This is a genomic window from Acidaminococcus sp., assembly GCA_022482815.1.
Taxonomy (GTDB): Bacteria; Bacillota; Negativicutes; order Acidaminococcales; family Acidaminococcaceae; genus Acidaminococcus.
On the sequence record JAKVOM010000001.1, the window covers coordinates 1038089 to 1095759 of the forward strand.

Consider the following 57671-nt stretch of genomic DNA (forward strand, 5'->3'; position numbering starts at 1 on the left):
TTCTCGTATGCTCGACCGGAATGGGCGGTCCTTCTACGGCTATTTGTCTGGAAGAATTGGCCAGACTTGGGATTCGCCGGGTCATTCGTGTAGGAACGACCGGGTCAATCCAGGAAGACCTTCAGCTGGGTGACGTGGCGATTTTTAAAGGCGCAGTGCGTCTTGAAGGCACTAGTACCCATTATGCTCCGCTGGAATTTCCTGCCGTTGCCGATTTCGATTTGACGCAGCTTTTGGTTTATGCGGCACGGATTGAAAAAATCCCTTGTCAGGTAGGAATTTGTGTTTCCTCGGATACTTTCTGGCCCGGACAGGAACGGTATGACAGTTTTACCGGTTATGTAATCCGCCGCTTCCAGGGCAGTCTGGAGGAATGGCAGGCATTGGGTGCTCTTTGCTACGAAATGGAAACGGCTGCTCTCTTTGTGACGGCACAGGCTCTTGGACTGCAGGCAGCAAGCCTTTGCGGTGTCGTGGCAAAGCGTACTGAAAGTGAACATATTGCACCTCCTGAAGTTTATAAGCAGGCAGAGGAACGCTTCCAAAAAGTTGTTCGGAGAGCTTTGGAAGAACTTTTGGAGAGGAAGTGAAAACCATGGGACGCTGTATCATTCTGATGTTTGATTCGTTTGGTATCGGCGGAGCGGCTGACGCCGGACGTTTTGGTGACCAAGGTGCCGATACGCTGGGGCATATTGCCGAATGGTTTGAATCGGAACACAAAAAAGGAAGCGCTTTGGAACCATTTGCTTTGCCGTATCTTGCAAAGCTTGGCCTTGGCAAAGCGCATGAGATGAGTATTGGCCATGCTTTTGCACCTTCCATCGGTGCGGGTGAGCCAATCCGGGGTGCCTATACCTACGCAGCAGAAAAAAGTACGGGCAAGGATACTTTGAGCGGGCACTGGGAACTGGCCGGTTATCCTGTCATGTTTAATTGGGGCTATTTTCCCGATGTGCCGCACTGCTTCCCACAGGAACTTATTTCCGGCCTGATTGAAAAAGGCGGTCTTCCGGGTGTGCTGGGAGAAAAACATGCTTCCGGAACGGTTATTATCCAGGAGCTGGGGGATGAGCATATCCGCAGCGGCAAGCCGATTGTCTATACGTCAGCTGACAGCGTCCTGCAGATTGCTGCCCATGAAAAATATTTTGGCCTTGACCGGTTGTATAAGCTTTGTGAAATTGCTTTTGAACTGGTAAAACCTTATAAAATTGCCAGGGTCATTGCCAGACCGTTCATCGGAGAAAAGAGCGGGGAATACACCCGCACGGGAAACCGCCATGATTATGCGGTGGCAGCACCGGAAAAGACCCTGCTTGATTTTGTAACGGAAAGCGGCGGTGAGGTTCATGCCGTAGGAAAGATTGCCGATATTTTCGCGCATCGCGGCGTTACGCAGGCTTATCACGCTACAGGGCTTTCTGCGTTATTTGATGCTACCCTGGAAGCGATGCGAAATGCGCCGGACGGTAGTCTGGTATTTACGAACTTTGTGGATTTTGATTCTTCCTATGGTCATCGCCGTGACGTAAAAGGATACGGGGAGGGGCTGATGCTGCTGGATCATCGCCTTCCGGAACTTGAAAAAATAAGAAAACCCGGTGACCTCTTCCTCATTACAGCGGACCATGGCTGTGACCCGACCTGGAAGGGCACCGATCATACGCGGGAACATGTCCCCGTCCTGTTCTTTGGTGACGGTGTGCGCCCGGGACCGCTTGCTCCGATGGAGACGTACGGTGACGCCGGACAAATCATTGCGCAGCATCTGGGAATTACACTTTCCAGGGGGACTGCACAGGAGGTGTGGATGAAATGAAGATTGTCAGAAAAACACTTTTTATGCTGCTTTGCCTGCTGGTGCTCGTTTGCGGCGCCGTTCCGGCTCTGGCAGCAGAACCGCAGAGTGCGGCTCCGGCAAAAGAAACTTCAATCTATAACCGGAAACAGATTGCCTTTCTTGTCATTGACGGAACCGGTCAGGTAAACAGTAAAATGAGGACGTTATGGCAGCGGCAGGTGCGCCAGGCCTACCCGAGAGCGAAATATGAATTTATTTCCGATCCCCAGGTTCTGTTAAGAGGACAGAATTATGTAGAAGTTCAGGCCACAGACGGCGTCAATGAATCCGTGCTGGCCGGGGCTGCCGAAACTATGGGGGCTGATGTAGTTGGTCTGATCGTTGTCAATGACATGCGCGAGTATTTGGTGCAGTCCTTTTTCATGGATTGGGATGATGGACCGGAAACTTATCTTCGTGTGATTACTTCCGCCGATCTTTATATGTACAAGCGGGATGGAGACAAGTTTAAAAAGAAGAAACTCCGCAAGGTGGAAACCACGGATATTTCCCTTGCCGTATCTCCCTATAAGGAAATCCAGTATGCAATGAGCGACCTGGCACGTTCCTTTGAAGGACTTCCACTGATTTAAACAGACTTTTATGCCGAAACTTTGGGTAATACCGAGGTTTCGGTATTTTTTTATGCAAAATTCTCACTTTGTTGTTATAACAACGGAATAAATATGTCTTCCAGGCTACAATGGACTCATCAATCGGAATTGCAATTACTGAAACTTGTCAGTGAGAAAGAGAGGTATATACAATGTTTTGTTATCAATGTCAGGAAACGGCGGGATGCAAGGGCTGCAAGGTGGCCGGTGTCTGCGGCAAGCGTCCGGAAGTCGCTGCTATGCAGGATTTGTTAATTTTTGTAACCAAAGGAATTTCTGCAGTTACGACCGAGCTGCGTAAGGAAGGAAAAACAATTTCCCGCGAAATTAACCATCTTATTACCTTAAACCTGTTCACGACCATTACAAACGCGAACTTCGATGAAGCTTCTATTCGTGAACGTATCACGATGACGCTTCACCGGAAGGCTGAGCTGTTAGCTGAAGCGGAGCACAAAGAAAATCTTCCTGAAGCGGCTCTGTGGAACGGCACGGAAGCGGAATATGCTGCAAAGGCAGCGGAAGTGGGTGTACTTGCCGAAGCTAATGAGGACATCCGTTCCCTCAAAGAGACTATTACGTACGGCTTAAAAGGACTGGCGGCTTATCTGAAACATGCAAATGTGCTGCAGAAAGAAGACGAATCTATCGACGCATTTATTCAGAGCACTCTGGCTGCTCTTCTGGATACCGATAAGGGAGCTGAAGAACTGACTGCTTTGGTACTGGAAACGGGAAAGTTCGGCGTCAAAGGCATGGCTCTCCTTGATGAAGCCAATACGAGTGCTTATGGCCAGCCGGAAATGACGGAGGTAGACCTTGGTGTCCGGAATCATCCTGCAATTCTGATTTCCGGTCATGATTTGAAGGATTTGGAAATGCTCCTGGATCAGACGGAAGGTACAGGCGTGGACGTCTATACACACGGAGAAATGCTGCCGGGCCATTATTATCCATTCTTCAAAAAATATAAGCACTTTGCAGGAAACTATGGCAACGCCTGGTGGAAGCAGCGGGAAGAGTTTGAAAGCTTTAACGGACCTATCCTGATGACTACGAACTGTGTCGTACCTCCAAAAGACAGCTACAAGAACCGCCTGTGGACGACGGGCGCAGCTCAGTATCCCGGCTGCCGTCATATTGATGAAACTGCTGACGGCAGAAAAGATTTCAGCGCGGTGATTGCGCAGGCAAAGGAATGCGCCGCTCCTAAAGCTTTGGAAAAGGGCAAGATTATCGGTGGTTTTGCTCATTCTCAGGTACTGGCGCTGGCAGACAAAGTGGTGGCAGCCGTGAAATCCGGTGCTATCAGGAAATTTGTAGTCATGGCGGGCTGCGACGGCCGTCATATGACCCGCGACTACTACACTAAATTTGCAGAAGCCCTGCCGAAGGATACGGTGATTTTAACGGCTGGCTGTGCAAAATATCGTTATATTAAATTGAACCTGGGTGATATCGGAGGGATTCCGCGCGTCCTGGATGCAGGACAATGCAACGATTCTTATTCGCTCGCACTGATTGCCTTGAAACTTAAGGAAGCTTTCGGGCTTGATGACATCAACAAACTCCCGATTGTCTATAATATTGCCTGGTATGAGCAGAAGGCGGTGATTGTACTCCTGGCACTTCTGGCACTCGGTGTAAAGAATATCCACTTGGGACCGACTCTTCCTGCCTTCCTTTCTCCGAATGTGGCAGCTCTGTTAGTAAAACAATTTGGAATCGGAACCATCTCCAATGTGGAAGATGACATGGAGGTTTTTGGCCTGAAATAAATATAGAGTAAAAATGGTGCGGCTGGTTTACCGGCAGCACCATTTTTATTAAAAAATGAACAAAATATACAATTTAAAAAATAATATCGAAAATCGTTCGGGAAAAGGCGAATTATATTTTAGTTTTACAAAAATATTACGGAAAAGGAACAAAATAAAAAGAAATTGATGTAAAAAGTAGGTAAAAGAAGAAAAATATTGTAAAAATCTCGGAAATGAACGAAAATTTGCCATAAAAATCATTTTGCATAAATGAGACTTGTGTGGTACTATAATCAAGCACTCTCCTCTAGAGAGCGCTCACAAAGAAAAGATGAAACAGCGAAGAAAAAAGTTGTTGACAAGATCTTTTCTGAGTGGTAATATAAACAAGTCGTCGCTAATGAAGCGAACGACAAGGAATGAACCTTGAGAACTGAATATTGATTGACAGATGTGCGGGTCAAGTCACTTTGGTGACGCGACCGAGTCACTTCGAGAAAACGAAGTAAAAAAACAAGAAGCTAGTATTTCAAGAGCCAAGCGGCTCTTCAAAATAATCCTATTTTGGAGAGTTTGATCCTGGCTCAGGACGAACGCTGGCGGCGTGCTTAACACATGCAAGTCGAACGAAGAACTTATTTCGGTAAGTTCTTAGTGGCGAACGGGTGAGTAACGCGTGGGTAACCTGCCCTCCAGTTGGGGACAACATTCCGAAAGGGATGCTAATACCGAATACGATCCCTCCACCGCATGGAGGAGGGATGAAAGATGGCCTCTGCTTGCAAGCTATCGCTGGAAGATGGACCCGCGTCTGATTAGCTAGTTGGTAAGGTAACGGCCTACCAAGGCGATGATCAGTAGCCGGTCTGAGAGGATGAACGGCCACATTGGGACTGAGACACGGCCCAAACTCCTACGGGAGGCAGCAGTGGGGAATCTTCCGCAATGGGCGAAAGCCTGACGGAGCAACGCCGCGTGAGTGATGAAGGTCTTCGGATTGTAAAACTCTGTTGTCAGGGACGAAAGCACAGCGGATCAACAAGACGTTGTGTTGACGGTACCTGACGAGGAAGCCACGGCTAACTACGTGCCAGCAGCCGCGGTAATACGTAGGTGGCAAGCGTTGTCCGGAATTATTGGGCGTAAAGAGCATGTAGGCGGGCTCTTAAGTCCGACGTGAAAATGCGGGGCTTAACCCCGTATGGCGTTGGATACTGGGAGTCTTGAGTGCAGGAGAGGAAAGGGGAATTCCCAGTGTAGCGGTGAAATGCGTAGATATTGGGAGGAACACCAGTGGCGAAGGCGCCTTTCTGGACTGTGTCTGACGCTGAGATGCGAAAGCCAGGGTAGCAAACGGGATTAGATACCCCGGTAGTCCTGGCCGTAAACGATGGATACTAGGTGTAGGAGGTATCGACCCCTTCTGTGCCGGAGTTAACGCAATAAGTATCCCGCCTGGGGACTACGATCGCAAGATTGAAACTCAAAGGAATTGACGGGGGCCCGCACAAGCGGTGGAGTATGTGGTTTAATTCGACGCAACGCGAAGAACCTTACCAAGGCTTGACATTGAGTGAAAGACCCAGAGATGGGTCCCTCCCTTCGGGGACACGAAAACAGGTGGTGCATGGCTGTCGTCAGCTCGTGTCGTGAGATGTTGGGTTAAGTCCCGCAACGAGCGCAACCCTTATCCTATGTTACCAGCACGCAATGGTGGGGACTCATAGGAGACTGCCAGGGATAACTTGGAGGAAGGCGGGGATGACGTCAAGTCATCATGCCCCTTATGTCTTGGGCTACACACGTACTACAATGGTCGGCAACAAAGGGCAGCGATACCGCGAGGTGGAGCAAATCCCATAAACCCGACCCCAGTTCGGATCGCAGGCTGCAACCCGCCTACGTGAAGTTGGAATCGCTAGTAATCGCAGGTCAGCATACTGCGGTGAATACGTTCCCGGGCCTTGTACACACCGCCCGTCACACCACGAAAGTTGGTAACACCCGAAGCCGGTGAGATAACCTTTTAGGAGTCAGCTGTCTAAGGTGGGGCCGATGATTGGGGTGAAGTCGTAACAAGGTAGCCGTTCGAGAACGAGCGGCTGGATCACCTCCTTTCTATGGAGAACCAATCAGGACGGAGGTCCTGGTTCAATCTCTCGTCGACGCACATCTGTCCGGTCAATATTTGGTTCCCAGGGCTTGTCCCTGGAACATGAACCCTGAAAACTTCATAGAAGAGACAAAAAAGTCTTGTATGTTGTGATGAACATGCAAGCACCTCTGATCTAAATGCGAATTTAGAAATGAGTTTAACGAGAAAAGAACCAAGGAACGAACGTTCCTTAGTACTTGAACTCGCAAGAGAAATCTAGCGAGAATTTCACGAAGAGAAATTGCTCTGATCCGCGAAGCGAGGAAGCGAAGCGGGCGAGATAATACTCAGGTATATCGAGCCCGATGAGCGACGAGCGACAAAGGAGCGGACAATTTATCGAAGTGAAAAGATAAGTCAAGCTACTAAGGGCATACGGTGGATGCCTTGGCACTAAGAGCCGATGAAGGACGCGGTAAGCTGCGAAAAGCCACGGGGAACCGCAAGCAGGTCTTGATCCGTGGATGTCCGAATGGGGAAACCCACCAGCCGTCATGGGCTGGTATCCTTCGGGAGGGGAACCCGGTGAACTGAAACATCTAAGTAGCCGGAGGAAGAGAAATCAAACGAGATGCCCACAGTAGCGGCGAGCGAAGAGGGCAGAGCCTAAACCGGTCATCTTCGGATGACCGGGGTTACGGACCTGCATAAACCGAGTCAGGCCCAGCCGAACTACCTGGAAAGGTAGGCCAGAGAGCATAAGAGCTGCGTAGGCGAAGGGCAGAGCGAGGCGGCAGGTATCCAGAGTACCACGAAGCACGAGGAATTTTGTGGGAAGTCGGGGGGACCACCCTCCAAGGCTAAACACTTCTTAGTGACCGATAGCGTATAGTACCGTGAGGGAAAGGTGAAAAGAACCGCGGGAGCGGAGTGAAAGAGAACCTGAAACCGTATGTCTACAAGCAGTCGGAGCGCAAGCGACGGCGTGCCTATTGAAGAATGAGCCAACGAGTTGCGGGCACTGGCGAGGTTAAGCAGGAAATGCGGAGCCGTAGCGAAAGCGAGTCTGAACAGGGCGAGTAGTTAGTGTTCGCAGACCCGAAACTGTAGTGATCTACCCATGATCAGGTTGAAACGCAGGTAAAAATGCGCGGAGGACCGCACCGGTGAGTGTTGAAAAACTTTCGGATGAATCGTGGGTAGCGGTGAAATTCCAATCGAACGCAGAGATAGCTGGTTCTCCTCGAAATAGCTTTAGGGCTAGCCTCAGGCAGTAAGCACAGGCGGTAGAGCACTGATCGGGATAGGGACCATAAAGGTTACCGAACCCTGTCAAACTACGAATGGTTGTGCTGCAGAGCCTGGGAGTCAGACTACGAGAGATAAGTCCCGTTGTCAAAAGGGAAACAGCCCAGACCATCAGCTAAGGTCCCCAATGCCATACTAAGTGGAAAAGGATGTGGGGTCTCACAAACAACCAGGATGTTGGCTCAGAAGCAGCCACCATTTAAAGAGTGCGTAATAGCTCACTGGTCGAGAGGCCCTGCGCCGAAGATTCCCGGGGCTAAAGTATGGAACCGAAGCTATGGATGCGGTACTTGTACCGCGTGGTAGAGGAGCGTTCCCATCGGGCTGAAGTCGTACTGTAAGGTACGGTGGACTGGTGGGAAGTGAGAATGTTGGCATGAGTAGCGAAAAGATAGGTGAGAATCCTATCCACCGAAAGCATAAGGATTCCTGAGCAACGATCGTCGTCTCAGGGTAAGTCGGGACCTAATCCGAGGCAAAAGGCGTAGGAGATGGACAACTGGTTGATATTCCAGTACCGGCTGCGATTGTTTGAGCAATGGAGTGACGCAGGAAGGCAGGTCCGCGCGAGAATGGTAGATCGCGTGCAAGCGTGCAGGCTGGTGCACAGGCAAATCCGTGCACTGAGGCCAAGGCGTGATGCGGAGGGAACTTGTTCCCGAAGGGGCTGGGCCTACGCTGCCGAGAAAAGCTTCTAGTGAGAGAGCAGCCGCCCGTACCGTAAACCGACACAGGTATGCGGGGAGAGGATCCTAAGGTGCGCGGGAGAACCCTCGTTAAGGAACTCGGCAAAATGTACCCGTAACTTCGGGATAAGGGTAGCCACAAGCGTGAAGCGACTTGCTCGCGGAGCGCGGTGTGGTCGCAGAGAAGAGGCCCAAGCGACTGTTAACCAGAAACACAGGTGCCTGCGAAAGAGAAATCTGATGTATAGGTGCTGACACCTGCCCAGTGCTGGAAGGTTAAAGAAGGATGTCCGGGTTCGACCCAAAGCATTTGACTGAAGCCCCAGTGAACGGCGGCCGTAACTATAACGGTCCTAAGGTAGCGAAATTCCTTGTCGGGTAAGTTCCGACCCGCACGAAAGGTGTAACGATTTGGGCACTGTCTCAACGAGGGACCCGGTGAAATTGAAATACCTGTGAAGATGCAGGTTACCCGCGACTGGACAGAAAGACCCCATGGAGCTTTACTGTAACCTAATATTGGGTTCTGATATTCGACGCACAGGATAGGTGGGAGACTTGGATGCATGCCCTCCGGGGTATACGGAGTCACCGTTGGGATACCACCCTTTGAATATCGGGATTCTAACCGCAGGAGCAACGATCCTCGGGACAGTGTTAGGCGGGCAGTTTGACTGGGGCGGTCGCCTCCTAAAGAGTAACGGAGGCGCCCAAAGGTTCCCTCAGCGCGGACGGAAACCGCGCGGCGAGTGTAAAGGCAGAAGGGAGCTTGACTGCGAGCCAAACACGGCGAGCAGGTACGAAAGTAGGGCTTAGTGATCCGGTGGCATCCTTGTGGAAGGGCCATCGCTCAACGGATAAAAGCTACCCTGGGGATAACAGGCTAATCTCTCCCAAGAGTCCATATCGACGGGGAGGTTTGGCACCTCGATGTCGGCTCATCACATCCTGGGGCTGAAGTCGGTCCCAAGGGCTGGGCTGTTCGCCCATTAAAGTGGTACGTGAGCTGGGTTCAGAACGTCGTGAGACAGTTCGGTCCCTATCCATCGCGGGCGTAAGAGATTTGAAGGGGGCTGCTCCTAGTACGAGAGGACCGGAGTGGACGGACCGCTGGTGTACCAATTATCCCGCCAGGGGTATAGTTGGGTAGCTACGTCCGGAACGGATAAACGCTGAAAGCATCTAAGCGTGAAACCATCCCTGAGATGAGATCTCTCACGGAGTGATCCGGTAAGACACCTTGAAGATTACAAGGTTGATAGGCAGGATGTGGAAGCACAGCAATGTGTTAAGCTGACCTGTACTAATATGTCGAGGGCTTGACTTAAGCTCGAGATAGAAGATGTAAGAAGTCTCTTCATGAAGTTTTGAGGGCTCATGCCTTCAGTAAATCCGGTGATGATAGCCAAGGGGATCCACCTGTTCCCATGCCGAACACAGTAGTTAAGCCCTTGTACGCCGAAAGTACTCGACTGGAAACGGTCCGGGAGGATAGGGCGTTGCCGGTTGGATTGACTCCTGAATGACGAATGTCGTTCAGGAGTTTTTCTTTTGTCTACTAGTGCTCAATATTGAAGCTAATTCGAATGTAAGCTATAATGAATTAGAACGATTTAATTTATTATTTAAATGAATTTATAACTATTTAAAAACTATTTGTAATAGTCGTATCACTTTTTGTCTTAAAATTTTTAAAAAATTCAAAATATTAAAGTTTTTATTGTGTTTTATCTTACTTGTATTATAATCTTCCGTAGTGGTGATACAAGTTGTACCTATTTTTGTTACTCTTAAATAATCGCTGCTGCTAGTTTGCTTCTCTTTACTGCCAAATAATCATTGAGTTAATCTATAGTTGTTTTTTGCGGATAAGTTCAGATGGTACTTTTACAATCTAAAACATTTTGATTTTTTCATTTCTTACTCTTTCTTGCAGGGAATCTCACCTTACAAGGTGATGTCTTCTTTGTTTGAGCGGGAGTACGGCAATTAATGGCTATAAAATCAGAAATATCAAAAAATACCGAATACTATATTCGATAGGTGAAAAAAGATGTTGAGGCAAAGGAGGAATTTCTGATGAAGAAAAAGTTTGTTGCCGGTCTAGTTTGTATGTCACTTGCTTCTCTTGCTGTGGCAGGCTGCGGAAATAAATCCGCAGATAGTTCCGGAGGGCAGCCCATTACTCTCAAGATGAATGTAACAACGAGTGAGAGCAGCGTTTGGCATGTGGCTGCAAAGGCATTTAAGAAGGAAGTAGAAGAGAAAACTAAAGGTAAGTACAAAATCAACATTTTCGGCAATGAGCAACTTGCTTCCGGTGATTTCACAAAAGGCATCGAAATGTTGTTCAATGGTTCTACTGACGTTGATATCCATTCGAGTATGATTGTTTCTAACGTCGTTCCTAAAGTAAGTATTGTCAGTATGCCCTGGCTTTTCCCTGAAGGTTATAAGAGCGTAGATGAGTATATTATGAAGGCAGGGAGTCCCGGCGATAAATTAATCAAGGAACAGATGGCTTCTAAAGGCGTGCATTGCCTGGGCATTGGCGAAAACGGATTCCGTCAGGTCACGAACAATGTAAGACCGATTACTAAACCGCAAGATCTGCAGGGTCTTAAGATTCGTGTTCCGCCGATCACAATTCTGATGGACGTGTTCACGACACTTGGCGCCGATCCTACGCAGATGCCATTCAGCGAATGCTTCACAGCTTTGCAGCAGGGTGCTGTTGATGGACAGGAAAACCCTTACGATACTATGCGGTCGGCTAAACTCCAGGAAGTTCAGAAGTACATGACGATTTGGAACTATTCCTATGACCCGATTGTTCTTAGTGTCAGTGGAAAAGTATGGGATAAATTGACCGACGAAGAAAAGAAAATCTTTGAAGAAGCAGGCCGTAAAGCTTGTGCTGAAGAAGTTGCTGCTTCCAGAAAACTGGATGCTACTATCATAAAGGAATTCAAAGACAGCGGAGTTCAGGTTAATGAACTTTCTCCGGAAGTCATTGCCCAAATGAAGAAAGCGATGGTTCCTGTTTATGAGAAATACAAGGACAAGTTCGGTGAGGACACCTTTAATGCTTTCGGGTATAAGTTTTAAGCTTTTGAGAAGCAAAAACTAAAAAGTTTACAGACTTATTTCTTAGAAACGGGAGTGAATCGAATGCAAGGAACGATGTGCGGCCTGGTAAAGAAAGAAGCAGGCCCCGGTAAGTTTGTGTACCGTACAGATTTGCCGATTCCTCAAATCGGGGATGACGAAGTTTTAATCAAAGTTCACTGCAGTGCTATCTGCGGTACGGATTTTCATATCATGGATTGGGATACCTGGTCCCAGATGCGGGTACATCCGCCTCTGATTCCGGGTCATGAAACAGCCGGTGATATTGTTGCTGTCGGCAAAAACGTGACCGAACGTAAAGTGGGTGACCGCGTGTCCTGCGAATCGCATATTTCCTGCGGTGAGTGCTGGTTCTGCAAGCATGATATGAGGAATATCTGCAAAAATATGAAGATTTTTGGCGTCAGCCAGGATGGTGCTTTTGCCGAGTATACCAAAATCCGCTGGGATGTCACTTTCCCTCTGGATGATGATATTTCCTACGAAGCTGCCTGCATGTTTGAGCCCATGGGCGCCGGCGTCCACGGTGTCGAAAAAGCGGATGTACCGGGTCATACGGTGCTTGTCAGCGGCTGTGGCCCGATTGGACTTACTGCGATTTCCGCCAGCAAGACTTTTGGCGCGACTAAAGTGATTGCCTGCGACCTCATTGATGAAAAACTTGAAGTCGCTAAAGATATGGGTGCTGACTACGTATTTAACAGTGCAAAGGTAGACTTGCCGAAAGAGGTCAAAGCCCTCACTGGAGGTATGGGTGTCGACCGCGTCGTGGATATTACGGGGTCCGGCAAAGCCATCAACACGGATTTGAAGTGCCTGCGCGCAGCCGGGCGTCTGGTCTGCGTAGGCCTGCCCAGCAAACCGGTTACCATCGAGGATATGACGGATGATCTGATTTACCGTGAAATTGAACTCACGGGGATTTCGGGCCGTAAAATCTGGGATACGTGGATAGACTTTGCTAAAGTCATGAAGGGCTCGTACTGGAAACTGGACCGCGTCATCGGCGGCCGTTATGCTCTGTCTGATTTTGACAGCGCCGTAAGTGCCGTAAAAAACGGTATGCCCGGTAAGATGCTGCTTTATCCGCATATGTGAGTATTTGTTAGGATTGTTCGCTTGTTTCGAAGATGATTTTATCTTCATCTCTCTTCTCAACTCCATCTTGAGCGAAAAGGATTGCCGTGTATTGTTATGCGGCAGTCCTTTTTGCGTTTTGTGGAAAGGATTTTTGTAACAGTACCTGTCGACTTAATCTTACTTGCTCACTAAAGAATTCCGTGCTATCATTGACTTCCTATTGCATAATAATTAAATAAGATGTATAATTATCGCATTCAACACGAAAAAATCTACACAATGGTTAACAAGGAGGAATATTTATGAAAAAGATAAAGATGTTATCCGGGCTGCTGGCCGGGCTGATGCTCTGCGCTGCGGCAGCTGGATGCGGAGGCAGCAGTGGAAGCAGCAGCGGCAGCAGTGATAAAAAGGCCGAAGCGAAGAAGGAACTCGTTGTAGGTACGAATCCTTCGTTTGCTCCTTTTGAATTCACCGACAAAAAAGACGGTACAATCATGGGCTTTGATATTGACTTGATCAATGCTCTGGCAAAGAAGGCCGGCTTTGAAAAGGTCACTATCAAAAATATTGCCTTTGATGGCTTGATTCCTTCTCTGGAAGCAGGGAATATTGATGCAACAATTACCGGGATGAGTATTACGGAAGAACGTAAGAAGAAAGTGAATTTCACCGATCCGTACTATGAATCCGGGTTGATGGCCATCGTAAAGAAAGATAACAACAGCATCAATAGCCTGGATGATTTGAAAGGCAAGACCATTGCTGTTCAGCTTGGCACGACGGGAGCGAAATATGCAGAAACAATTCCTGAGGCGAAAGTAAAGACATTCGATTCATCCGATCTCGCCTGCCTGGAACTGAAAAATGGAGGAGCCGATGCGGTTGTCAGTGATTTGCCGGTACTTCAGTATTTCCTGAAGCAGGGCGGCAGCAAATATGCCAAGAGCGTAGGAACCCCGAAGAAGGGCGACTTCTACGGTATTGCTACAGCTAAGAGCAACAAGGAATTGTGCGAGAAGCTGAATAAGGCACTGGCTGAATTAAAGCAAAGCGGCGAATACCAAAAGATTTACGATAAATGGTTTAAAGCTGAATAAAACAAAGCAAAGGGTTGTGAAAGGTGATTCTTCCTTTCACAACCCTTTTTTGTTTAGCAGAATTGCTTGTTTTACAGACTGTACCGATTAATAAAATTCCATTCCCTTAAATATAGCTAACAGGCCTTCACGGTCGATGATTTTAATTTTCTTATAAGATAGTTCGATGAGCTTTTCTTTTTCGAATTTATCCAAAACTTTTGTCGCACTGATGCGGCTCATGCCGGTGACGGAGGCAATTTGTTCATGTGTATAGCGAACGAAAGGCGTATGGTTTGAAGCAGAGTAGAGAAGGCAGGCGACTTTTTCGTCGTTATGAAGAAATTGGGCGTAAAAAATCCACCCATGGAGCAGTGTGATTTTTTTCATGAATAATTCCAAAAGTTCACGCATATCACTTTTTTGCTGCATGCAGAGTGTGGTCAGTTTTTGGCTGTCCATGGCATAGACTGTGATATCACTGGCTGCATCGGCGCTTACAATTCTGACGGACGGGTTGCCCACTGCCTCTTCACCAACCAGATTGCCGGATTCGATGAAGCAGAGCGTTCTTTCTTCTCCGTCAGGATAGAGCAGATACGCACGAACCATCCCGGATTTGAGGTAATAAATTTCTTTCGCACTGCTTTCTTTATGAAACAAGATTTTTCCTTTTGGATAGTTTCGTAAAATTCCATACTTTTTGAAGAGAAGTGGGATTCTCTTTGTAATATCCATTAATATTCCTTCCTTATAAAAAATAAACTAAATTTTTATACTATTCTAAAATAAATCACAATTTTGGTAAAGTTCGCTACAAACTTCAAAAAGCATCTCTGCTACAATGAAAGGAGTTAAAAAAAGCCCAGATAGCAATGAGGGGAAATAGAGGAGAGATCACTTATTTGCGCTTTACATCGGAGATTTTGGTACATGATTAAAAATTTAGCCGTTTATCCGGTAAGGCCAAAATTTAAGTCCTGAAATTTTGCAAAAGCCTACTTATTTCATTTTCGTATTTATTTATTTAAAAGTCAATACGAAATAGTAGAGAGTATTGTTTATAATTAATACCTTGGAATTCAGAATGCAAGAAATTGCTCATACCATAAAAATCAGAAAAATCTTACAAATAACTTGAAACCGGTTCTTTTTTTGTTTTTGAATTTAAACGTGGAAAAACTTTACAAGTATTATAAGTGAGTGGATTATATGTGGACTAATTTCAAGGAGGGAATGAAAATGAGTAAGAAGTTTTGGATAGGTTTGGCTTGTATGACTGCTGCTGCTTTTGCAATGACGGGTTGTGGCGGGGATAAAGGTAAGACGGCCAGCAAGGATAACCCTGTCAACTTGAAAATGAATGTTACGACGTCTGAAGCCAGTGTTTGGCAAGTCGCCGCTAAGGGCTTTAAGAAAGAAGTCGAAGAAAAGACCGGTGGTCGTTATAAGATTACGATTTATTCCAATGAGCAGCTTTCTTCCGGTGATCAGACTAAAGGAATTGAGATGCTTTATAATGGAGCAACCGACTGTGATATGCACTCTACGATCATTCATACGAACGTTGTTCCTCGACTTTCCGTAATTAATATGCCGTGGATTTTGACGAACGGTTATAAGAGCGCGGATGAATATTTCTTTAAGAAAGATGCTCCTGGTTTTACTTTTGTCAAGAAAGAAATCGAAGCGAAAGGCCCTCACGTTTTGGCAATGTGTGAAGCGGGTTTCCGTCAGATTACAAATAATGTGCATCCAATTACCAAGGCTGAGGATCTGTCCGGCCTGAAGATTCGTATTCCGGCCATCGCCATTCTGGTCGATGTGTTCCGTACCTTTAATGCCGATCCGACTCAGATGCCTTATAGCGAATGCTTTACAGCACTCCAGCAAGGGGCTATCGATGGTCAGGAAAACCCGTATGATACGATTCGTGCCGCCAAGATTGAAGAAGTACAGAAATACATGACGATTTGGGATTACTGCTACGATCCGCTGGTACTTAGTGTCAGCGAAAAGACTTGGAAACGCCTCAGCGATGAGGATAAAAAAATCTTTACGGAAGCTGCTCAGCATGCTTGTGAAGAAGAAATTAAGGCGTCGCGTTCTCTTGATCAGCAAATCGTTAAGGAATTTAAGGATAAGGGCATGATCGTTAACGAACTGACTCCGGAGATGAGACTCGCCATGAAGGCTTCCATGAAGCCGGTTTATGATAAGTATAAGGATAAGTTTGGTGAAGATGCATTTAAGATTTTTGGATATACCTTTAAATGATGTAAGAATCAAGTTTACGAGATTCAGCTTAAAAGATGGACCACGTTCCCATGGTTTCGGCAAAAGGGATACATCATTAATTGAAAAGAGGCCTTTATCATGAAAATAGGTTTTTTGGGAATGGGTGTCATGGGCGGTCCGATGTCCATGAATGTGGTGAAGAAATGTGGCTGCGAAGTTTTGGGGTATGATGTGGTACCCGATCATATGAAAGGGTTTATCAGTGCTGGTGGTAAGGCTGTCAAAGATCCCGTTGAAATCTACAAAAACTGCGATATCATCATGCAGATTTTGCCGACTCATCCTATAATTATTAATTCTATTGAGCAGGCAGTCACCTACGGGAAACCCGGTAATATCATCATCGACCTTTCTTCTACGGCACCTCATATTATCCAGGAGTTATATGAGAAGGTTAAAGCAGCGAAGATGTTTCTCCTGGATTCGCCTGTCAGCGGTGGAAATCCGGCAGCTATTGCCGGTACACTGGCCATCATGACAGGCGGTGATAAGGAAGCGTATGATAAGGTCGAGAAATATCTGGCCTGCATGGGAAATCCGGTCTATGTAGGCAAGAGCGGCAGCGGGGACGTTACGAAACTCGTAAATAACATGATTGCCGGGGCTTACATGGTAGCCATTGCCGAAGGGTATGCCTTTGCAGCAAAAGCCGGCATCGATCTTCAGACAACCTTTGAAGCGACACGCTGTGGATTTGCCGGCGGGCCTGTCTACGATAATAAGGTTCCTAAAATCATCCATCGCGACTATACGCCGGGAGCACGCATTGCCGTACACCGGAAGGATATCATCAATGCTAAGCATTATGCCCATAAGCTTGATATTGATACGCCAATGACCGACGTTGTGCTTCTGGTCATGGACTGGATGAACGATAACGGTCATATTGATGAAGATCAGGCCGCTATGGTCAAGTATTTTGAAGACAAGATGGATGTGAAAGTGGGATCCGGTCCTGAAAAGAAATAATCCGTTATGCGGTTACGCATTTTTCATCTCTCTTCTCTCATCTCCTACTTTGGCAAAAAGGATCGCCGCTAATAGTTTGCGGCGGTCCTTTTTGTATATGTACCAGTGAAAATATAAAAAATTAGAGACAAGTGTCTCTACTGGAAAGAAACTTATCCACTATAAATTGCCTATATTATTGCAGAATATGAATAAAAGTGAAATATTGTTTACAATAATGTAAATATAGAAAAATTGAGAAAAAAGATTTTTTAAAAGAAAATTGCTAGGATTCATGCGGGTTTGAGCCATATTTACCGAAAAAATAGAAAAATAAACACTGGTATTTATTTTTGAGATACGCTACAATGCAGGTAAAGAAAGACGAAATCGCAAAAGGTTCTGCTCCTTCAGTTATTGGGGAGCAAAAAGAACGAGATGGGAGCGAGTCCAATGGGCAGCGATAGCAAGTAACCACAGGAAGTTTAAACCGATAGGAGGTTTTCTTATGGTTATGTTCAATGGGATTCCAAGGTACATGTTGGAAGAACATTAAGAAGGGAGATAGTCCAATGGGCCAGGAAATGGGTGGTCGCGAATTGTGATCACAAAGGATACGAAGAATCCGAACGAGACGAGTTTTCAGAAGTAAACCTCTAAAGAGAGGAACGTGACGGGGTTTAGTCCCGATGTGGAAATAATTTCAAGTGGTTCTTCTTACAACTGAATAGCGAACGAATGTCTATGGTTGGTAAGCAGGCGAGGAGATGATCCAGCGTCTTTCATCCCGAGCGGATGAATGCAGTTCTGATGATTTATCGACCGATATCTCAGCTAAGGCGGATATCGACGTGGAAGATAGATCGGTTGTCCTGGAAGCTTGCGGGCAGCCAGAGATTAAAAGAAGGGAATGAGTCCGAAATACAATGCAGGATAGTGAAATCGAGTCAATAAATTTGCGATTGGGTTTTTCGAGTGAAGAAATCTGATCGGCCGATGAGTCAGTCGGCCGGTCAGATTTTTTATTAGTTAAGTCAAACCTTTAGGTTTGACTATCCTCTGCCACCTCCTTCCACGAAGTCGGAAGGAGGAGAATCACGAAGTGATGGAGGATAGCCTCTGGCTCAAACCTTTAGGTTTGACCATCTCCTGCCACCTTCTTCCACGAAGTCGGAAGGAGAATCACGAAGTGATGGAGGATAGCCTCTGATCCAAACCAAAAGAAGCGGGAAAGAAAACCATCCTCTCTTTCCCACTATTTTTGCTTGGGGTTAAAAATTTGCTATTTATAAGTTCAAAGAAAAATGCCTTAGTCATTTTTCTTCCACGGGCGGACGGCGGAATGCGGAAAGCGAGAAGAAGGGGCTGTGAAATAATGCGCATACATTATTTCACAGCCCCTTCTTAAGTTCTTGTTATTATGCTTGCTGAGTCTGAGCTTCTTCTACTTCAGTGTCCTTCCCATAGTCTGGATCAAAGCGCGGGTTCAGATAGTTCTGGTACAGCCATGCAAGCAGTGCACCGGAAATATTATGCCAAGCGGAGAAAATAGCGCCCGGAACCGTTGCGGTCGGCATAGAAGCAAAGTGGGCTTTGGCAAGACCAACGGCAAGGCCGGAGTTCTGCATACCGACTTCGATGGAAAGAGCCACTGCTTTTTTCCACGGCATGCCCACAAAATGAGCTACGGCAAAACCAAGGGCATATCCCAGGCAGTTATGCAGGATAACAACGAGGAAGATGATGCCGACGTTGGCAAGAATAGCTGCCTTGCTGCCGCCGATAACACCGGCAATGATCAGGGAAATAGCCAGTGCGGAAACAGCCGGCGTATAATCCGTGGCGACCGCCGCCAGTTTTGGCAGGAAGGTTCTCAGAGCAACACCGAGGCAAATCGGCAGGATAACGATTTGGATGATACTGATGAACATGCCTACAGGGTCAAAGCTGATGCGCTGACCAATCAGCAGATAAGTAATGGCCGGGGTCAGAATCGGAGAGAGCAGCGTGGAAACACTCGTCATCGTCACGGACAGGGCCAGGTCACCATTACTCATGTAGGTGATGACGTTGGAGGACGTACCGCCGGGGCAGGTTCCGACAAGGACAACGCCTACGGTCAGAGCGGGCGGCAGCTGGAACAGCGTAGCCAGGACATAGGCCAGGAACGGCATAATGAAGAACTGGGCAACGGCTCCAAGAAAGACGTCTTTAGGGCGCTTCAATACAAGCACGAAGTCTTGAAGAGAAAGCGTGGTACCCATACCAAACATAACGATGCCAAGCAGCAGGCTCAGCACGGAGACACCGCCGACTTTTCCAAGTACCCAACGAAAGCTTGCCGGAGAGACAAAGCCGAGGATGAGGAATATCACGGCCATAACACCAAAATACTTACTGATCATTGCACATAGCTTTTTCATATCCATCAAATCTTCTTTCTAAAATCTTATTTCAGCACAGCACCCGTATTGGCTGAAGTAACGAGGCGTGCGTAGCGGGAAAGATATCCCGTTTTTACTTTAGGTTCAGGCTGCTTCCAGGCAGCTTTTCTTCTGGCCAGTTCTGCATCGTCTACGAGCAGTTCCAGCTTGCGGTTCGGTACATCGACGAGGATGCGGTCACCGTCTTTAATGAGGGCAATCGGGCCGCCTTCCATGGCTTCCGGGGAAATATGGCCGACGCAGGCACCACGGCTGGCACCGGAGAAACGTCCATCTGTAAGGAGGGCGACTTTAAGGCCCATACCGGTAATTACGGCAGTCGGGTTCAGCATTTCTCTCATGCCAGGACCGCCTTTAGGACCTTCGTAGCGGATGACGACTACGTTGCCTTCCTTGATTTCACCGCCCGTAATAGCCTTGATGGCAGCTTCTTCGGAATCATAGCACTTAGCAGTGCCTTCATAGGTCAGGAGATCCGGTTCAACAGCACTTTCCTTGATGACAGCACCGTCCGGAGCCAGGTTGCCTTTCAGGATGGCGATACCGCCCTTCTTCATGTACGGATTTTCGACGGAGTGAATCACTTCAGGATTTTCAATCTTGGCATTGGCAATACGGTCGGCTACCGTGCCCGTTACCGTCTTGCAGTCGGTGTGGATGAGGCCCAGCTTGGTCAGTTCCTTCATGATTGCGGGGATACCGCCTGCTTCGTCCAGATCCTGCATGTGATAGGTGCCGCCGGGGCTCATTTTCGTGAGGTAAACGGCACGACGGCTGATTTCATCAAAGAGGGAGAGCGGCAGATCTACACCTGCTTCGTGAGCAATGGCCGGCAGGTGCAGCACCGTGTTGGTGGAACCGCCGATAGCCATATCTACGGCAATGGCATTCTTGAAAGCGTCCAGTGTCATGATATCGCGCGGACGGATATCGTTTTTCACGAGGTCCATAATGACATGACCTGCTTGTTTTGCCAGAATGCGGCGGCGTCCGGAGTAAGCGGCAGGAATAGTGCCGTTGCCGGGAAGGCCCATACCCAGGACTTCAGTCAGGCAGTTCATGGTGTTAGCCGTGAAAAGTCCGGCGCAGGAACCGCAGCCAGGGCAGGCGCGGAATTCCATGGCTTCCATTTCCTCCGCGGAAAGCTGGCCGGATTCGTATTTACCGGCGGCTTCAAACATTGTGCTGACACTGATGTTTTTACCCTTCCAGCGTCCTGCCAGCATAGGACCGCCGCTGACGACTACGGCAGGAATGTTAAGACGGCCGGCTGCCATCAGCATGCCCGGAACGATTTTATCGCAGTTCGGAATCAGTACGAGACCATCAAAGGCATGACCATTTGCCATCGCTTCAATAGAGTCGCAAATCAGTTCGCGGCTGGCCAGGGGATATTTCATTCCGTCGTGGCCCATGGCAATACCATCGCAAATGGCAATGGCCGGGAACTCAACCGGCATACCGCCGGCAGCAGCAACTCCCAGCTTGACAGCTTCGGCAATTTCACGCAGATGACCATGACCAGGAACAATTTCATTGAAGGCATCTACAATACCAATCATTGGCTTTGCGAGTTCCTCATTGGAATATCCCATAGCATGGAACAGGCTGCGGTGAGCAGAACGGGTACTTCCTTTTTTAGCAATGTCGCTTCTCATATAAATCCTCCTTCAGATTTTTATAGATCAGGCTATAAAAAAAGTCCCTCACATGATTGTGAGGGACGAATTAACCGCGGTACCACCCTGATTCCTGACTGCGTAAGCGGTCAGGCACTTGCTGCGTACTAACATACGCGTTTCTGATAACGGGGAACAGCCGGCGGTGCTTACTGGGTTCAGCACCGATCCTCCAGGATGATTTTCGTTTACTTTCGAAGACCGATTTCCACCTTACATCGGCTCTCTGCGCTTCGTTTCGAGTAAATTACTTTTCCCTTCACGGGATCTTGCTTCTTAAGTTAACGATAACTATTTTATAGAGTCTCCTATTTTTTGTCAACTAAAAAATTATTAAAAAAATATTTTTGGGCAGATTGTAATAATGGAAACAGAAAATGTATGCAATATTCATAATGACTTTTTTAAACAGGTGTAAAAAGCTAGAAAGTCTATCACCGGTAGAATACGTCCACTGCAGTTATACGTACTAAAACCATAAGCTATTTCCCATCGGCAGGAAATGCCGAGGCAGCATTTTTTTGAGGAACGGTCAAATTATACGCTGCCGGCAGATGATTTTTACTTTCTTCAGCTAGGACTCATACAGTCCCTGTCAGGAGTTGCTCAATCTGCATTGACCTCTCTACCAATATAAAGTAGAATTGGAAGATAACCAGTTATTTTCTACTAAATAATGAGGAGACATTCTGATTATGAAATTACATTTTACAAAAATGCACGGCTGCGGCAACGACTATGTCTATGTGAACTGCATGGATAAGATGCTGCCGAATCCGGGTAAAATTTCCGAATATGTAAGCCCGCGGCACCTTTCAGTGGGATCAGACGGACTTATCTGCATCTGCCCGTCTGATAAGGCTGATTTTCGTATGCGCATGTTTAACGCCGATGCCTCCGAAGGCAAGATGTGCGGCAATGGTTCCCGCTGCGTGGCAAAGTATGTCTATGATAAAGGCCTGACGGACAAAACGACGATTACCCTGGAAACGCTGAGCGGCATCAAGACGATTGCCATGAATGTGGAGGAAGGTAAGGTTACCGAGGCTATGGTGGATATGGGTGAACCGATTACGGATACGCCCTCTATTCCGATGCGGTGGGACAAGCCGCAATGCCTCAATGAAGAGATTGAAGTCGAATTTGAAGGTAAAAAACTAAAAATTCGCGGCACGGCCGTATCTATGGGAAATCCGCATTTCGTCACGGTTGTGGATGACGTGGACAAGGCCCCTGTTACGACGCTCGGACCGATCATTGAGCACTCTTCCTGGTTCCCGGAACGAGTCAACGTGGAGTTTGTACAGATCATTGATAAGAATCACGTGAAGTTCCGCGTCTGGGAACGCGGCAGCGGTGAAACCTATGCCTGCGGAACCGGTGCCTGTGCGGTGGCATATACCATGGTTACACTGGGACTTGCCGGTAAAAGGGATAAATTTTTGGAAGTCGGTGTTCTCGGCGGTACTTTGAAGCTGAAATATGGCAGCGATGGGCATATGATGATGCGGGGTCCTGCCACTACCGTCTATGAGGGTGAAATGGAAATTCCTGACGAACTGCTTAAGTAGGGGCAAGTTCGCGGCAGGATAGGGAAAAAAGTCTTGTCAGGTTCCTCTGAAAGACACAAAGTAAGAAAATCCTGCAACCTTTTTGTGATTTTTTGTTTAATTGATTTGAAATCACGTTCTTCTTCTTATATAATGTAAAAAGCTGTAAAGCGATAACGTTAGTTAATCGAAACGATGTGTTTCCGTACAGCCAGTGAAAATGTGAGGGGGATTTGTTTTATGGCATTAGTGAATGGTAACTATGCAAATTTGAAGGAAAGCTATCTTTTTTCTGATATTGCAAAACGCGTTGCCGAATTTTCGGCAGCTCATCCCGATAAAAAAATCATTAAAATGGGGATTGGCGACGTAACGCTGCCGCTGGCCCCGACGGTCATCAAAGCCATGCAAAAAGCCGTTGAGGAAATGGGCCATAAAGAGACCTTCCGCGGATATGGTCCTGAGCAGGGCTATGATTTTCTGCACGAAGCTATCCAGGCATATTATGCCCGCCATGGTGTTGAAATCGGCACAAAGGAAATCTTCATCAGTGATGGTGCCAAAAGTGACTGCGGCAACTTGACCGACCTTTTCGATGACAGCAATGTGATTTTGCTTCCGGATCCTGTGTATCCTGTATATGCAGATACGAACATCATGCGCGGCCGCAAAATCCTGTACATGAACGGCACTCCGGAAAACAATTTCCTGCCCATGCCGGATCCCAGCGTAAAAGCTGACATTATTTATCTGTGCTCCCCGAATAACCCGACCGGTGCTGCTTACAACCTGGAACAGCTCACTGAATGGGTAAAGTACGCCAAGGCTAATGACGCCATCATTCTGTTTGATGCAGCTTATGAAGCCTTTATCACGGATAAAGACATGCCGCACAGCATTTTTGCCGTTCCTGGCGCGAAGGACTGCGCTATTGAAACTTGTTCTTTCTCCAAGACGGCCGGCTTTACTGGCGTGCGCTGCGGCTACACCATCGTTCCGGAAAATCTGACACGTAAGTCTCCGGAAGGCAAGGAACTGAATCTTAACAAAATGTGGCTCCGTCGCCAGACTACGAAGTTCAACGGTGTAAACTACATTGTGCAGCGCGGCGGTGAAGCGGCTATGCAGCCGGAAGGCGAAAAGGAATGCCAGGAGATGCTGGCCTATTATCGTGAAAATGCCAGAATCATGATGCAGACCTTTGATAAGAAGGGTTACACGTACTACGGCGGTAAGTATTCTCCGTACGTCTGGCTGAAGTGCCCGAACAACATGAAGAGCTGGGAATATTTTGATTATCTGCTGAATAAACTGGCTATCGTTGGCACGCCCGGAGCCGGATTTGGTAAGATGGGCGAAGGCTATCTGCGTCTGACGGCTTTCGGAAGCCGGGAAGGCACAATTGAAGCTATGCAAAGAATTGAAAAAGATAGCTTATAAGACTATAATTAAGAAAGATTAGTCAGAAAGGATGAGTTCCATGAAAAAAATCGTAGCTTTATTGATGATGGTTCTGTCTCTGGGCTTCTCCAGTCTTGGTTTTGCCAGCCCTGCCAGCGACACCCTGGCAAAAGAGGAAGAAGCTGTTAATGCTGTAATGAAAGTCCTGACGACGAATGCTCCGCTTAGCTCTGCTCAGCCGTATTTTTCCGATGACCTCAAGAAAAAATTTGATGAAAAGACCCTGGCTAATATGAAGAAGAGCATTGATGAACAAATCGGTGATATTTCCGATCTGCACCTGGTTGTTCTCGAAAAGGCTCCTGAAGCTGACCGCCTGATCTATGCCGGCAAGGCTAAGAAAGCTCCGGCTGTCCGCACGGTTGTCGTTTTCCAGACCAAAGGTAAGAAACCTCTGATGGAAGGCGTTAGCGTAATGACGGCTGATGTCAAGAAGCAAGCTAACCAAAATCAAAAGACGACTAAATAATTTTGGTAAATTACAAAGAGGCTGACGCAAAGCTGTGTCAGCCTCTTTTGTGGTTCTATAGTAAAAAGTGGAGTGAGGAAAGAGACAGGCTTTCCTCACTCCACTTTTTGTAAAAATCACATCAAATCCCTGCCATGGTAAAAATTTAAATCTCCGTTCTATTTACCTGTTGGAAGGAGTCTGCTGCGACTGTTTTAATACTGCTTCTGCGGAATCTTTAAAACTATCGCCGGTTCTTTTTTCCGGGGCACCGATTTTATTGAAAAAGCAATTCGGTATTTCGTTTAATTTTAAGTTTTTACTGATACAGGGAGCACATCCTTTGTCATGCTTTGTCGGATGCAATGGACATTCTAAATTGCTGCATGTGCAAAATTTTGCGATATTACTCAATTATTTATTCACCAGCTCATTAAATACGGAAACAACGTACTCTGCAACCGTACAATCCTGTGCCTCGGTTCCGCCTCCAACGCCGATTCCTCCAGCGATTTTTCCATTGACAAATATTGGATAACCGCCCGATACAAGCGTAATACGAGGATCGTTAGTCTGGATTGCCATAAGGGCCCCCCTCTGCTGCCGCAGCGGCTACATCGTTTGTCTTACATTGCGTAACTGCTGCTGTGTATGCTTTACCGGGCACCAAAGTGATGCTGAGTACAAGTGCTTCACCATACCTGCGATATACTACTCTCGGAAGCCCATTTTCATCACTGATGGCGAAGCTGATATCGACGCCTAATTCTCTGCTTTTTTCTTTTGCGGCTTCACACAAAAAATAAAAGCACTATGGAAAGAGGGGGATTCCACAGTGCTTTATTTAATCCTGCTGGTGTGATTTACTGGAAGTCTGCCTGACAGTACACGCAGCGGCCATCTTTAAAGGTCATTTGTGGTACGAGAACCTGATGACCGGTAAAGGAATGACCATTGCAGTCCTCATAGGGAACGTCTTTTGTCTTGTGTTTCAAAATTACGATGTCGGCAGGCGTTCCCCTTTTCAGCGTTCCCAGTTCTTCGTGGTGGATAAGTCGTGCCGGTGTCAGGGTTGCTGCCTTTAGGACGTCTTCGAGCTTCATGCCGAAATCAACATATTTGGATAAAATACGGGGCAGGGAGTGGAGCGGCTGGAGAAACCAGCTGGATACGTTATTGTCAGAGCTGATGATATCGGGATAGAAACCCTGTTTTATGGCCTTTTGGGCGACTTCTAAATCAAAGTTGCTCCTGCCATTGCAGGCATCAAAGAGTACGCCGCGCTTACGAGCTTTCCAGAGACCTTCCAGGACAGCTCCTTCTTTCGTCAGACAGGTGTGTTCTCCTTTGCCATGGAAGATATGACAAATGACATCGCCCGGGCGCAGATAAGAGGCTAATTCATCAAGCGGAATCGGACAGTCTGTTACGTGTACAACCACGCGGGTTCCGACTTTTTCTGCAATTTCTACTGTTTTTTTGATAGACTTTCTGGCTAGTTCCGGAGATAAGATGTTGTTTGAAAGTCTTGTCTTGATCCCTACCAGATTATCGGGATAGCGGCGGAACAGCATAGCAATCTTTTCTTCGTCAAAATACCGGGGATCGAGATTTTCCGGGTAACGATCATTGGATTGACCGCCGGAAGCGATAAGGAGGCAATTAAGAATCCTTACGTCCGACATAGAAAGGATAGAACGGCGGTAAAGCTCGTAATTCCCGGCACCCGTTGTTCCGGCGTCGACGGCTGTCGTGATGCCTGTACAAAATGAGGTCGCATCGGGATTGACTCCGTTTTCGCTTCCTCCCTCGAAGTAGTGGGTGTGATAATCAATGAATCCCGGACTGATGAGGCAATCGGCTGCATCAATGATTCTAAAATTTTTTAAAAGGGAAGCTGTCGGAAAATCAGAAATCATTCCGTTTACGACAGCCAGATCCCTTTTTACCCAACAATTTTGTTCAGTATCGTAAAGAGTTCCGTTCTTTATAAGAAAATCCATGGGTAGTTATATCCTTTCTAAAAGCCTTGATGACGAGCATCAAGGCTTTTAATTTTTATTGTATTTCTTATTTTACTATCTTTTTCTATTTTGCCGCTTTTGTTTTTTGAATCGCTTCCATGAGCTGGTCGACAATTTCATCGCCTATATCACGGCGGACCATATCTTGTACAACTTTACCCTTCTCACGAATTTCTTGTACGACGGAGGGTTCAAGCGTAATGATTTGATCACCTGCATCCATGCAAATCTGCTTATATTGTTTAATGCTGGCATCTGCCTTGGCATTACCGTAAGCAGTGGCAGCAGCTGCGCATTCGTCGACCAATTGCCGGACGTTTTCAGGTAAGGAACTGTAGACATCCTTGTTCATGAAGAAGGTAATGATATGGCCGATGTGATTCGTCTCAATAATGTATTTCTGAACTTCCTGGACATTATTCCCTACGATGTTCATGTAAGGATTTTCCTGTCCGTCAATCGTACCTTGCTGCAGTCCCATAAAGACTTCCGTGAACTGCATCGGTGTTGCGGCGGCACCGAGGGCGTCCCAATAAGCCAGGTGGTAGGGGTTCGTCATAACGCGGATTTTCTGTCCTTTGAGGTCATCCAGTTTTCTTACAATCTTGTTGGTTGTGAGCTGACGGAAGCCTGCATCGGAATAGCCAAGCATCTGAATGCCGCCCGCATTGCAGTACTGGTTCATGACTTTCGGAAAATCCCCATTAAGGACGGCTCTCATTTGCGTTACATTATCAAAGAGGTTCGGAATATCAAAGACAGCATACTGCGGAATGAAGTCAACCAAGTCTGTGGTCATGCCTGTCCCGATGTCGATGGAACCGCTGACTACGGCTTCCGTAAATTCGGTCGTGTTGCCAAGCTGTCCGCTCGGGTAAATATCTACCGTGATTTTACCGCCGGATTTTTGATTGATGAGATGAGCAAATTCGGCCACCATCTTGTAGTTGATGGAAGAATCCGCTACCGTCATGGCGGCTCTCCAGTGATATTCGGCAGGAATGGAGCTCGGATCCATAGGTTTAATATCTTTACCATACGTGTCTGCATCCGCATCAAGAGCCGGTGTAGTGGCGGCAACGGCCTTGGTCGTATCTTTCGAAATGGCACTGACAAGGCCCATGGAAATGCCGGGAATATTGGTAATGAGCCCCAGGGAAATCAGGAAAGTGACGAGGAAGGGGACTACCGCGCGTGCCAGCTTGAGCATAGGAATCTTCGTCATGCCGGAAGCTACAAACAGGTTGATGCCCATAGGCGGTGTGACCATACCGATGGCAAGGTTGCAGGTCATGATAATGCCGAAGTGAATCGGATCAACGCCCAGAGCTGTTGCTACAGGAACCATGATAGGCGTAAGAATCATGATATTTGGAATATTGTCGATAAACATGCCGCAGACCAGCATGACAAGGTTCATAATCAGGAGAACGACGTATTTATTATCAGAGAGGGCAAGTACGCCTTCGCTGATGGTCTGCGGATAGCGGAGTAATGTCAGGACTTTGGCAAAAGCCGCCGCGGCAGCAATGACAAAGAGAATATTGACGTATGTCTTGGCGCCTTCCATGAATACGCGTCCCAAATCTTTGAGGGAAAGGGTATGATACACACAGATGCAGACAAACAGACCATAGAACACGCTGATAACGGCAGCCTCCGTAGGACTGCAGACACCTGTATAGATGGTCCCCAGAATGATGACTGGGGTCATCAGGGCAAAGAAGCTGTCTTTAAAAAGGTTCCAGAGTCCATCTTTGTGGAGTTCTTCATAGCTTTCCTGCAGTTTTTCTTTGTCTTCGCCGTGTTTCCTGCAATAAATATAGCAATAGACCATGAGGGCCACGCCAATCAGGAGTCCCGGGAAAATGCCTGCGATGAACAGTTTTGACGGGGAGCAATTGGCAATAGAAGCGTAGACAATGTAGGAAATGGAAGGCGGGATAATAACTCCCAGACCTCCTGCTACTGTCACAATGGAGGTCGCAAAAATTTTATCGTAACCTTTCGAGACCAGGAAAGGAATGGTCATAGAACCAACTGCCGATACCGTTGCCGGGGATGACCCGGAAATGGCCGCATAGAACATACAGGTTACAACAACAGCACAAGGGAAACCGGCTGTTTTGTTCCCGATAAAGTAGCCAAAGAAATTAAAGAGCTTCTTGGATATGCCGCCTCTTGCCATGATCATGCCGGAGACCATGAACATAGGAACGGCCAACAGGGTGAAACTATTAAGGCCGGAGAACATGGCTCTCGCCACGTCGCTCACGCCAAAGGAAAAAGAACTGCTGGCAAGGTGAGGAACCATCGAGAGGAAGGAAAAGACGCCTCCGATAGGAAGGGCTGCGATGATCAGTGCAAATAAGATGAAGAAGAAAACCCCAATATTCATTTGTTCATTCCCTCCTTTTATTGGTCAATATCCCGGCCATTGTCTGCTTCTGTTTTTGCCTTGCCGGCGAAAAGGCGGTACAGAAGCTGTACGTAACGGATGATTCCAAGTGCAATTCCAAGAGCCATGAGACGGTAAAGGAATGCGACAGGGATGCGCAGTGCAGGGCTTGCCTGGTGAATCAGGGCGGCCTTCCCAATCAGTTCCCATGTTCCCTGGAGCAGGAATCCCAAGATGATAACCATAATGATGGAAATGGCAATTTCCAGGTACTTTTGCAGAGAGTCAGGAAGCATTCTGGTAAAGGTATCAACTTTCAGGCTGACGCCTCTTCTGATGGCACAGGGAAGACAGAAGAAAGCGGATAGTGCCAGCAGATAGCAGCATACCTCATCGGACCATGTCAGGGCGTGATGGAATCCGTAACGCATGACTACGTTCGTAAACGACAGGACGCACATGATGGCCAGCATTATGGCGAGCACCAATAGTTCAAAATTTTTTTCAAGCCAGTGCAGTACTTTCACGGTAAAACGCCTCTCTTTCTTTTCTTACCATGACAAGGAAAATAAATAAAAATTCCGATAACTCTTACAATAATTGTACTGACTTGATTAAAAGAAATAAACGTGATATTAATTTATCTTGAAAGTAATAAAACTACTAATAAGGAGGACAGCTATGGACATAAAGATGCTCGATTATGTGGTCATGATTGCCCAGTGCGGGAGTATATCCAAGGCTGCATCAAAACTTTACCTGACCCAGTCCGGCTTGAATCAGCAGCTGCTGAAACTTGAAAAACAATTAGGCATTAAATTGTTCGAACGGGATCACCATCATTTCAGAATTACGGAAGCGGGAAAGATCTACGTGCGCAATGCCATGGAAATCCTGAGAATCCAGCGCAACACGCTTACGCAGCTGAGCGATATCAAAAATAATATGCACGCGGAGATTTCCATCGGCCTGACACATGAGCATGGAATCGACCTTTTTACGGCTGTCTATCCGACTTTTCATGAGCGGTATCCTCACCTCCGGTGTAAATTAGCAGAGCACATCGTGGCCGACCAATACGAACTTATTGAAGCAGGAGATTTGGATATTGGCATCGTGCTCACACAGGCTGATACGTACAAGAAAAATAAGGATCTGCGCTTTCACGAAGTCTACAGGGAGGATCTTTTACTGGGCGTTCCATTGAACCATCCCCTTGCCAAAAAGGCCGTTCCCATAGGAACGGGGCGTCCCCTTCGTGCCATTGATATCCGTCTGTTCAAGGATGATCCGTTTTCCCTGATTTTTGAAGATTCAACCATGCGCAGGGAAGTCATTGACCCCATGTTTGAAGCAAATCATATGCAGCCGATCATCATGCTTGAGACGGCCATCAACACGGCGTTATCACAAATCGTAAGCAAGGGATTATCCTGTACAATTCTGCCGCATTCCCGCGTACTTGCCAGTCGCTATCGTGACGATTGCGCCTGGTTCCGGCTCTTGTCGAATCCAACCTGGAGTGTAGCTGTCGTCTATCGCAAAGATTATGTAGTAAGCCATTCCATTTCTTACCTTATAGGGCTGATGGATGAGTATGGACAGGAAATGGAACAGAAATTCCTGGTCGAAAGCCCCGGGTATTTTCATGCATGAAAAGAATACCTTTCGAGAAACGTTAAATCAGTTCCGAAAGGTAATTTTCAAATTCAAATATTCTCTTTAAGAGGGAACTAGAGAAATAATTTAATTAAAGGAATCAGAAAGGTGATTATTGATACTGCGCAAAAAAGTAAACTTTAGCTTGGTTAATTTTCAGGCTCTTGCATAGATACTGTTGTATGCAAGATAAACAGTAAAAATTAGCTTGAATTTTCTATAAAATATTAAAGACATGGTAACTATCGCTGCTAAATCATTGATATAGCATTTTTTACTTAATCAAGGCTGTAAATGGAATCCTCTTTAGAGAAAAGATTGAGATTCTTTTCATTGAATGAAAAACCATTACCGATTCTTTTGGGAACCTTCATGGAACCATCTGCAATTTCTACTTGTTCATTGAATAAATCTTTGAGCCAGTCAATATGTTCTACCCAGATAGAACCAGCATATGTAGCTGCAAGAGGGAGATGCATTTCCATGACGAAATGAGGAGCAACTGCCAGTCGTTTTTCTCTTGCTCTATCAAGTACTTTGAGAAAAGGTGTAATTCCACCAATTCTTGGTGCGTCAGGCATAATCAGATTAACAGCATTATGATCGATATAGCGAAGCAGGTCAGCAGCACTAGACAACATTTCTCCCGTACCGATGGGAACTTGTAACCTGTGAGTCAATTCATAGTGCCCTTCCAAATCGTAAGCATTCAAAGGTTCTTCCAACCACGTTAGATTACAATCTTCGGTTGCTTTTCCAAAACGTAAAGCGGTCTCAAGATTCCACTGTTGATTTGCATCAACCATGATGGGAACGTTGGGCCCCAACTTATCGCGCAATGTTCTTACACGAAAAATGTCTGCATCTAAATCTGGCTGTCCAACTTTAAGCTTAATACCCCCAATTCCATTGGCCAAAAGTTCCTTTGCCTTATTTATTACTTCATCGATCTTAAAACTCAAGTACCCTGCGGTTGTATTATAGCAACTAATGCTGCTTTTGTAGCTTCCTATAAGTTGAGAAATCGGAAGTCCTGCTTTTTTTGTTTTTATATCCCACAATGCGGTGTCAAAGGCCGCAATAACTTGGTTAATAATGCCGTTTTCGCTCAGCGTATTTCCGCACCAATGCAACTTATCCCATAAATAAGAAATATTAAAAGGGTTTTCACCGAGCAGAGCGGGTGCGAGTTCTTTTGCCAATTCGTACTGGGATTTTCCTCCCGCACGGAGTGCATAGGTATATCCTTCACCTTTGATGTGTGAGGAGGTTTCCATTCTAACGCAAGTTAAATATACGCTGGACAATGGTTTTTGTTTTCCTTGAAAAACTTTGGCATCACTTAAGCTCTTCTGTAACGGTACATTAATATAGTTTAAATGAATGGATTGGATGATTTCTGATTCTATCATCATAATAGATTTTCCTCCCTTGGAAGTTTAATTCATCGATTTGTATTGTAAATTTGCGGAGGGCAAAAGTACACTTAATTATCTTATGATGAGGATAAAAATTATTTTAGGTCAATATTTTTGAGAAAAGGAGGTGTACTATGCAATGGATATTCATATTATGGAAAATATGTTAAAAATAGCGGAAGAAAAGAGCATTACGAAAGCCGCTAAGAAACTTTACCTGACACAATCGGCCCTAAATCAACAGTTATTACGAGAAGAAAAAGATCTTGGGATGGAACTTTTTACTCGGGGAAAATATTTTTGTGAACCAACCAGAGCGGGTCTTATTTATCTGGAAGGCGTAAAAAAAATAATTCAAGTTAAAAAAGAAACTTATCGGAAAATTAGTGATCTGACTAAAAATTTTAAGGATACAATTCATATCGGAGTTACTCCTGTTCGCGGGCCTGATATGTTTGTTCACGTATATCCTATTTTTCGAGATTGTTATCCGAACATTTCTGTTCACCCTCATATCATGAGTGTAGGTGAACAAATAAATGCGTTGGAAAAAGGAACTATAGATATGGGATTTATGGCATTATTCAAGAGTCAAAGAAAGCATAACCAGTATTTGGAATTGATGAAAGAAGAAATTGTGATGGCGTTTCCAAGTAAATGGCAAATAGATTCTTATCGGATCGCGTCTCCGAAAGGAAATGTTAGTATTTCTTATAAAATTTTTGAGGACAAGCCTGTTGTTTTATTAAAAAAGGGGACAACAATGCGCCCAATCATTGATCTGATACTTAAATCCCAAGGTGTTCGTCCAAACGTATTATTTGAGGCAATAAATCCCACAACTATTCTCGAAATGATCCAAGCAAACATATGTTGCGGATTTGTATCGCGTTTATCTTCTGTTGGTTACAGTAAGAATATCGACTATTATTCCTTCCCAATGCCATTACGATGGGATGTAGCTGTTTCTTATCCTAGTGGTGTAAAACTTAGTAAAGCAGAATTAGATTTTGTTGATATGGCTAAAAATTATTGGATGGGCAAAATAGGAGAAGCATGAAAAAAATTTATTTATACTAGACTAGTAATTTGAGAAAATTCTGCGGTCAAGCTATAGAAAATAATCTACGGCATTAAGCAAGAACAGAAGGAAATACAAAATTAGAAAGTACCATGGACATTAGAAAAAGAAAAGATATGAACTTTTCCTTATCTCATTTTCGTGAAAAACTGGAATAGATAGCATCCATTCTCACAATTAAACCATTAGATACAGATGAAAATTTTATGTCTACTATTGATTTGCCGTAGGAAACTGATCTTAAGATAAAAAGAACGAATAAAATGAAAAGCCCCGCTTCATAGAGTGGAGAGGGGCTTTTTGGAAGATTAATTTAGTATACACAGACGGAGAGAGTAATCAGAATTACCGGCTGAATCCGGCGTTGATATGGTACTACTCTCCTTCGGGCGATAAAAGAGATGAGAAAAGAGCTTTTCAAATGAAAATGGCGTTTGCCATGACGGGCTGCATGCCTTCTTTTAAGAGATCACTGTATACGGCAGCGACGGAGCGGTGGTCTGCAATTTCGAACTGGTCGTCTCCTTCGTCCTTTTGATGGCTGTGGGCGCCGATACCCGTACTGACACCGGCTGAAATCTTGGTCGTGGCAATCTGCATGAGGGCGTCGCGGACGCGGGCCACTTCGCGCGTGGAGACCGTAATGGGCGCACTTGGCATGAAGAGGCGGTAAGCGCAGCAAATCTGGAGAAGTTCTTTTTCTCCGACGCCCATGGGATAGATGGTGTCGTTGTTTTTGATGGGACGGAGACGAGGGCAGGAAAAGGCAATTTCAGCCTGAGGATACTTGCGCTGCAGCAGGTATCCGTGAAGCCCTGTGGCAAAGGCATCGCGTCGAAAATCCGAAAGCCCCAGAAGCGCACCGAGACCGACACCGCGCATTCCGCCTAAAATGGCCCGTTCCTGCGTATAGAAACGGTAAGGGAAGACGCGTTTATTGCCGGCCAGGTGCAGTTTTCCGTACAGGTTATGGTCGTAGGTTTCCTGAAAGACGGTTACGAAATCACAGCCGCATTCATGGAGATAGCGGTAGTCTTTGACGTTGACCGGGTAAATCTCAAGACCGACAATGCGAAAATAGCGGCGTGCCATCTTGCAGGCTTCTCCAATGTAGGATACAGGAGACATGTGACTGCTTTCACCGGTAAGGATGAGGATCTCTTCGAGGCCGGTATCGGCGATGGTCTTCATTTCTTCTTCCAGCTGGTGATGGTCGAGACGGGCGCGGTGAATCCTGTTATGGCAGTTGAAGCCGCAGTAGATGCAGTAATTCTCGCAGTAATTCGCAATGTAGAGCGGCGTAAAAAGACATACGCTGTTGCCAAAATACCGATTCCGGACAGTCTTGGCCTTTTGTGCGATAGCTTCGAGGTGAGGAAGGGCGGCCGGAGAGAGGAGTGCCCCGAAATCGTGAGGTGACAGGTGTTCGTGAGAGAGCGCGGTGAGTACGTCGCGGTCCGTGTAGGTGGTCTCTTCAAAAACAGTCATGAGGTGTTCTACGTCTGTAAGCATAGTGGAAGGCAGGACATCCATGCCGGGTTCGTAGACCATAGGGTCATGGTGCTCCGCTTTATAGGTCTTCCGCGCTTCGTCCGTGATAATCGTAGGATTAATCTTTTCTTGTTCCATGGCAGCCTCCTTTATGCTTCATCCCGTAAAAAGCCGGTAAGAGGAGAAGATGGATCGGCACCCTTAGATAAGACGCGGCCGAGCCCCGACCGGTAAGCGAGGCGACCCGACTCGATAGCAAGGCGGAAGGCCGTTGCCATCCCTACGAGGTCGCCGCTTGTGGCAATAGCTGTGTTGGCCATGATAGCTGTTACGCCCATTTCCATGGCGGCGCAGGCTTCCGACGGCTTCCCGATGCCGGCGTCGACAATGATGGGAAGGTCGATTTCATCCAGAAGGATTTGAATCCACTCCTTATTGACGAGACCCTTATTGGAACCGATTGGGGCGGCGAGGGGCATAATGGTGGCCGCTCCTGCGTCCTTCAGGGCACGGGCTGCCGTGAGGTCAGGGAACATGTAGGGCATGACGACGAATCCTTCTTTGGCGAGGACTTCCGTAGCCTTGATGGTTTCTGTATTATCAGGGAGCAGATAGCGGGAATCCTTCATGATTTCTATTTTGATGAAGGGCGTCTTGCAGATTTCTCTTGACAGGCGGGCAATGCGTACCGCTTCCTCCGCATTGCGGGCACCGGACGTGTTGGGAAGAACCGTAACGTCTTTTGGAATATAATCCATAATATTTGCCATGCCGCCGGGATTTACGCGGCGCAGGGCGAGGGTGACCATTTCGGCACCGGCCCCTTGTACAGCGGCTTCGATAAGGTCCAGGGAAAATTTTCCGGAGCCCAGGATGAAACGGGACGTAAAGGTATGTCCCCCAAGATTCCAGGTATCAGATTGTGTCATGATAAACTCCTTTCAGTGTACCGATAAGGGAAGGAACAAGCTGAGAACAGTCCCTGCCCAGAATGAGGCATTATTTTTCATCTAAGAGAAGCTGGGTGACGGTATTAGCCATCATCCCTGCACAGATTGCGACTCGCGGGGCCATAAGCCCGGCATTTTTCCGCGGCGCTGTTTTTTCGTCGCCGCACAGGTAAAAGTGTTCACTTACCTTCCGTACCTTCATGAGATTGCTGTGACCGCAGCCCGCCATGCCGCTGCCGCTTACAAGAATTGCTTCGGGCAGCCTGCGGCGCACTTCCGTGACGAGCATGGCTTTTTGATCGGCCCGGTCAAAGGCCTCACAAATGATGGGCGAGGTTCCGACGCATTCCAGAACATTTTCCGGTGTAATGCGGGCCGTCACAGTTTCATAGGAAAGGTACGGATTGATTTTTTTGAGAAAAGAAAGTAGTGCTTCCGTTTTGAGCATCCCTACGTGTTCGATGAAATAGGACTGGCGGTTGAGATTTGTCCAGTCGACTGTGTCAAAATCCACGAGGCGGAGATGACCCACGCCGATGCGGCAAAGATTCACGGCAATGTTGGAACCCAGACCTCCGAGTCCGCAGATGGTGACGGCACCGCGAGTCAGCTTATCCTGTACAACCTTGCCATGGCGTGCGCACAAGGCTTCATAAAGGGAAATCGCCAGGGAATCGCTATTTTTCTGCGGCGGCCATGTTGTAATACGCTTATCAGCCTCCTCCGACAAAGCTCACCACCTCCAATCGCATGCCATCTTGAAGGGCTGTTTCTGCCCATTCTTCCCGGCAGAGCATGGAACCGTTCTGCTCCACCGCGGTCAGGTCTTTCCTTACACCCATCGCTTCCACGACTTGTGCTACTGTCGTTTCAGGGGGATAAGACTGCTTTTTACCATTGACGATGACCGTAATCATCTTATAAGCCTCCTTTTCCCGGAAAGGTAAAAAAGGCCCACGAAAGTTGGCACCCGAGGTGGTGCCCCCCTTCGTGGACCTTTTGTGTCCCCTCACAAGATTATGCAGTTTTTTAAACAAAAAAGCGGGAATCGATTCCGATCCCCGCATGTGTACGCGTCATCCCTACGTTGGCATTATCCAAATCAGGTTATGGGTCGAAGTCGTTACTTCCTCTCAGCCGAAGCTCCCCGTCTATTCTGTTTACCTTTTTAGCATATCCACTAAACAATTTTTTGTCAAGTCCCGCTGCAAGGGCGTTACAGACTAGAAATTAATTGGCAGAGATTCTGTCCGCACTTTATCTACAGTAAAAACGACGGCCAGCGACCTGCGACCAGCGTAAAAGGGGCTGTGAAATATGCGTATGCATTATTTTCACAGCTCCTTTTTTCATTCAGGCATTCTTGATAACATTGTCGACAATCGTATCCAGAGCGTCACGGCAGCCTTTACTCAGGTTGTCCAGCGGTTTGCCGTTATCTTCCGCAGCAACGACCATTGGATCGATAGGAATGCGGCCGAGGAACGGCAGGTTCTTTTCCTTGGCCAGGGCTTCGCCGCCGCCGACCTTAAAGATATCGACTTCTTTGCCGCAGTGCGGGCAGATGAAACCACTCATATTTTCAACAACACCGCAGATGGGTACGTTGCCCATGCGGCAGAAGTTGACAGATTTTCTGACGTCTGCCAGGGAAACGCGCTGCGGAGTCGTTACGATGATTGCCTTGGCATCGCGAATGGTTTGAATGACCGTCAGCGGTTCATCACCTGTTCCGGGAGGGCAGTCGACAATCAAATAATCGAGGGCCGGCCATTCCGTGTCGGACATGAATTGACGAATGGCACCGATTTTCAGCGGGCCTCTCCAGACCAGCGGATCATCCTCATTGGCAAGCAGCCCCTGTGCGGACAGGAAATACAGGTTATCGCTGTACTTAAAAGGCAGGAGTTTGTCACCTTCAGCGCGCAGATGGGCATCCTCATAACCAAGCATGCCGGCGACACTCGGACCGTGCAGATCGACATCCATGATGCCGACACGATAGCCGCGTTCACTCAGGATGAGCGCTAAGTCAACGGCTACAGTGCTTTTGCCGACGCCGCCCTTGCCGCTCATGACAATCAGCTTATGCTTGACCTGGCTCAGAAAATTGGAAATGGCAATATCCTGAGGGTCTCTTGTATTTTTTTTGCTGCATCCATCACAGCTGGAAGCAGAACAATTTTCACAATCGCTCATGTGTTTCAGATCCTCCTCTTCTTAAAACATACTTCTACAATTATAGGAAATATACGGCAGAATTGCAATTAGTCAAAAAAACAAGATTTACTCATTATAAACAGAGTGTGAGCACAATGGCAGCCGGATTCTTTTTTTCAAAAACTAAATTTCAGTAAAAAAGACACATTTCCTTCATGATTTACTCATTGATTTCATGTATAATAAATAAGATAAAATTGATTGAGGAGGCTTTGCCATGAAACTGCAATGGAAAAAATTAGCGGCCGGTGCCATGCTGCTTTCTATGTGTGCGGTTCCCGCTGCTTTTGCGGCAGAAAGGGGGCCTTTGGCTGATGGTGAGATTTTTGCAACAAATCAGGTAGCGAAAAGTGGTCACGTACTTTATAAAGATAAAACGGACCGCAGCAAGTGGACCCATAACGGCGATGTGAAACCGGATGGATTTGTAGGAACTGCTTTTGTGCCTGATATTTTGGGTGCAACAGACTCCTCCGAGCCGGCTATCGATGCCATTAAGAAAAGCACTCATACGACAGAAAAAATCAAAGCAGCTGAAAAGAAATACAGCGGAAAAGATTACGCTAAATCCCTGGTCGTTTATGCAGCTATGAACACTAACGGCAATGACGGCGATCTGGCTATTCAGAAGGTAGAACTTCTGGGACGTCTGCTTAACGTTACGGTTGCTATTAAGGACAGCGCTGCTCCTGCAGCTGACGGCTCTGAAGCATTGTACAAAGATCAGGCCGTTGTGATTCCTCTGAAGAAACTGCCGAAATACGGCAGCCTTCGCGTTCGTTTCGTAGATACGACAGGACATGGCCTGGAAGACGTGGATGTTTCTCTCGGGTTATAAAATTTGTAACAATTTTTCCATAAAAATGTTAAATTGAATTAAATTGTATCAAAAGTTTGACGGGGAATGGCTGGCGGTGTTAGAATGTCCCCATCAATCATTATTAAAGGCGGTTTCATGATGACAAATGCAATGCTTTCCTGGGCAACTGAACAGTTTGGTTATGCCTACCAGAGCTACTTTTATGGCTTTGGCTATTTTGCATGCGTAAAACTGAATGGTGTGCCGGTCGTAAAGCGAGATTGCTAAGATTTCCGGGCTTCAGTATCCGGAATGGTGAGAACCGTAAATGAGCAGACTCCTTGCGAGTCTGCTTTTTTTATTAGAAAGGGAGGAAAGTAGAAATGATTATTGTAATGAAGAAAGATGCCCCTGTAGCAGCAGTAGAGGAGATTAAGGAAGGGCTTATTAAGAGGGGCTTCAAAATTCATGAAAGTATTGGTGCCACACAGACAATCCTGGGCGTTATCGGTGATACGAGTGTCCTGGATCCGGAAGAATTTATGGTGAATCCCAATGTGGAAAACGCGATGCGGGTGCAGCAGCCCTTTAAGCGCGCTAACCGAATGTTCCATCCGGAGGACAGTATCATCGATGTCAGCGGCGTGAAAGTGGGCGGCCCCAATTTTACCGTGATTGCCGGACCGTGTTCCGTAGAAAGCCAGCCCCAGATGGATACGATTGCCGCGTCTGTTCAAAAAAGCGGTGCTGTCATGCTCAGGGGCGGTGCTTTTAAGCCCCGGACCTCTCCGTACTCTTTCCAGGGACTGGGCGACAAGGGCCTCGATATGATTGAAAGAGCAGGCAAAGCCAATCATCTGCCCATCGTCACGGAAATCATGTCCGCCGACAAACTGGATCTCTTTGTAGATAAAGTAGATCTTATCCAAGTCGGTGCCCGCAACATGCAGAACTTTACCCTGCTTAAAGAGCTGGGCAAAGTCAATAAACCGATTCTGCTGAAGCGCGGCCTTGCCGCTACCATTGAAGAGTGGCTGATGAGTGCCGAATACATCATGTCGGAAGGCAATGAAAACGTCATTCTCTGTGAACGGGGTATCCGTACGTTTGAAACCTATACCCGGAATACTCTGGATCTCAGCGCGATTTGTGCTGTAAAACGCCTGAGCCATCTGCCGGTTATCGTAGACCCGAGCCATGCCACCGGTAAATCCTGGATGGTAGCCTCCATGGCACGTGCTGCCCTGGCCGCTGGCGCTGATGGCCTGATTATTGAGGTTCATAATGATCCGCAGCATGCACTTTGTGATGGAGCTCAAAGTTTGAAACTGGATGAATTTGCGTCACTGATGGATGACCTGCGCAAGATTGCTCCGGTCGTTGGCAGAAAGTTATAAGTATCAGGGATACCGTTGAAACAATAAGGTAACTTGAAACAAGCTGCCGAACAAAATCTTGTTTTCCTGAGGAGGAAAATGGCATGAAAAAACTGGAAGATACCGTTTTTGCCATTGTGGGTCTGGGACTGATCGGCGGCTCCTATGCAAAGGCACTGCGGAATCGCAAAGCAAAGCGTATTATCGGGATGAACCGTAATCATATCGTATCGCTCATGGCAAAAGATGAAGGCTATATCACGGATATAGCCGATGACAATCCGGAACTTCTGCGGGAAGCGGACATCATTATCTGTGCCCAGTATCCGGGAGTGTTTGTTTCCTTTGTGCGGGATCACGTGAAATATTTCAAAAAAGATGTAGTGTTGACGGATGCCATGGGTATAAAGGGAGATATGCCCGATCAGATAGATGCGCTTCTGGGGCCTGATATGGATTTTGTCCCGGCTCATCCGATGGCAGGGCGCGAAGGCCGCGGGTATGGCCAAAGTTCTTCCCGAATTTTTGAAGGCGCAAATTTCATTATCATTAAACGCCCCCATAATAAAAGGGAAAATGTGGAATGGATTCGCGATATCGCTCTTGAAATCGGGTGTGGCCGTGTTGTGGAATTGACTGCCCAGGAACATGACGGTATCATTGCCTATACGAGTGATTTGCCGCATATCATGGCTGTATCGCTGATTAACAGTGAGTCTATGACGCCGAAGACAAAATATTTTGTAGCCGGCAGTTTTCGCGATGCAACGCGTGTAGCCGATATCAATGCGGATCTCTGGACGGATTTGTTCCTGCTGAATAAAAAACCGGTACTTTCTGAAATCGAGCGGTTGGAAGCGCAGCTGCAGAAATGGAAAAGGGCACTGCAGATGGAGGACAGGAAGACACTGCATGAGATGATGGATAGTGCCAAGATGAGGAGAAGGGATATGTTTTATGGAAAACATTAATGTCGAACTCGGCAAAGATTCCTATACAATTGAGATTGAGCGTGGCTTGTGGGCAGAGATGGGAAAGAAAATTCGCGGTCTTTCTAAGGCTGATAAGGTGGCCGTCATTACCGACGAGACTGTGAATGCTCTCTATGGCGAAAGTCTGGATGAGCAGCTTGTCAAAGAAGGTTTTGAAGTGAAACGCCTTGTGATGCCGGCAGGAGAGGACCATAAAAATCTGGAAACCTTTACCCGTATGGTACGTGCCTGCGCCGACTTTGGCATGACGCGGAAGGATCTTGTGATTTCTCTGGGCGGCGGTGTGCCCGGGGACCTGGGCGGTTTTGTGGCCGCAAGCTTTTTGCGCGGCGTTGCTTTTATTCAGATTCCGACGACGCTTCTGTCTCAGATCGACAGCAGCGTCGGAGGCAAGGTCGCTGTTGATCTGCCGGAAGGAAAAAATCTGGTAGGAGCTTTTTACCAGCCGAAAGCTGTCTTTATCGACCCCAATCTTCTGCGTTCCCTGCCGGAACGGTATCTGCACGATGGTTTTGCCGAAGTCATTAAATGTGCTTCCTTCGGGGATAAGGATCTTTTCGAAAAGCTTGAAAAATTGCAGAGCGATAAGGAAATCCTGGACATGGCACCCCTCATGATCAGCCGCTGCATCAAGATCAAAGTCAAAGTGGTGGAGGAGGATGTCCGCGATACAGGTGCTCGTATGGTGCTGAATTTCGGCCATACCATCGGTCATGCTGTAGAACGGTTTTATCATTATGAAAAATATACCCATGGCGAAGGCGTTGCCATCGGCATGGTCCGTCTGACACGCCAGACCGAACGCATGGGGATTACGGAAAAGGGTACGGCTGCCCGCATTGAGCGTTTGCTGGCACGGCATCATATTCCGGTAGATGATCCCATTTCGACTCAAGATGTGCTGAAGGGAATCGCCATGGATAAAAAGAAACGCGGCAATCGGATTACGCTGGTCATTGTACCGGCGCTGGGCAGCAGCCTGCTCAAAAATGTGGCAATGACTGAACTGGGACCTTATGTGGAGCGTATATCATGACAACCATTACCATTAGCCCTTCTGCCCTGACAGGCAGTGTGACTGTTCCTTCTTCCAAAAGTATGGGGCATCGTGCGCTTATTTGCGCAGCGCTTGCTGAAGGGGAAAGCCGTGTCGAAAGGGTCAGTGTTTCCAAGGATATTGAAGCGACCAAGCGCTGCCTGGAAGCGCTCGGCGCCGTAATCAGGGAAGAACCGGACACGGATGGCCGCATGGCTTTTACTGTGAAAGGGCAGCGTCCCTCACAGCATTCTCCGCTCATGGACTGCGGAGAATCCGGTTCGACACTGCGCTTTTTGATTCCTCTTGCTGCCGTGGACGGCAATACGTATTTCTTTAATGGCGGAGGAAAACTGGGAAGTCGCCCTCTGACACCGTATGAGACGATTTTTAAGCAGCAGGGACTGGTATTTCGTTATGGGTCGGAAAATCATTTCCCTTTGACGGTTCGCGGCCCACTTCAAAGCGGGAAGTTTTCTGTGCCCGGCAATGTGAGCAGCCAGTTTATCAGCGGACTGCTTTTCACGCTGCCGCTGCTTGCAGGTGATTCTACACTGGAAATTACGGGGACGCTGGAATCCCAGAGCTATATTGCACTGACGCTTTCTGCCTTAAAAGCGTATGGAATTACCATAAACCAGGAGGACAGAATGCATTACCGGATTCCGGGAGACCAGCACTATCGGCCCCGCCAAGGTCCGGTAGAAGGTGACTTCTCACAGGCTGCTTTCTGGCTGGTAGCAGGGGCCTTGGGAAGAGCACTTACCGTCAAGGGAACCGACGCTGAATCTCTCCAGGGGGACCGCGCGATTCTTCCCATCCTCAAAAAGATGGGAGCTTCTCTGACGCAGGGAGAAGACGGGATTACAAGCCGCGAGGCGGTGCTTACAGGCACGACAATTGATGTATCTGACTGTCCGGATCTGGTACCGGTGTTATCCGTAGCGGCAGCTCTTGCCAAAGGACATACCGATATCATCCATGCCGAGCGGCTGCGTCTCAAAGAGTGCGACCGGCTGAAGGCAATGGCGACGGAGCTCAATAAAATCGGAGCCCATATTACGGAGCGTCCGGATGGACTTTCTATCGACGGAGTAGACCACTTCACCGGCGGCACGGTGGATAGCTGGAATGACCACCGTGTGGCCATGAGTCTTGCTGTGGCAAGTATTGGCTGCAGCGCACCTCTTGTGATTACAGGGGCTGAGAGCGTATCAAAATCGTATCCTGCTTTTTGGCAGGACTTTGCCGCAGTAGGAGGAAAAATATGAGCAGTACTATCGGTGATCGAATTAAAATGACTATTTATGGGGAATCTCACGGTCCGTCCATCGGTGTTGTTCTGGATGGCCTGCCGGCGGGCGTTCCTCTGGATCTTGAAGCCATCGAAAAAGAAATGAAGCGGCGCGCTCCCGGTCAAAATAAGCTGGCAACACCGCGCAAGGAAACTGATAGTTTTACCATTGAAAGCGGTTTCTTCGAAGGCAAAACGACGGGTATGGCCCTTTGCATTCGCATCCAGAACCATAATGCCCATTCCAAGGATTATTCCCTGTTAAAGGATGTTATGCGCCCCGGACACGGGGATTATCCGGGCTTTGTAAAATTTCACGGTGCTAATGATTACCGCGGGGGCGGTTCGTTTTCCGGCCGCCTGACGGCGCCGCTTGTGTTTGCAGGTGCCGTGGCAAAACAACTGCTTGCGCAGGAAGGAATCACCATCGGGGCCCATGTGGCGGAAATCGCCGGCATCAAGGATCGGCCCTTCGATCCCTGCGGAGAGTCTGCAGAAACGCTGCAAAACCTGGGCCGGGATTATATTCCGCTTCTCGATGGTTCCGTACGTGAAAAGATGCAGGAAGCAATCACGGCGGCACGGGCTGACAAAGATTCTGTCGGCGGTATGATTGAATGTATGGCGGTGGGTATTCCGGCTGGCATGGGAGAACCTTATTTTGATTCCGTCGAGAGTAAACTGTCCCATGCTCTCTTTTCCGTGCCGGCTGTCAAGGGCATTGCCTTCGGTGATGGCTTCGGACTTGCCGCTATGCGCGGCTCTCAGGCCAATGACCCGATGATGCTGCGTCAGGACAAAGTCGTCTGCACGACTAACCACAACGGCGGCATTCTGGGCGGTATTACTAACGGAATGCCTATCGTTTTCCATGTGGTTATCAAACCGACGCCATCCATCGGTAAACTGCAGCATACGGTGAACGTCAGAACTCATGAAGAAACGACGCTCGAAGTTACGGGCCGTCATGATCCCTGCATCGTGCCCCGTGCCGTGCCGGTGATTGAAGCCGTGACCGCCTGGACGCTGCTGGATTTGTTCTATCTGATGAAGAGAGGGTGAAGCGTGTGTTGAAGGGAAACTTTCATGTAGGGTACCAGGGCGTCCCGGGCGCCTACAGCTATCTGGCCATGAATCAATATTTCAAGGGATGCACGATTACTTCCGAAGCTTACTCTTCTTTCGACGATGTGGTGGAAGCTGTGAAAGCAGGTACGGTTCAGTACGGAATCCTGCCTATTGAAAATTCTTCTACCGGCGGTATTACGAATGTGTACGATTTGATTCGGCACAATCATGTCAATATTGTCGGTGAAAAAATTGTAAAGGTGGAGCATTGCCTTCTTGCGTGTCCCGGTACGCATCTTGAAGAAATCAAAAAAGTGTATTCTCACCCTCAGGGACTGGCCCAGTGTCATGAGTTCTTTAAGGCTCATCCCGCTATGCAGGAATGTCCCTATACAAATACGGCAAAGGCAGCTCAGCTTGTCTCAGAAAAGAAAGACCACACGCTGGCGGCCATTGCAGGTGCACAGGCTGCGGAACCCTATGGCCTTGAGGTGCTTTTGCGCGGTATCCAGAGCAACAAGAGCAATTACACCCGTTTTGTAATTATCAGCCGTCAGGCGGAAATTCCACCGGAAGCCAACAAGATTACGCTGGTTGTCAGCCTGCCTCATAAGCCGGGTTCTTTGTATCATGTGCTGGGACACTTCGAGCAGAATGGCATCAATATGACGAATATTGAATCCCGTCCGATTGAAGGCCGTCCGTGGGAATATTTCTTCCATATGGATATTACGGGACACCTGAATGACGAAGCAGTGCAAAATGCCCTTGCCGGGCTGAGCCTTGAGGATGCGCGCTATAAACTGCTCGGGAACTACGTGGCTGATGAGCCGGATAAAGGCTGAAAGCTAAACTAAAGGGGTAAGAATCATGATGAGATTAGGATTGTTGGGTGAAGTACTGGGGCACAGCTGGTCTCCGGAAATTCATCAGTTATTTTTTCAGGAAACCGGAATAGAAGGCACTTATAAATTAGTTGAAGTACCGGAAGACCGTGTGGATCAGTTCCTGAAAGAGGCAGGAGAGCAGTTTGACGGCTTGAATGTGACTATTCCTTATAAAGTGAAAGCTTCTGAGGAAGCCTCCTACGTGAGCCCTGAGGCAAAGGCTATTGGTGCTGTAAATACGTTAAAATTTGACGGTGGCACGATGGAAGGGCACAATACGGATTATTTCGGTTTTGGTCGTCTTCTGGCGCATAACAATATTGTGGTAGAAGGCAAAGATGTGGTTGTCCTTGGAAGCGGCGGCGCAGCCCGTGCCGTACTGCAGAACCTGTTGAATCAGAAACCGGCCAGTCTTACCGTCATGGCACGTAATCTGGCAAAAGGGCATCGGGATCTGGAGCGTTTTTTCAGTAAGTATCCGGCGCTTCGGATGATTGACTATGCCCATGCGGACGAAGTTCCTGCGCACGACCTGATTGTCAATACGACACCTGTCGGTATGTATCCGCGTGTCGGAGTTTCGGCAGTTGGCATGGAAGTCCTCGGCAAGACGCGGGAGGCTGCTGTAGATATTGTGTATAATCCGGCGGAGACAGAATTTTTGCGGCTCGCCGGGCAAAGGGGGCTGGTGACCTGCAATGGACTTTATATGCTCGTAGCGCAGGCCATGGCCTCGGAAGAAATATGGCTCGGACGCAAAATTGAGCCGGAGCTGACGGCGCGCATTGCCGCTCAGATGGAGGAAAAAATCCATGCGTAATATTGTACTTATCGGGCTGCCGGGCTGTGGGAAGAGTACCATAGGAAAAAAACTGGCCCAGGCGCTGCATCGGCCTTTTTATGATGCTGATATTACCGTCGTGGAGATGGCAGGGGAGACTATTGCGGATATGTTTGCTAAAAGTGAAGACTACTTCCGCAGCCGCGAAAGTGAAGCAATCCGGGCCCTTGCACAAAAACAGGGCATTGTCATAGCCTGCGGAGGAGGCGTGGTCACGCGCGAATGTAATATGGAAGCACTCAGGAAAACGGGTACGGTAGTCTTTCTTGACCGCTCCGTAGATGATATCGTGGCAAGTGTCGACACTTCCATGCGTCCATTGCTCAAAGACGGCGCGGAAAGAGTGCGGCGCCTTGACAAACAGCGCCGCCCGCTTTATCAGAAATACAGCGATCTGGTGGTGCCGGTGGAAGAACCTTTTACTAAGACCGTCAACAAACTGGCGATTCGTTTTTTACATAAACAATAAGAAAATCCAAAGCCTGCAGTAGGGTGTTGTTTTCCTGCTGCAGCTTTTTAGTATTGCTTTTAAACTTTCGAACCGTAGAGATAAATAAGGTTCACATGAGGTTCCGTTTACAGGTGGAGCTTTACAGAGAGTGGGGAAAAAGGTATGATTAATCCAAATTCTTTATTACAAGGAGAGTCACATGGAAAAGTTTCAAGGTAGTTCTGATTATATTGCATCCGAGGAATTAATCCGGACCGTCAATATTGCCGCCGCACTGCAGAAACCGCTGCTTATCAAAGGGGAACCGGGTACCGGTAAGACGATGCTGGCGCGGTCTATTGCAGACGGCTTGAATATGAAGTTATATATTTGGAACATTAAATCGACGACAAAGGCACAGGATGGCCTCTATGTGTACGATACGGTTCAGCGCCTTTATGACAGCCAGTTCGGGACTGCCGGCGTCGATGATATCAAAAAATACATTCATCTCGGCAAACTCGGCGAGGCGTTTAGTGATCCGGAAAGAAGCGTGTTGCTTATCGATGAAATCGATAAGGCAGATTTGGAATTCCCGAATGACCTTTTGTGGGAACTGGATCAGATGGAATTCTATATTCCTGAAACCGGAGAGACGATTCGGGCTCAGAATCGTCCGATTGTGATTATTACGTCAAATGCTGAAAAGGAGTTGCCGGATGCTTTTCTGCGCCGCTGCATTTTCCATTACATTGCGTTCCCGGATCCGGACATGATGCGCCGTATTGTCAAGGCTCATTACCCCAATTTGGAAGAGGAACTCGTAGCGGCAGCTGTCAAAGCTTTTTATCGTCTGCGTGACCTGGATCTTTCAAAGAAACCGGGCACATCGGAACTTCTTGATTGGCTGCAGGCACTTGTCATCGGAGGTGTCCCGGCAGAGACACTGGAGCATGAACTGCCTTTCATCGGGGTACTTCTTAAAAAGACAGAGGATTTGCAGCGAGTGGGGCATTGATATGTTTACGGATTTTCTGTATATGCTCCGTTCCTACGGACTTAAAGTCAGTCTTGTAGAGTGGTCAGCACTCCTGGACGCCCTTTCCATGGGGCTTGAAGGAGAAAGCCTTCTGGAGTTTTACCATATGGCGCGGGCTATTTTGGTAAAACGAGAGACGGATTATGACCGCTTCGATCAGGCCTTTGCGGCTTATTTTAAAGGAATTGCCGAGCATAGCGAGCTTTCTGATGCCATGGAAGAATGGCTGACCCACGTCTTGGAACGGAAAGAATTTAATGAAGAACTCGCCAACGCAATGTGGAAGAACATGACGCTTGAAGAAATCGAGGCGCTCATGAGGCAGCGTCTGGCGGAACAAAAATCAGAACATCACGGCGGGACCAAGTGGATTGGAACGGGGGGTCTCACGCCGTTCGGTCACTCGGGATATGCTCCGAAAGGTATCCGCATTCGTGGTAAGGGTCGGAATCATCGGGCTCTTAAAGTGGCAGAAGAACGTAATTATCGTGACTTCCGTGACGACCACGTACTGGAAATTCGTCAGTTTCAGATGGCCCTGCGCAAACTGCGTCGTTTATCCAATAAGGATGAAGCGGCCGCGACGGAACTCGATGTAGAGGGAACCATCGAAGAGACGGGAAAACATGCGGGAATGCTGCAGATTGTCATGAAAAAGCCGCGTAAGAACCAGACCAAGCTGCTGCTCCTCATGGACAGCGGCGGTTCCATGGACGCCTATATTACGCTTTGCAGCCGCTTATTTCAGGCTGTGCATGATTCTAATCACTTCAAGGATTTGAAGACCTATTATTTCCATAACTGCTGGTATGAGTATTTCTTTACAGAACCGAGCTGCCGCTGGTCGACGCGGATTTCGACAGAACAGATCCTGAACAACATCAAAAGTGAGTACAAGGTCATCGTCATCGGAGACGCCTATATGGGACCGGCAGAGCTGCTCTATGAAGACGGCAATATTGATTACTATCATGGCAATGAGAAGCCCGGACTGTACTGGATTGAGCGGACACACCATCATTTTCCGGGAATGGTCTGGCTGAACCCGCTGCATGAAAGACTGTGGAATTATGATTACGGGATGCGGACAGTGGGACTTGTTGCACAGAGAGTCCCCATGTTTCCGCTTACTCTGAACGGTCTCGAACGAGCTATCGACTGCTTGCAGAAGACATCGGTGTAAAAGTAAAAAAGCGCTTTTGCCTTTTAGCATCTGGCATTTAGCCCTGTCTGCTGCAGTGGTTAGTACACCCGGGCGGGCTGCGGACGGTGGGGTGTAGAAAGCGTGTAAAAAGGGGCTGTGAAATATGCGCGTGCATTATTTCACAGCCCCTTTTCGGGTCTATTAACGAGATTCTATTTCCTGAATTTTAGTAAGCACAATCTGTGCTGTTTTCTGAGGTCCTTCTACGACTGGTATTGTATAATGGCTGTATTTTCGGTAGAGGTCGATACGCTCGTTATAGAGCTGCTGCAGGCGGTTTGCCGAGCTGTTCAGCAGCGGACGGCCTTTTGTATCGACACTGCGGGCAATTTCCTGGAGATTACGGTCGAGAAAAAAGACTGTACCTGTTTTGCGGAGCAAATCCATATTTTCGGCACGTTTAACGACTCCGCCGCCACAGGCGATGATGGTTCCCTCTTTGGCAGCAAGTTCACGGATAGCTTTGGTTTCAGCATCCCGGAACTTTTCTTCACTTTCCCGAAACAACGCTTTGATATCGCGTCCGATCATCTGGTGCAGATAGTCATCAGAATCTGTAAACGGGCGGTGCAGAGCTTTACTGACAAGGCGTCCAATGGTGCTCTTTCCGGATCCCGGCATGCCGATAAATACGATGTTTTTCATAGATGATGCCCCTTTTGACTTTTGTTTTGCTTAGATATAGAATACAATCATTATAAAATTTTTAGCTCGGGATAACAATAGTAGTGATGGGAGAAAATTGAATGAATAAAGCTGTAAAGGTAAAGCAGATTGTTTTGGGTGAAGGTAAACCTAAAATTTGTGTTCCTCTGACAGAACCGGACATTGCTTCTTTGCGTGTAAAACTAAAAGAGGTCCGCGCTGCTGCGCATGATCTGGTGGAGTTCCGGGCAGACCGGCTGCGGCTTCTGAATGATCCGGAGATTATGAATCAGGCGCTGCAGACCCTGCATGAAGAACTTCCGGATGATCCGATTCTTTTTACCATCCGAACCAGCGTAGAAATGGATGAAATTGAACTGACATCAGAAGTTTATGAAACATTGTGCCGGAGGGCAGTGGAGTCTGGTCTGATTGACCTGATCGATATCGAACTTTCCCGCGGTTTGCCCCTTGTAGAAAAATTGGTCGGAGCTGCCCATGCTGCAGGTGTCAAGGCTGTCGTATCCTGCCATCTGCGGGATGTAACACCAGAGACGGATGTGATGGTAAATTGTCTGCGAACGATGCAGTCAGCAGGCGCTGACATTGCAAAACTGGCAGTCATGCCGCGGTGTGAGCGGGATGTCCTGCGCCTTTTGGATGCTACGCTGACCATGAAGGAAGATCCCGATGCCTGTCCTGTTATTACGATGGCTATGGGTCCCCTTGGGGCTTTGAGCCGTATCAGCGGGGCTCTTACGGGGAGCGTGCTGACCTTTGGCGCTGTGGGCAATACATCAGCACCCGGTCAGCTGCCGGCTGCGGCACTCAAAAAGATCATTGATCTACTGTAGCGGAAGTGAGGGCTGCCAAATGCGAAAAAAGGGCTGTAAAAAATAAAAGAGCGCTTTTGGCCTATGGCATATAGCCTTTTCTGCGACAGTGTGTTAAAGCTTTTGGTTTAAGTGAAATATGATATAAAACCTGAAATTTAGCAGTTAGTCTAAATTTCAGGTTTTATTTTTATAAGCTCAAAGAAAAATGCCTTGGTCATTCTTCCACGGGTGGGATGTGAACGGCGTGCTGCGAGAAGCGCGAAATAGGGGCTGTGAAATCATGCACACGCATTATTTCACAGCCCCTGTTTTTACTTTTCAGGTGCTTTTTCGGGCATTTTTTCTACATATACGCTTTGGCTGGGGAAGGCTGCACTGACGCCGACTTCTTCCATAGCCCTCATGAGTGCCAGATTCACTTCTTCTTTGACTTCGTAGTATTCCGTAAAGGAAATAATATGTGTGTAACAAATGATTGTAATGTTGAGACTGCTGTCAGCGAGCGCGGTAAAAGCGACTGTCATATCTTCATTAAGTATGTGAGGGAGCGACTTCAGCGCGGATTTGATTTTGCTGACGAGTTCTTCCATTTGTTCCGGTGTTGTGTCATAAGTAACCCCGAGCGTGAGCTCAATGCGGCGGCGGTCACGTTTGGTATAGTTCGTAATCGGAGTACTGATGATCATTGAGTTCGGGATATTAACGAGGCCCTGGACCGGGGTACGGACATTCGTACTGCGGAAGGAAATGGACTCTACCACTCCCTCGATGTTATTGCAGACAATCCAGTCTCCGACCCGGAAGGGGTGATCCAGCATGATAATGCAGCAGGCAAAAATATTGGATAACGAATCCTTGGCAGCCAGGGAAACAGCGAGGCCGCCGATGGATAAGCCGGCAATCAGACCGCTGATATCGATATTCCAGAAACTGAGCACCGAAGCTACGGCCAGAATAATGATAAGCAGCCGCACTATCATGGAAATAAAGTTGCTGATGGTGGCATCAAGTTTCCATTTCCCTTTAGCTGTCAGATACTGGAAAACATAGTTCGTGGAACTGAAGAGATTGTAAAAAATCCAGTAGAACGCGATGATAATGAGGGTCTTGAAAAAGACGATGGCCGCGTCACCCCAGATTCCGAGTGACAGGGGAGCGGACGTCAGCAAACCGACCATACCTCCGGAAGCAATAGCCATGCGCCCCGGACGATAAATGGCAGTGGCAATATTCTGGTCAGCATCAATGGGCAGCTTATCCAGAATGAAATGAATGACCTTTATAGAAATTATACGGAAAAGGATATAGACAATGACCGTACTGACAAGTACTGTCAGCGCCGGCAGCCAGTCGTGAAGAGCGTAAGAAGTAATCATGGTACCTCCTTTGGAAGTGCATGGAAAATAGCAGAAGCGCAGCCGGCATCTCTCAGCCGGATGTGGTGAACAGACAAATTGTAGCATGGGAGGTGCGCACTTGCAAGAAAGTATCGTCGTTGGCGAAGGTCATTTTTGAGGATACCTATTGACAAAATAGTAAGTTTTGTCTGACAATGAAATAAAATTAGTAACTTTATACGGTATTGGAGGGACCTACATGACGTTACGGGATGATGCTCAGTTCATTATGGATGCGGCACTGAAGGCAGCTCTGCCGGACGCTGCCGTGGCAAAGGCTTTGAAGAATAAAGATTTTGGCAAAGGCAAGGTAGTCGTGGTGGCTATTGGCAAAGCTTCCTGGCAAATGGCCAAGACAGCAGTAGAACTCCTGGGAAACCGTGTTTCTTCCGGAATTGTGATTACGAAGTATCATCACTCAAAGGGAGCGCTGCCTCCGCTTGAAATTTATGAGGCAGGGCATCCGGTGCTGGATGAAAATTCGGTCAAGGCAACTGCCAGGGCCATTGAAATGGTCAAGAACTTAAAAGCCGAGGACACTGTTCTCTTTTTGATCAGCGGCGGTGGATCCGCTTTGTTTGAAAAACCGCTGCTGCCGCTTTCTGAATTGCAGCAGATCACTTCGCAGCTGCTGGCAAGCGGCGCCGACATTGTTTCCATGAATACGGTTCGGAAACGTCTCAGTGCGGTAAAGGGAGGTAAGTTTGCGCTCCTTTGCGCGCCGGCCAAAGTTTACGCCATCGTACTTTCTGACATCATTGGCGACCCGCTTGATATGATTGCTTCCGGACCTGCTTATCCGGATTCGACAACTTGCAAAGATGCCCAGAATGTGATTGAACGGTTCCATATTACGCTTTCTCCGGAAGCCAAAGCATGCCTTGCTCAGGAAACTCCGAAAGCTCTCGATAATGTGGAAACGGTCGTTACGGGAAGCGTCACAGAACTTGCCGCGGCCGGGAAGGCTGCGGCGGAAGCACGCGGCTATAAGGCCGTGGTTCTCACTTCGAGCCTCAACTGCCAGGCTAAGGAAGCCGGCAGCTTCCTTGCTGCCATTGCCCGGGAATATCAGCATAAAGGAGAAAAAATTGCCTTTCTTGCCGGTGGTGAAACTATCGTTCATCTGCACGGCAAAGGGAAGGGCGGCCGTAACCAGGAGATTGCGCTTGCTGCGGCGGACGGTATCCGGGGGATAAAAAATGCCGCTGTCTTCTCTTTTGGCAGTGATGGAACAGATGGTCCTACTGACGCAGCCGGCGGCTACGCGGATGGAACGACGGCTGACACTCTTGCAAAAGCGGGTATTTCTATTCCCAAAGTCCTTGATGAAAATGACGCTTATCACGCGCTTGAAAAGGCAAATGGGCTGATTATTACGGGTCCGACCGGAACGAACGTAAATGATTTGTCCGTATTGCTTATTGATTAGCAGCAGCGCAGCAAGAAGCTGCTGTGGGCAAGTATTAAAGCCTGCCGGGCCTTTGTTTTTACAGACAGAGTTATACTTTTACAAATACGATGCAAAAGCATACATATAAAAAATTCATATCATATATTTGAAAAATTGAACGAATAAGAGTATGATAGGTGCATAAATATTTTGCAGATGGGAGCGTGGGGATTACGAATAAAGAAGCAATGAAGCAGAAAGTATTTGAGGAAATTGACCAGGCTGCTGAAGAATTGAAAGCCTATGCAGCCAGTGTGGCTGCAGAACCGGAATTTGGGTTCAAGGAATTTAAAACTTCAGAAAAAGTCCAGGCACAATTTGATAAATTGGGAATCCCGTATCGCTCTGGTCTTGCTATAACCGGTGTCAAGGGTATCCTGAAGGGCAGCAAACCGGGCCCGACGATTGCCATTTTGGGCGAATTGGACGCTATCGGCTGTCCGGAACATCCCATGGCAAACCCGGATACCGGCGCGGCCCACGCGTGCGGCCATCATATGCAGCAGTCAGCCATGCTTGCCGCCGCTTATGGACTTGTCCGCTCCGGCGTAATGAAGGACCTGGCCGGCAACGTGGTTTTCTTTGCTGTTCCGGCAGAAGAATATGTGCAGCTTGCTTATCGTAAGAAACTCGTTAAAGAGGGGAAACTTCATTATATCCATGGCAAAGGCGAACTGATTTATGAGGGCGAGTTTGATGATATCGACATGGCAATGCAGATTCATTCCCGCAAGAATACGCCGGAACCGACCGTTGCTATCGGTTCAAGCAGCAACGGATTTATTGGCAAGACGATTCAGTATATCGGAAAAGCGGCTCACGCGGCGGATGCTCCGGATCAAGGCATCAATGCATTGAACGCGGCTATGCTCGGAATCATGGGAATCAACTCCCTGCGTGAAACCTTCCGTGATGATGATCATATCCGGGTACATCCCATCATTACCAAGGGTGGGGACCTCGTCAACAATGTACCGGATGACGTACGGATTGAAACGTACGTCAGAGGTGCTACGATGGAAGCCATCGACAGAACACACAAAAAGGTTGATGCTGCACTTAGAGCCGGCGGCATGGCTATCGGGGCGCAGGTTAAAATTGATACACTGCCTGGTCAGCTGCCGCTGATCTGCAACCCTACATTGAATGACCTTTTTGCAGAAAACGCTAAAACAGCGATGCCGGATGTGAAAATTATCGATGCCGGCCATTTCAGTGCTTCTACGGATATGGGAGATGTTTCCCATCTGATGCCGGCCATCCATCCTTTTATCGGCGGTACGGACGGTCTGCTTCACGGGGCCGATTTTAAAGTGGTAAACTTCAAGGCAGCGGCACTGCTTCCGGGGAAAGCTTTTGCCGGTATGATCATCGACCTGCTCAGTGATAACGCGGCTAAAGCAAAAGCGCTGCTGAAGGATTACAAACCAGCTTTGACAAAGGAAGAATATATCGCGAAATTAGATAGCTACTTTAGTGACAAGTGAGGGGGAAGAAAAAATGAAAAACATCAAACTGCATGTGATTGTAGCCATTATGATTGCCATTGCAGAACTGATCGGGGTCAAGTCCTTCCAGGTCGGACCGGGCAAAGTCGTACTGCTGCCGATGCTGTACGCATTAATCCTGGGTGTCCTGACTACTCCGAGCTTCCTGAAAATTACGAAGCAGAAAGACATGGAAGACGCCGGTTCCCTGATTGGGCTTACGCTGATGCTGCTGATGGCGCGTTATGGTACTCTGGTCGGGCCGACGCTGCCGAAAATCATCAGTTCCAGCCCTGCTCTGATTCTGCAGGAATTTGGTAACCTTGGTACCTGCCTTTTGGGCGTGCCGCTGGCCGTGGCTCTTGGCCTGAAACGCGAGACCATCGGCGCGGCTCACTCAGTGGCCCGTGAACCGAACGTTGCACTTATTGGTGAACGCTATGGGCTTGATAGCCCTGAAGGCCGCGGCGTTATGGGCGTTTATATTTCCGGTACTGTATTCGGTACCATCTTTGTCGGACTGATGGCAAGCTTCCTTGCAGGCCTTGGTATTTTTCATCCGTACGCACTGGCTATGGCTGCCGGCGTCGGCAGTGCCAGTATGATGACGGCTGCTGTCGGGTCTCTTTCCGTAATTTATCCTGAAATGACGGATCAACTGGCTGCTTTTGGTGCTGCAAGTAACATGCTCTCCGGACTGGACGGGATATACATGTCCATCTGGCTGGCTTTGCCGCTGACGGAATTCCTGTATAAGAAATGCTGCATCCTGAAATATGGTCATGTACTGACGAAGGAGGAGGAACAAGAATGAAAGAATATAACTTAGCTGAGACTTTTGTAATCCTTCTTTTGATGGGCGCGCTGTCCATGATCAGTAATACCATGTCTTCCCATGTGGGAATCCTGGAAGCCATTCCCGGGATGCTGATTCTGATTGCAATCTGCATGGCAGGAATTGCCCTCGGTAAATATATGCCGGGTCATATTCCTGGTGTAGCCTACGTAGTAACGCTGGGCTGCATTTTGACGTGCCCCGGATTCCCCGGTGCTGATATCATTAACTTCTATATGAAGAAAGTCGGGTTCGTTGCTCTTTGCACGGTCATCCTGGCTTATGCCGGTGTTTCCATCGGTAAAGATATGGATGCTTTCAGACACACGGGCTGGAGAATCATGATTTTGAGCTGCGTCATTTTCATGGGTACTTATCTTGGTTCTGCTATTATTGCTCAGGTCATCCTGAAGGCAATCGGACAAATTTAATGTAGTAATAAGAAAGAGGCCGTGAAACATGAAAATTCGTGTTTCACGGCCTCTTTTAGTATAGATAGTGAAAAATAAAAGCGCCTTTATACAGCATTTAGTTTCGTCAGCAGCGGTGTGGCAGGGCTTTTGATCCAAATGAAATAATAAAAACCTGAAATTTAGAGATAACCTAAACTTCAGGTTTTATTTTTATAAGTTCGTTGAAAAATGCTTTAGTCATTTTTCTTCTATGGGCGGACTGCGGAAAGCGTGAAAAAGGGGCTGCGAAATAATGCATACGCATTATTCACAGCCCCTTTTTCAGGGTGAGTGACCAGGATGGTGATTATTTTTGTTTTTTCTTTTCTTCCTTGACTTTATCAAGGTATTCACTGATGATGCGGACTGCGCAGTAGTCACCGCACATAGAGCAATATTCATCAGTACTCTTATTTTTGGCTTTGCGGAATTCCGTTGCTTTAACCGGGTCGATAGCAAGTTTCAGCTGTGCATCCCAATCCAGCTTCTTGCGGGCGCGGGCCATAGCGAGATCCTGGGCAACGGCGGAAGGCAGTCCCTTTGCCACATCGGCAGCGTGGCCTGCGATGCGGGCAGCAATAACACCTTCGCGGACATCGTTGATGTCAGGCAGTCCCAGGTGTTCGGCCGGCGTTACATAGCAGAGGAAGTCAGCACCGTTTACGGCAGCGAGCGTACCGCCGATAGCGGAGGTAATGTGGTCATAGCCCGGAGCAATATCCGTCACAAGAGGCCCGAGGACATAGAACGGAGCACCGTGGCAGAGACGCTTTTCAAGCTGCATATTAGTTGCGATTTGGTTGTAAGGTACGTGCCCCGGACCTTCTACCATGACCTGTACGCCTCTCTTCCAGGCACGCTGGGTGAGGGAACCGAGGTTAATCAGTTCTGTAATCTGGGTACGGTCCGTAGCATCGGCGAGGCAGCCCGGACGGCAGCCGTCACCCAGACTGATGGTTACATCGTAGCGGGCGCAAATATCAAGAATTTCATCGAAATATTCGTAGAAGGGGTTTTCCTTGCCGTTTGCCAGCATCCAGCCGGAGAGGAAGGAGCCGCCGCGGCTGACGATATCCATTTCACGGCCTTCATCAATCAAGGTCTTCAGGGCCTGACGTGTAATGCCGCAGTGCATGGTCATGAAGTCAGCACCATCTTTAGCCTGTTCTTCGATGACTTGGAAAATATCATCCTTGGTCATGTCCGTAACTTTGCCATGAGCCTTGATGGCAGCTACGGTTGCCTGATAAATAGGAACAGTGCCGACCATAACGGTGGAGTTCTTAATGATGGCGCGGCGGGAAGCATCGATGTTGTTCCCCGTGGAAAGATCCATAACCGCGTCTGCTCCGGCGTCGATGGCCGCCTTTAATTTTTTCAATTCAGGTTCCGGATCAGGGAAGGCAGAAGAAGTACCAATGTTGGCGTTGACCTTCGTGGACAGGCCTTCACCGACACCGCGCGGTACCAGATTCGTGTGATTGATGTTTGCGCAAATGGCAACAGTGCCTTTGGCAACTCTCTCACGGATGACTTCAGGATCCAGATTTTCCTGACGGGCTACTTCAGCCATGGCGTCAGTAATCTTGCCGTCGAGGGCGGCTTGACGTTGTGTTTGCATATTGCTTTTCCTCCTTAATAAAAAGGAGCTGCTTTTCATTGTAGAAAAGCAGCTCCCAAGCATAAACACACCTGTGAAACACTTTCCTACGTCGGTATTACCCGCGTCAGGTACAAAGGGTCGGCCTCTCGGGCCTCTCAGCAAAAGCACCCCCAGTGCTCGTTTCCTATTCTAGCAGGCATGGCGTGAATTTGCAACACTATATAGCAGCGTAAAGTCGTGTATATTCAGGAGAAAATATCTCGTTTCTAATAATAAAAACAATTTAATGCAGGTGTAAAACGTTTTGTAAAAAAATATATAGAAATTAAGAAGATTA

At 47.7% G+C, this 57671-nt stretch carries 46 protein-coding genes, 3 rRNA genes, 1 pseudogene, 2 riboswitches and 1 other annotated feature (1 of these 53 cut by a window edge); of the genes and pseudogenes, 34 read left to right on the top strand and 16 right to left on the bottom strand.

The genetic code is table 11. The features are described from left to right. The 10 genes from udp to LKE33_04635 form a co-directional block, all read left to right on the top strand. On the top strand, positions 1–590 hold the 3' portion of the coding sequence (gene udp / locus LKE33_04590; GenBank protein MCH3950206.1) for a uridine phosphorylase. It extends 199 nt beyond the left edge of the window; 590 of the gene's 789 nt are visible here — the last part of the coding sequence; its start codon lies off the left edge, out of view; the stop codon is at positions 588–590. Positions 591–595: 5 nt separating this feature from the next. After that, positions 596–1822, top strand: coding sequence for a phosphopentomutase (locus LKE33_04595; GenBank protein MCH3950207.1), 1227 nt, complete (start codon positions 596–598; stop codon positions 1820–1822). Further along, on the top strand, positions 1819–2436 hold the full coding sequence (locus tag LKE33_04600) for a hypothetical protein (GenBank protein MCH3950208.1): 618 nt from the start codon (positions 1819–1821) through the stop codon (positions 2434–2436). Before LKE33_04595 ends, LKE33_04600 begins: the two co-directional genes overlap by 4 nt. Before the next feature lie 173 nt (positions 2437–2609). Beyond that, positions 2610–4235 carry a hydroxylamine reductase gene (hcp, locus tag LKE33_04605; GenBank protein MCH3950209.1) on the top strand — a complete coding sequence of 542 codons (1626 nt, stop codon included), beginning with the start codon at positions 2610–2612 and terminating at the stop codon, positions 4233–4235. Positions 4236–4778: 543 nt separating this feature from the next. Further along, a 16S ribosomal RNA gene (locus LKE33_04610) occupies positions 4779–6335 on the top strand. A 392-nt stretch (positions 6336–6727) separates the two neighbouring features. Further along, a 23S ribosomal RNA gene (locus LKE33_04615) occupies positions 6728–9633 on the top strand. 64 nt (positions 9634–9697) lie between these two features. After that, positions 9698–9814, top strand: a 5S ribosomal RNA gene (gene rrf / locus LKE33_04620). Together the 16S, 23S and 5S rRNA genes form the textbook arrangement of a ribosomal RNA operon. Positions 9815–10385: 571 nt before the next feature. Then, entirely contained in the window at positions 10386–11414 is a 1029-nt protein-coding gene (locus LKE33_04625; GenBank protein ID MCH3950210.1) for a DctP family TRAP transporter solute-binding subunit, read from the top strand. 63 nt (positions 11415–11477) lie between these two features. Beyond that, positions 11478–12533 carry an alcohol dehydrogenase catalytic domain-containing protein gene (locus LKE33_04630; protein ID MCH3950211.1) on the top strand — a complete coding sequence of 352 codons (1056 nt, stop codon included), beginning with the start codon at positions 11478–11480 and terminating at the stop codon, positions 12531–12533. A gap of 284 nt (positions 12534–12817) precedes the next feature. Further along, a complete protein-coding gene (locus LKE33_04635) occupies positions 12818–13615 on the top strand; it encodes a basic amino acid ABC transporter substrate-binding protein (protein MCH3950212.1) in 798 nt (265 codons plus the stop codon). 87 nt (positions 13616–13702) lie between these two features. Here the strand turns inward: LKE33_04635 and LKE33_04640 are convergent, their stop codons facing one another. Next, positions 13703–14332, bottom strand: coding sequence for a Crp/Fnr family transcriptional regulator (locus LKE33_04640; protein MCH3950213.1), 630 nt, complete (start codon positions 14330–14332; stop codon positions 13703–13705). 504 nt (positions 14333–14836) lie between these two features. On the opposite strand from LKE33_04640, the gene LKE33_04645 reads away from it, so the two are divergent. Further along, positions 14837–15871 carry a DctP family TRAP transporter solute-binding subunit gene (locus LKE33_04645; GenBank protein MCH3950214.1) on the top strand — a complete coding sequence of 345 codons (1035 nt, stop codon included), beginning with the start codon at positions 14837–14839 and terminating at the stop codon, positions 15869–15871. Between the two features lie 99 nt (positions 15872–15970). Further along, positions 15971–16861, top strand: coding sequence for an NAD(P)-binding domain-containing protein (locus tag LKE33_04650; protein ID MCH3950215.1), 891 nt, complete (start codon positions 15971–15973; stop codon positions 16859–16861). Between the two features lie 1397 nt (positions 16862–18258). Here LKE33_04650 and LKE33_04655 read toward each other — a convergent pair. Both LKE33_04655 and ilvD read right to left on the bottom strand, forming a co-directional pair. Beyond that, the gene (locus tag LKE33_04655) at positions 18259–19263 is read right to left on the bottom strand and encodes a bile acid:sodium symporter family protein (GenBank protein MCH3950216.1); all 1005 of its coding nucleotides are present in this window, start codon (positions 19261–19263) and stop codon (positions 18259–18261) included. A gap of 26 nt (positions 19264–19289) precedes the next feature. Beyond that, positions 19290–20942 carry a dihydroxy-acid dehydratase gene (gene ilvD / locus LKE33_04660; GenBank protein ID MCH3950217.1) on the bottom strand — a complete coding sequence of 551 codons (1653 nt, stop codon included), beginning with the start codon at positions 20940–20942 and terminating at the stop codon, positions 19290–19292. Between the two features lie 58 nt (positions 20943–21000). Continuing rightward, positions 21001–21235: a binding site (T-box leader), on the bottom strand. A gap of 423 nt (positions 21236–21658) precedes the next feature. On the opposite strand from ilvD, the gene dapF reads away from it, so the two are divergent. The 3 genes from dapF to LKE33_04675 all read left to right on the top strand — a co-directional run bounded on the left by dapF (position 21659) and on the right by LKE33_04675 (position 24443). Next, positions 21659–22534, top strand: coding sequence for a diaminopimelate epimerase (gene dapF, locus LKE33_04665; GenBank protein ID MCH3950218.1), 876 nt, complete (start codon positions 21659–21661; stop codon positions 22532–22534). Between the two features lie 219 nt (positions 22535–22753). Continuing rightward, positions 22754–23953: an LL-diaminopimelate aminotransferase gene (locus tag LKE33_04670; GenBank protein ID MCH3950219.1), complete on the top strand. Its 1200-nt coding sequence runs from the start codon at positions 22754–22756 to the stop codon at positions 23951–23953. A gap of 40 nt (positions 23954–23993) precedes the next feature. Then, positions 23994–24443 (top strand): hypothetical protein, encoded by a 450-nt coding sequence (locus tag LKE33_04675; GenBank protein MCH3950220.1) that lies wholly within the window; start codon positions 23994–23996, stop codon positions 24441–24443. Positions 24444–24836: 393 nt separating this feature from the next. Here LKE33_04675 and LKE33_04680 read toward each other — a convergent pair. The 4 genes and pseudogenes from LKE33_04680 to LKE33_04695 all read right to left on the bottom strand — a co-directional run bounded on the left by LKE33_04680 (position 24837) and on the right by LKE33_04695 (position 29371). Further along, positions 24837–25221 (bottom strand): annotated as a pseudogene (locus tag LKE33_04680) (heme-binding protein). A 64-nt stretch (positions 25222–25285) separates the two neighbouring features. Next, on the bottom strand, positions 25286–26425 hold the full coding sequence (locus LKE33_04685) for a metallo-dependent hydrolase (GenBank protein ID MCH3950221.1): 1140 nt from the start codon (positions 26423–26425) through the stop codon (positions 25286–25288). Between the two features lie 85 nt (positions 26426–26510). Next, positions 26511–28844: a TRAP transporter large permease subunit gene (locus tag LKE33_04690; GenBank protein MCH3950222.1), complete on the bottom strand. Its 2334-nt coding sequence runs from the start codon at positions 28842–28844 to the stop codon at positions 26511–26513. 17 nt (positions 28845–28861) lie between these two features. Next, complete coding sequence (locus LKE33_04695) at positions 28862–29371, bottom strand: TRAP transporter small permease (protein MCH3950223.1); 510 nt, start codon at positions 29369–29371, stop codon at positions 28862–28864. A gap of 154 nt (positions 29372–29525) precedes the next feature. Here LKE33_04695 and LKE33_04700 point away from each other — a divergent pair, with 154 nt between their 5' ends. Further along, positions 29526–30500 (top strand): LysR family transcriptional regulator, encoded by a 975-nt coding sequence (locus LKE33_04700; protein MCH3950224.1) that lies wholly within the window; start codon positions 29526–29528, stop codon positions 30498–30500. Between the two features lie 281 nt (positions 30501–30781). Here LKE33_04700 and LKE33_04705 read toward each other — a convergent pair whose 3' ends face one another. Further along, positions 30782–31918: a mandelate racemase/muconate lactonizing enzyme family protein gene (locus tag LKE33_04705; GenBank protein MCH3950225.1), complete on the bottom strand. Its 1137-nt coding sequence runs from the start codon at positions 31916–31918 to the stop codon at positions 30782–30784. Between the two features lie 142 nt (positions 31919–32060). Between LKE33_04705 and LKE33_04710 the strand changes: the two genes are divergently transcribed. Continuing rightward, on the top strand, positions 32061–32981 hold the full coding sequence (locus LKE33_04710) for a LysR family transcriptional regulator (GenBank protein ID MCH3950226.1): 921 nt from the start codon (positions 32061–32063) through the stop codon (positions 32979–32981). A gap of 438 nt (positions 32982–33419) precedes the next feature. Here LKE33_04710 and thiH read toward each other — a convergent pair whose 3' ends face one another. The 5 genes from thiH to LKE33_04735 all read right to left on the bottom strand — a co-directional run bounded on the left by thiH (position 33420) and on the right by LKE33_04735 (position 37642). Continuing rightward, the gene (gene thiH, locus LKE33_04715; protein MCH3950227.1) at positions 33420–34631 is read right to left on the bottom strand and encodes a 2-iminoacetate synthase ThiH; all 1212 of its coding nucleotides are present in this window, start codon (positions 34629–34631) and stop codon (positions 33420–33422) included. Positions 34632–34642: 11 nt separating this feature from the next. Continuing rightward, the gene (locus tag LKE33_04720; protein MCH3950228.1) at positions 34643–35422 is read right to left on the bottom strand and encodes a thiazole synthase; all 780 of its coding nucleotides are present in this window, start codon (positions 35420–35422) and stop codon (positions 34643–34645) included. 70 nt (positions 35423–35492) lie between these two features. After that, positions 35493–36173: a sulfur carrier protein ThiS adenylyltransferase ThiF gene (gene thiF, locus LKE33_04725; protein ID MCH3950229.1), complete on the bottom strand. Its 681-nt coding sequence runs from the start codon at positions 36171–36173 to the stop codon at positions 35493–35495. After that, positions 36157–36360, bottom strand: a complete 204-nt coding sequence (gene thiS, locus LKE33_04730; GenBank protein MCH3950230.1) for a sulfur carrier protein ThiS — start codon at positions 36358–36360, stop codon at positions 36157–36159. Before thiS ends, thiF begins: the two co-directional genes overlap by 17 nt. A 145-nt stretch (positions 36361–36505) precedes the next feature. After that, positions 36506–36601, bottom strand: a riboswitch (TPP riboswitch). A 195-nt stretch (positions 36602–36796) separates the two neighbouring features. Then, positions 36797–37642: an Mrp/NBP35 family ATP-binding protein gene (locus LKE33_04735; GenBank protein MCH3950231.1), complete on the bottom strand. Its 846-nt coding sequence runs from the start codon at positions 37640–37642 to the stop codon at positions 36797–36799. Between the two features lie 238 nt (positions 37643–37880). On the opposite strand from LKE33_04735, the gene LKE33_04740 reads away from it, so the two are divergent. The 12 genes from LKE33_04740 (at position 37881) to LKE33_04795 (ending at position 48608) form a co-directional block, all read left to right on the top strand. Beyond that, a complete protein-coding gene (locus tag LKE33_04740; protein ID MCH3950232.1) occupies positions 37881–38501 on the top strand; it encodes a hypothetical protein in 621 nt (206 codons plus the stop codon). Positions 38502–38585: 84 nt separating this feature from the next. Continuing rightward, positions 38586–38750 (top strand): hypothetical protein, encoded by a 165-nt coding sequence (locus LKE33_04745; protein MCH3950233.1) that lies wholly within the window; start codon positions 38586–38588, stop codon positions 38748–38750. Positions 38751–38845: 95 nt separating this feature from the next. Next, positions 38846–39859, top strand: coding sequence for a 3-deoxy-7-phosphoheptulonate synthase (aroF, locus tag LKE33_04750; GenBank protein ID MCH3950234.1), 1014 nt, complete (start codon positions 38846–38848; stop codon positions 39857–39859). 83 nt (positions 39860–39942) lie between these two features. Beyond that, on the top strand, positions 39943–40809 hold the full coding sequence (locus LKE33_04755) for a prephenate dehydrogenase (protein ID MCH3950235.1): 867 nt from the start codon (positions 39943–39945) through the stop codon (positions 40807–40809). Further along, positions 40796–41866: a 3-dehydroquinate synthase gene (aroB, locus tag LKE33_04760; protein ID MCH3950236.1), complete on the top strand. Its 1071-nt coding sequence runs from the start codon at positions 40796–40798 to the stop codon at positions 41864–41866. Before LKE33_04755 ends, aroB begins: the two co-directional genes overlap by 14 nt. Beyond that, positions 41863–43137: a 3-phosphoshikimate 1-carboxyvinyltransferase gene (aroA, locus tag LKE33_04765; protein ID MCH3950237.1), complete on the top strand. Its 1275-nt coding sequence runs from the start codon at positions 41863–41865 to the stop codon at positions 43135–43137. Before aroB ends, aroA begins: the two co-directional genes overlap by 4 nt. Beyond that, entirely contained in the window at positions 43134–44222 is a 1089-nt protein-coding gene (gene aroC, locus LKE33_04770; protein ID MCH3950238.1) for a chorismate synthase, read from the top strand. The genes aroA and aroC overlap by 4 nt, the downstream gene beginning before the upstream one ends. Positions 44223–44227: 5 nt before the next feature. Then, positions 44228–45073 carry a prephenate dehydratase gene (gene pheA / locus LKE33_04775; protein ID MCH3950239.1) on the top strand — a complete coding sequence of 282 codons (846 nt, stop codon included), beginning with the start codon at positions 44228–44230 and terminating at the stop codon, positions 45071–45073. 25 nt (positions 45074–45098) lie between these two features. Continuing rightward, positions 45099–45935, top strand: a complete 837-nt coding sequence (aroE, locus tag LKE33_04780) for a shikimate dehydrogenase (protein MCH3950240.1) — start codon at positions 45099–45101, stop codon at positions 45933–45935. Beyond that, positions 45928–46425, top strand: coding sequence for a shikimate kinase (locus LKE33_04785; protein MCH3950241.1), 498 nt, complete (start codon positions 45928–45930; stop codon positions 46423–46425). Before aroE ends, LKE33_04785 begins: the two co-directional genes overlap by 8 nt. Positions 46426–46606: 181 nt before the next feature. Further along, complete coding sequence (locus LKE33_04790; GenBank protein ID MCH3950242.1) at positions 46607–47404, top strand: MoxR family ATPase; 798 nt, start codon at positions 46607–46609, stop codon at positions 47402–47404. A gap of 1 nt (position 47405) precedes the next feature. Then, positions 47406–48608, top strand: coding sequence for a VWA domain-containing protein (locus LKE33_04795; GenBank protein ID MCH3950243.1), 1203 nt, complete (start codon positions 47406–47408; stop codon positions 48606–48608). Positions 48609–48770: 162 nt separating this feature from the next. Here LKE33_04795 and LKE33_04800 read toward each other — a convergent pair whose 3' ends face one another. Then, positions 48771–49274, bottom strand: coding sequence for a shikimate kinase (locus LKE33_04800; GenBank protein MCH3950244.1), 504 nt, complete (start codon positions 49272–49274; stop codon positions 48771–48773). Positions 49275–49375: 101 nt separating this feature from the next. Here LKE33_04800 and aroD point away from each other — a divergent pair, with 101 nt between their 5' ends. Further along, complete coding sequence (gene aroD / locus LKE33_04805) at positions 49376–50128, top strand: type I 3-dehydroquinate dehydratase (protein ID MCH3950245.1); 753 nt, start codon at positions 49376–49378, stop codon at positions 50126–50128. Between the two features lie 293 nt (positions 50129–50421). Here aroD and LKE33_04810 read toward each other — a convergent pair whose 3' ends face one another. Further along, on the bottom strand, positions 50422–51486 hold the full coding sequence (locus LKE33_04810) for a mechanosensitive ion channel family protein (GenBank protein MCH3950246.1): 1065 nt from the start codon (positions 51484–51486) through the stop codon (positions 50422–50424). Between the two features lie 220 nt (positions 51487–51706). On the opposite strand from LKE33_04810, the gene LKE33_04815 reads away from it, so the two are divergent. From LKE33_04815 to LKE33_04830, 4 genes are all read left to right on the top strand, one after another. After that, positions 51707–52936, top strand: coding sequence for a glycerate kinase (locus LKE33_04815; GenBank protein ID MCH3950247.1), 1230 nt, complete (start codon positions 51707–51709; stop codon positions 52934–52936). A 158-nt stretch (positions 52937–53094) separates the two neighbouring features. Next, the gene (locus tag LKE33_04820; protein ID MCH3950248.1) at positions 53095–54444 is read left to right on the top strand and encodes an amidohydrolase; all 1350 of its coding nucleotides are present in this window, start codon (positions 53095–53097) and stop codon (positions 54442–54444) included. A 13-nt stretch (positions 54445–54457) separates the two neighbouring features. Next, positions 54458–55258 carry a DUF3100 domain-containing protein gene (locus LKE33_04825; GenBank protein MCH3950249.1) on the top strand — a complete coding sequence of 267 codons (801 nt, stop codon included), beginning with the start codon at positions 54458–54460 and terminating at the stop codon, positions 55256–55258. Further along, positions 55255–55710 carry a DUF340 domain-containing protein gene (locus LKE33_04830; protein ID MCH3950250.1) on the top strand — a complete coding sequence of 152 codons (456 nt, stop codon included), beginning with the start codon at positions 55255–55257 and terminating at the stop codon, positions 55708–55710. The genes LKE33_04825 and LKE33_04830 overlap by 4 nt, the downstream gene beginning before the upstream one ends. A 328-nt stretch (positions 55711–56038) precedes the next feature. Here the strand turns inward: LKE33_04830 and thiC are convergent, their stop codons facing one another. After that, positions 56039–57352, bottom strand: a complete 1314-nt coding sequence (gene thiC, locus LKE33_04835) for a phosphomethylpyrimidine synthase ThiC (protein MCH3950251.1) — start codon at positions 57350–57352, stop codon at positions 56039–56041. Positions 57353–57418: 66 nt separating this feature from the next. Then, positions 57419–57516: riboswitch (TPP riboswitch) on the bottom strand. Between the last annotated feature and the right edge of the window lie 155 nt (positions 57517–57671).

What these genes read in the sequence shown, in the direction of transcription:
- thiC (MCH3950251.1), bottom strand. Translation starts at nt 57,352, where the DNA reads ATGCAAACACAACGTCAAGCCGCCCTCGACGGCAAGATTACTGACGCC.
- LKE33_04755 (MCH3950235.1), top strand. Translation starts at nt 39,943, where the DNA reads ATGAAAAAACTGGAAGATACCGTTTTTGCCATTGTGGGTCTGGGACTG.
- LKE33_04810 (MCH3950246.1), bottom strand. Translation starts at nt 51,486, where the DNA reads ATGATTACTTCTTACGCTCTTCACGACTGGCTGCCGGCGCTGACAGTA.
- LKE33_04690 (MCH3950222.1), bottom strand. Translation starts at nt 28,844, where the DNA reads ATGAATATTGGGGTTTTCTTCTTCATCTTATTTGCACTGATCATCGCA.
- LKE33_04745 (MCH3950233.1), top strand. Translation starts at nt 38,586, where the DNA reads ATGTCCCCATCAATCATTATTAAAGGCGGTTTCATGATGACAAATGCA.
- dapF (MCH3950218.1), top strand. Translation starts at nt 21,659, where the DNA reads ATGAAATTACATTTTACAAAAATGCACGGCTGCGGCAACGACTATGTC.
- LKE33_04685 (MCH3950221.1), bottom strand. Translation starts at nt 26,425, where the DNA reads ATGGATTTTCTTATAAAGAACGGAACTCTTTACGATACTGAACAAAAT.
- aroE (MCH3950240.1), top strand. Translation starts at nt 45,099, where the DNA reads ATGATGAGATTAGGATTGTTGGGTGAAGTACTGGGGCACAGCTGGTCT.
- LKE33_04625 (MCH3950210.1), top strand. Translation starts at nt 10,386, where the DNA reads ATGAAGAAAAAGTTTGTTGCCGGTCTAGTTTGTATGTCACTTGCTTCT.
- LKE33_04640 (MCH3950213.1), bottom strand. Translation starts at nt 14,332, where the DNA reads ATGGATATTACAAAGAGAATCCCACTTCTCTTCAAAAAGTATGGAATT.
- LKE33_04720 (MCH3950228.1), bottom strand. Translation starts at nt 35,422, where the DNA reads ATGACACAATCTGATACCTGGAATCTTGGGGGACATACCTTTACGTCC.
- LKE33_04675 (MCH3950220.1), top strand. Translation starts at nt 23,994, where the DNA reads ATGAAAAAAATCGTAGCTTTATTGATGATGGTTCTGTCTCTGGGCTTC.
- thiS (MCH3950230.1), bottom strand. Translation starts at nt 36,360, where the DNA reads ATGATTACGGTCATCGTCAATGGTAAAAAGCAGTCTTATCCCCCTGAA.
- thiH (MCH3950227.1), bottom strand. Translation starts at nt 34,631, where the DNA reads ATGGAACAAGAAAAGATTAATCCTACGATTATCACGGACGAAGCGCGG.
- aroB (MCH3950236.1), top strand. Translation starts at nt 40,796, where the DNA reads ATGGAAAACATTAATGTCGAACTCGGCAAAGATTCCTATACAATTGAG.
- LKE33_04795 (MCH3950243.1), top strand. Translation starts at nt 47,406, where the DNA reads ATGTTTACGGATTTTCTGTATATGCTCCGTTCCTACGGACTTAAAGTC.
- LKE33_04700 (MCH3950224.1), top strand. Translation starts at nt 29,526, where the DNA reads ATGGACATAAAGATGCTCGATTATGTGGTCATGATTGCCCAGTGCGGG.
- LKE33_04830 (MCH3950250.1), top strand. Translation starts at nt 55,255, where the DNA reads ATGAAAGAATATAACTTAGCTGAGACTTTTGTAATCCTTCTTTTGATG.
- LKE33_04595 (MCH3950207.1), top strand. Translation starts at nt 596, where the DNA reads ATGGGACGCTGTATCATTCTGATGTTTGATTCGTTTGGTATCGGCGGA.
- LKE33_04635 (MCH3950212.1), top strand. Translation starts at nt 12,818, where the DNA reads ATGAAAAAGATAAAGATGTTATCCGGGCTGCTGGCCGGGCTGATGCTC.
- LKE33_04740 (MCH3950232.1), top strand. Translation starts at nt 37,881, where the DNA reads ATGAAACTGCAATGGAAAAAATTAGCGGCCGGTGCCATGCTGCTTTCT.
- LKE33_04655 (MCH3950216.1), bottom strand. Translation starts at nt 19,263, where the DNA reads ATGAAAAAGCTATGTGCAATGATCAGTAAGTATTTTGGTGTTATGGCC.
- LKE33_04670 (MCH3950219.1), top strand. Translation starts at nt 22,754, where the DNA reads ATGGCATTAGTGAATGGTAACTATGCAAATTTGAAGGAAAGCTATCTT.
- LKE33_04710 (MCH3950226.1), top strand. Translation starts at nt 32,061, where the DNA reads ATGGATATTCATATTATGGAAAATATGTTAAAAATAGCGGAAGAAAAG.
- LKE33_04800 (MCH3950244.1), bottom strand. Translation starts at nt 49,274, where the DNA reads ATGAAAAACATCGTATTTATCGGCATGCCGGGATCCGGAAAGAGCACC.
- LKE33_04650 (MCH3950215.1), top strand. Translation starts at nt 15,971, where the DNA reads ATGAAAATAGGTTTTTTGGGAATGGGTGTCATGGGCGGTCCGATGTCC.
- hcp (MCH3950209.1), top strand. Translation starts at nt 2,610, where the DNA reads ATGTTTTGTTATCAATGTCAGGAAACGGCGGGATGCAAGGGCTGCAAG.
- LKE33_04630 (MCH3950211.1), top strand. Translation starts at nt 11,478, where the DNA reads ATGCAAGGAACGATGTGCGGCCTGGTAAAGAAAGAAGCAGGCCCCGGT.
- LKE33_04825 (MCH3950249.1), top strand. Translation starts at nt 54,458, where the DNA reads ATGAAAAACATCAAACTGCATGTGATTGTAGCCATTATGATTGCCATT.
- LKE33_04735 (MCH3950231.1), bottom strand. Translation starts at nt 37,642, where the DNA reads ATGAGCGATTGTGAAAATTGTTCTGCTTCCAGCTGTGATGGATGCAGC.
- LKE33_04600 (MCH3950208.1), top strand. Translation starts at nt 1,819, where the DNA reads ATGAAGATTGTCAGAAAAACACTTTTTATGCTGCTTTGCCTGCTGGTG.
- ilvD (MCH3950217.1), bottom strand. Translation starts at nt 20,942, where the DNA reads ATGAGAAGCGACATTGCTAAAAAAGGAAGTACCCGTTCTGCTCACCGC.
- LKE33_04705 (MCH3950225.1), bottom strand. Translation starts at nt 31,918, where the DNA reads ATGATGATAGAATCAGAAATCATCCAATCCATTCATTTAAACTATATT.
- aroA (MCH3950237.1), top strand. Translation starts at nt 41,863, where the DNA reads ATGACAACCATTACCATTAGCCCTTCTGCCCTGACAGGCAGTGTGACT.
- LKE33_04815 (MCH3950247.1), top strand. Translation starts at nt 51,707, where the DNA reads ATGACGTTACGGGATGATGCTCAGTTCATTATGGATGCGGCACTGAAG.
- aroD (MCH3950245.1), top strand. Translation starts at nt 49,376, where the DNA reads ATGAATAAAGCTGTAAAGGTAAAGCAGATTGTTTTGGGTGAAGGTAAA.
- aroF (MCH3950234.1), top strand. Translation starts at nt 38,846, where the DNA reads ATGATTATTGTAATGAAGAAAGATGCCCCTGTAGCAGCAGTAGAGGAG.
- LKE33_04790 (MCH3950242.1), top strand. Translation starts at nt 46,607, where the DNA reads ATGGAAAAGTTTCAAGGTAGTTCTGATTATATTGCATCCGAGGAATTA.
- aroC (MCH3950238.1), top strand. Translation starts at nt 43,134, where the DNA reads ATGAGCAGTACTATCGGTGATCGAATTAAAATGACTATTTATGGGGAA.
- LKE33_04785 (MCH3950241.1), top strand. Translation starts at nt 45,928, where the DNA reads ATGCGTAATATTGTACTTATCGGGCTGCCGGGCTGTGGGAAGAGTACC.
- LKE33_04645 (MCH3950214.1), top strand. Translation starts at nt 14,837, where the DNA reads ATGAGTAAGAAGTTTTGGATAGGTTTGGCTTGTATGACTGCTGCTGCT.